49 protein-coding genes and 1 pseudogene (1 of these 50 cut by a window edge) are annotated in these 57,298 nt (G+C 67.6%); 24 read left to right on the top strand and 26 right to left on the bottom strand.

Translation table 11 applies throughout. The features are described 5' to 3' along the window. Positions 1-178: 178 nt before the first annotated feature. Positions 179-478, bottom strand: coding sequence for a GNAT family N-acetyltransferase (locus Q5923_RS02835; protein WP_062531689.1), 300 nt, complete (start codon positions 476-478; stop codon positions 179-181). Positions 479-1,372: 894 nt separating this feature from the next. On the opposite strand from Q5923_RS02835, the gene Q5923_RS02840 reads away from it, so the two are divergent. Both Q5923_RS02840 and Q5923_RS02845 read left to right on the top strand, forming a co-directional pair. Beyond that, entirely contained in the window at positions 1,373-1,903 is a 531-nt protein-coding gene (locus Q5923_RS02840) for an HD domain-containing protein (protein WP_009278510.1), read from the top strand. A gap of 10 nt (positions 1,904-1,913) precedes the next feature. After that, positions 1,914-2,834: a putative ABC transporter permease gene (locus Q5923_RS02845; protein ID WP_303132020.1), complete on the top strand. Its 921-nt coding sequence runs from the start codon at positions 1,914-1,916 to the stop codon at positions 2,832-2,834. Between the two features lie 90 nt (positions 2,835-2,924). Here Q5923_RS02845 and Q5923_RS02850 read toward each other — a convergent pair whose 3' ends face one another. Continuing rightward, complete coding sequence (locus Q5923_RS02850; protein WP_303132021.1) at positions 2,925-4,301, bottom strand: glutamate-5-semialdehyde dehydrogenase; 1,377 nt, start codon at positions 4,299-4,301, stop codon at positions 2,925-2,927. A 177-nt stretch (positions 4,302-4,478) separates the two neighbouring features. On the opposite strand from Q5923_RS02850, the gene Q5923_RS02855 reads away from it, so the two are divergent. The 6 genes from Q5923_RS02855 to Q5923_RS02880 all read left to right on the top strand — a co-directional run bounded on the left by Q5923_RS02855 (position 4,479) and on the right by Q5923_RS02880 (position 11,137). Then, entirely contained in the window at positions 4,479-5,630 is a 1,152-nt protein-coding gene (locus Q5923_RS02855; RefSeq protein WP_303132023.1) for a hypothetical protein, read from the top strand. Between the two features lie 234 nt (positions 5,631-5,864). Then, a complete protein-coding gene (locus Q5923_RS02860; protein WP_303132025.1) occupies positions 5,865-6,419 on the top strand; it encodes a DUF4342 domain-containing protein in 555 nt (184 codons plus the stop codon). 63 nt (positions 6,420-6,482) lie between these two features. After that, complete coding sequence (locus tag Q5923_RS02865; protein ID WP_303132026.1) at positions 6,483-7,262, top strand: response regulator transcription factor; 780 nt, start codon at positions 6,483-6,485, stop codon at positions 7,260-7,262. Then, positions 7,243-8,559 (top strand): cell wall metabolism sensor histidine kinase WalK, encoded by a 1,317-nt coding sequence (locus tag Q5923_RS02870; protein WP_303132027.1) that lies wholly within the window; start codon positions 7,243-7,245, stop codon positions 8,557-8,559. Before Q5923_RS02865 ends, Q5923_RS02870 begins: the two co-directional genes overlap by 20 nt. Positions 8,560-8,675: 116 nt before the next feature. Further along, positions 8,676-9,602, top strand: coding sequence for a carbon-nitrogen hydrolase family protein (locus Q5923_RS02875; RefSeq protein WP_303132029.1), 927 nt, complete (start codon positions 8,676-8,678; stop codon positions 9,600-9,602). Positions 9,603-9,703: 101 nt separating this feature from the next. After that, positions 9,704-11,137: an MATE family efflux transporter gene (locus tag Q5923_RS02880; RefSeq protein ID WP_303132031.1), complete on the top strand. Its 1,434-nt coding sequence runs from the start codon at positions 9,704-9,706 to the stop codon at positions 11,135-11,137. A 49-nt stretch (positions 11,138-11,186) separates the two neighbouring features. Here the strand turns inward: Q5923_RS02880 and Q5923_RS02885 are convergent, their stop codons facing one another. The 3 genes and pseudogenes from Q5923_RS02885 to Q5923_RS09545 form a co-directional block, all read right to left on the bottom strand. After that, positions 11,187-12,494, bottom strand: a complete 1,308-nt coding sequence (locus Q5923_RS02885) for an alpha/beta hydrolase-fold protein (RefSeq protein ID WP_303132033.1) — start codon at positions 12,492-12,494, stop codon at positions 11,187-11,189. Between the two features lie 233 nt (positions 12,495-12,727). Beyond that, positions 12,728-13,015 (bottom strand): iron chaperone, encoded by a 288-nt coding sequence (locus Q5923_RS09540; protein WP_368501942.1) that lies wholly within the window; start codon positions 13,013-13,015, stop codon positions 12,728-12,730. Between the two features lie 173 nt (positions 13,016-13,188). After that, a pseudogene (locus Q5923_RS09545) lies at positions 13,189-13,362 on the bottom strand (YdeI/OmpD-associated family protein); the annotation flags it as partial. Positions 13,363-13,619: 257 nt separating this feature from the next. On the opposite strand from Q5923_RS09545, the gene Q5923_RS02890 reads away from it, so the two are divergent. After that, positions 13,620-16,442, top strand: coding sequence for a Cna B-type domain-containing protein (locus tag Q5923_RS02890; protein ID WP_303132035.1), 2,823 nt, complete (start codon positions 13,620-13,622; stop codon positions 16,440-16,442). A 143-nt stretch (positions 16,443-16,585) separates the two neighbouring features. Here Q5923_RS02890 and Q5923_RS02895 read toward each other — a convergent pair whose 3' ends face one another. Next, positions 16,586-18,034 (bottom strand): PLP-dependent aminotransferase family protein, encoded by a 1,449-nt coding sequence (locus tag Q5923_RS02895; protein WP_303132037.1) that lies wholly within the window; start codon positions 18,032-18,034, stop codon positions 16,586-16,588. Positions 18,035-18,181: 147 nt separating this feature from the next. Here Q5923_RS02895 and pdxS point away from each other — a divergent pair, with 147 nt between their 5' ends. Together pdxS and Q5923_RS02905 are read left to right on the top strand one after the other, a co-directional pair. Then, positions 18,182-19,072 carry a pyridoxal 5'-phosphate synthase lyase subunit PdxS gene (pdxS, locus tag Q5923_RS02900; RefSeq protein ID WP_303132039.1) on the top strand — a complete coding sequence of 297 codons (891 nt, stop codon included), beginning with the start codon at positions 18,182-18,184 and terminating at the stop codon, positions 19,070-19,072. A gap of 288 nt (positions 19,073-19,360) precedes the next feature. Continuing rightward, positions 19,361-19,681 carry a hypothetical protein gene (locus tag Q5923_RS02905; RefSeq protein WP_072499755.1) on the top strand — a complete coding sequence of 107 codons (321 nt, stop codon included), beginning with the start codon at positions 19,361-19,363 and terminating at the stop codon, positions 19,679-19,681. 71 nt (positions 19,682-19,752) lie between these two features. Here Q5923_RS02905 and Q5923_RS02910 read toward each other — a convergent pair whose 3' ends face one another. Continuing rightward, positions 19,753-20,547 (bottom strand): protein-ADP-ribose hydrolase, encoded by a 795-nt coding sequence (locus Q5923_RS02910; protein WP_303132041.1) that lies wholly within the window; start codon positions 20,545-20,547, stop codon positions 19,753-19,755. A 5-nt stretch (positions 20,548-20,552) separates the two neighbouring features. After that, positions 20,553-21,464 carry a Sir2 silent information regulator family NAD-dependent deacetylase gene (locus Q5923_RS02915; protein WP_303132043.1) on the bottom strand — a complete coding sequence of 304 codons (912 nt, stop codon included), beginning with the start codon at positions 21,462-21,464 and terminating at the stop codon, positions 20,553-20,555. Between the two features lie 217 nt (positions 21,465-21,681). Between Q5923_RS02915 and Q5923_RS02920 the strand changes: the two genes are divergently transcribed. After that, a complete protein-coding gene (locus Q5923_RS02920) occupies positions 21,682-22,428 on the top strand; it encodes a DeoR/GlpR family DNA-binding transcription regulator (protein ID WP_303132045.1) in 747 nt (248 codons plus the stop codon). A 103-nt stretch (positions 22,429-22,531) separates the two neighbouring features. On the opposite strand, the gene Q5923_RS02925 is transcribed toward Q5923_RS02920, so the two are convergent. Continuing rightward, positions 22,532-23,440: a glycyl-radical enzyme activating protein gene (locus Q5923_RS02925; protein WP_303132047.1), complete on the bottom strand. Its 909-nt coding sequence runs from the start codon at positions 23,438-23,440 to the stop codon at positions 22,532-22,534. Positions 23,441-23,548: 108 nt separating this feature from the next. Here Q5923_RS02925 and Q5923_RS02930 point away from each other — a divergent pair, with 108 nt between their 5' ends. Then, positions 23,549-25,963: a glycyl radical protein gene (locus Q5923_RS02930; protein WP_303132049.1), complete on the top strand. Its 2,415-nt coding sequence runs from the start codon at positions 23,549-23,551 to the stop codon at positions 25,961-25,963. Positions 25,964-26,008: 45 nt separating this feature from the next. Further along, positions 26,009-26,680 (top strand): transaldolase family protein, encoded by a 672-nt coding sequence (locus Q5923_RS02935; protein ID WP_303132051.1) that lies wholly within the window; start codon positions 26,009-26,011, stop codon positions 26,678-26,680. 182 nt (positions 26,681-26,862) lie between these two features. On the opposite strand, the gene Q5923_RS02940 is transcribed toward Q5923_RS02935, so the two are convergent. From Q5923_RS02940 to Q5923_RS02950, 3 genes are all read right to left on the bottom strand, one after another. Continuing rightward, on the bottom strand, positions 26,863-27,342 hold the full coding sequence (locus Q5923_RS02940) for a flavodoxin (protein ID WP_009278489.1): 480 nt from the start codon (positions 27,340-27,342) through the stop codon (positions 26,863-26,865). Between the two features lie 344 nt (positions 27,343-27,686). After that, on the bottom strand, positions 27,687-28,601 hold the full coding sequence (locus Q5923_RS02945; RefSeq protein ID WP_050796604.1) for a CPBP family intramembrane glutamic endopeptidase: 915 nt from the start codon (positions 28,599-28,601) through the stop codon (positions 27,687-27,689). Between the two features lie 68 nt (positions 28,602-28,669). Further along, positions 28,670-29,320 (bottom strand): TetR/AcrR family transcriptional regulator, encoded by a 651-nt coding sequence (locus Q5923_RS02950; RefSeq protein WP_303132054.1) that lies wholly within the window; start codon positions 29,318-29,320, stop codon positions 28,670-28,672. Positions 29,321-29,528: 208 nt separating this feature from the next. On the opposite strand from Q5923_RS02950, the gene Q5923_RS02955 reads away from it, so the two are divergent. From Q5923_RS02955 to Q5923_RS02965, 3 genes are all read left to right on the top strand, one after another. Then, positions 29,529-29,963, top strand: a complete 435-nt coding sequence (locus Q5923_RS02955) for a cupin domain-containing protein (protein ID WP_009278486.1) — start codon at positions 29,529-29,531, stop codon at positions 29,961-29,963. A 131-nt stretch (positions 29,964-30,094) separates the two neighbouring features. Beyond that, positions 30,095-30,946, top strand: coding sequence for an aldo/keto reductase (locus Q5923_RS02960; protein WP_303132056.1), 852 nt, complete (start codon positions 30,095-30,097; stop codon positions 30,944-30,946). 88 nt (positions 30,947-31,034) lie between these two features. Then, positions 31,035-31,355, top strand: coding sequence for a carboxymuconolactone decarboxylase family protein (locus tag Q5923_RS02965; RefSeq protein WP_009278484.1), 321 nt, complete (start codon positions 31,035-31,037; stop codon positions 31,353-31,355). Positions 31,356-31,730: 375 nt separating this feature from the next. On the opposite strand, the gene Q5923_RS02970 is transcribed toward Q5923_RS02965, so the two are convergent. Both Q5923_RS02970 and Q5923_RS02975 read right to left on the bottom strand, forming a co-directional pair. Continuing rightward, positions 31,731-32,933 carry a branched-chain amino acid aminotransferase gene (locus Q5923_RS02970; protein ID WP_314639991.1) on the bottom strand — a complete coding sequence of 401 codons (1,203 nt, stop codon included), beginning with the start codon at positions 32,931-32,933 and terminating at the stop codon, positions 31,731-31,733. Between the two features lie 565 nt (positions 32,934-33,498). Next, entirely contained in the window at positions 33,499-36,297 is a 2,799-nt protein-coding gene (locus Q5923_RS02975; protein WP_303132058.1) for a magnesium-translocating P-type ATPase, read from the bottom strand. Positions 36,298-37,282: 985 nt separating this feature from the next. On the opposite strand from Q5923_RS02975, the gene glmU reads away from it, so the two are divergent. Beyond that, the gene (gene glmU, locus Q5923_RS02980; protein ID WP_009278481.1) at positions 37,283-38,680 is read left to right on the top strand and encodes a bifunctional UDP-N-acetylglucosamine diphosphorylase/glucosamine-1-phosphate N-acetyltransferase GlmU; all 1,398 of its coding nucleotides are present in this window, start codon (positions 37,283-37,285) and stop codon (positions 38,678-38,680) included. Continuing rightward, complete coding sequence (locus tag Q5923_RS02985; protein ID WP_009278480.1) at positions 38,681-39,676, top strand: ribose-phosphate pyrophosphokinase; 996 nt, start codon at positions 38,681-38,683, stop codon at positions 39,674-39,676. It abuts the gene before it with no gap. 195 nt (positions 39,677-39,871) lie between these two features. On the opposite strand, the gene Q5923_RS02990 is transcribed toward Q5923_RS02985, so the two are convergent. Continuing rightward, positions 39,872-40,879, bottom strand: a complete 1,008-nt coding sequence (locus Q5923_RS02990; RefSeq protein ID WP_303132061.1) for a serine hydrolase — start codon at positions 40,877-40,879, stop codon at positions 39,872-39,874. Positions 40,880-41,006: 127 nt separating this feature from the next. Between Q5923_RS02990 and Q5923_RS02995 the strand changes: the two genes are divergently transcribed. Continuing rightward, entirely contained in the window at positions 41,007-42,038 is a 1,032-nt protein-coding gene (locus Q5923_RS02995) for a zinc ribbon domain-containing protein (protein ID WP_303132063.1), read from the top strand. 290 nt (positions 42,039-42,328) lie between these two features. Here Q5923_RS02995 and pcp read toward each other — a convergent pair whose 3' ends face one another. Then, positions 42,329-42,940, bottom strand: a complete 612-nt coding sequence (pcp, locus tag Q5923_RS03000; protein WP_303132065.1) for a pyroglutamyl-peptidase I — start codon at positions 42,938-42,940, stop codon at positions 42,329-42,331. Positions 42,941-43,058: 118 nt separating this feature from the next. On the opposite strand from pcp, the gene pth reads away from it, so the two are divergent. The 4 genes from pth to gltA all read left to right on the top strand — a co-directional run bounded on the left by pth (position 43,059) and on the right by gltA (position 46,533). Beyond that, positions 43,059-43,643: an aminoacyl-tRNA hydrolase gene (gene pth / locus Q5923_RS03005; RefSeq protein WP_009278476.1), complete on the top strand. Its 585-nt coding sequence runs from the start codon at positions 43,059-43,061 to the stop codon at positions 43,641-43,643. 87 nt (positions 43,644-43,730) lie between these two features. After that, positions 43,731-44,105 (top strand): TMEM175 family protein, encoded by a 375-nt coding sequence (locus Q5923_RS03010; RefSeq protein WP_303132066.1) that lies wholly within the window; start codon positions 43,731-43,733, stop codon positions 44,103-44,105. A 185-nt stretch (positions 44,106-44,290) separates the two neighbouring features. Then, on the top strand, positions 44,291-45,133 hold the full coding sequence (locus Q5923_RS03015) for a sulfide/dihydroorotate dehydrogenase-like FAD/NAD-binding protein (RefSeq protein WP_009278474.1): 843 nt from the start codon (positions 44,291-44,293) through the stop codon (positions 45,131-45,133). After that, the gene (gene gltA / locus Q5923_RS03020) at positions 45,121-46,533 is read left to right on the top strand and encodes an NADPH-dependent glutamate synthase (protein ID WP_303132068.1); all 1,413 of its coding nucleotides are present in this window, start codon (positions 45,121-45,123) and stop codon (positions 46,531-46,533) included. Before Q5923_RS03015 ends, gltA begins: the two co-directional genes overlap by 13 nt. Before the next feature lie 573 nt (positions 46,534-47,106). Here the strand turns inward: gltA and Q5923_RS03025 are convergent. From Q5923_RS03025 to Q5923_RS03070, 10 genes are all read right to left on the bottom strand, one after another. Continuing rightward, positions 47,107-48,087 (bottom strand): C39 family peptidase, encoded by a 981-nt coding sequence (locus Q5923_RS03025; protein ID WP_303132070.1) that lies wholly within the window; start codon positions 48,085-48,087, stop codon positions 47,107-47,109. 153 nt (positions 48,088-48,240) lie between these two features. Next, positions 48,241-48,879 (bottom strand): orotate phosphoribosyltransferase, encoded by a 639-nt coding sequence (gene pyrE / locus Q5923_RS03030; RefSeq protein ID WP_303132071.1) that lies wholly within the window; start codon positions 48,877-48,879, stop codon positions 48,241-48,243. A 99-nt stretch (positions 48,880-48,978) separates the two neighbouring features. Then, positions 48,979-49,965: a zinc ribbon domain-containing protein gene (locus Q5923_RS03035; protein ID WP_303132072.1), complete on the bottom strand. Its 987-nt coding sequence runs from the start codon at positions 49,963-49,965 to the stop codon at positions 48,979-48,981. A 132-nt stretch (positions 49,966-50,097) separates the two neighbouring features. Beyond that, the gene (locus Q5923_RS03040) at positions 50,098-51,168 is read right to left on the bottom strand and encodes a glycosyltransferase family 2 protein (protein ID WP_303132074.1); all 1,071 of its coding nucleotides are present in this window, start codon (positions 51,166-51,168) and stop codon (positions 50,098-50,100) included. Positions 51,169-51,687: 519 nt separating this feature from the next. After that, positions 51,688-52,455: a hypothetical protein gene (locus Q5923_RS03045; protein ID WP_303132075.1), complete on the bottom strand. Its 768-nt coding sequence runs from the start codon at positions 52,453-52,455 to the stop codon at positions 51,688-51,690. A 136-nt stretch (positions 52,456-52,591) separates the two neighbouring features. Beyond that, positions 52,592-53,449 (bottom strand): tRNA pseudouridine(38-40) synthase TruA, encoded by an 858-nt coding sequence (gene truA, locus Q5923_RS03050; RefSeq protein WP_303132077.1) that lies wholly within the window; start codon positions 53,447-53,449, stop codon positions 52,592-52,594. Positions 53,450-53,486: 37 nt separating this feature from the next. Next, positions 53,487-54,290 carry an energy-coupling factor transporter transmembrane protein EcfT gene (locus Q5923_RS03055; RefSeq protein WP_009278466.1) on the bottom strand — a complete coding sequence of 268 codons (804 nt, stop codon included), beginning with the start codon at positions 54,288-54,290 and terminating at the stop codon, positions 53,487-53,489. Beyond that, on the bottom strand, positions 54,283-55,959 hold the full coding sequence (locus Q5923_RS03060; RefSeq protein WP_303132080.1) for an ABC transporter ATP-binding protein: 1,677 nt from the start codon (positions 55,957-55,959) through the stop codon (positions 54,283-54,285). Before Q5923_RS03060 ends, Q5923_RS03055 begins: the two co-directional genes overlap by 8 nt. 76 nt (positions 55,960-56,035) lie before the next feature. Then, positions 56,036-56,521 (bottom strand): 50S ribosomal protein L17, encoded by a 486-nt coding sequence (rplQ, locus tag Q5923_RS03065; protein ID WP_009278464.1) that lies wholly within the window; start codon positions 56,519-56,521, stop codon positions 56,036-56,038. 28 nt (positions 56,522-56,549) lie between these two features. Next, positions 56,550-57,298, bottom strand: partial view of a DNA-directed RNA polymerase subunit alpha gene (locus Q5923_RS03070; RefSeq protein ID WP_009278463.1) — the 3' portion only. The gene runs 193 nt beyond the window's last position; the window shows 749 of its 942 coding nt (coding positions 194-942); its start codon lies beyond the right edge, outside the window; the stop codon is at positions 56,550-56,552.

Here is a 57,298-nt window from a genome sequence, read left to right on the forward strand (position 1 = left end):
CCCCGCCCGGGCGGTGGCGTATCGACGACGCCGCCCCCCCCTCAATCGCGCCGCCCACGCAGCTGGGTTCGGCTGCGGGCGCGCCTCTTCGTGCACATGCGGCTGGGCTGATGCGAGAAGGCGGGTTCCTCTCGCCTGCCCTGACGAGGTGCAGGTCCCTCACCTGCTGGGAGCGAGACTACTTTGCCGGCTCGGCTGCAGGAGGCTCCACGAGGATGTCGGCATATTCCGGGTGCTTCTGGAACCAGCGGATGGCGTAGGAGCAGGTCGCACGGGCCTTCTTACCCGCGAAGCGCACGTGACGGACGGCCTGGCCCATGAGGCGGCCTGCCATGCCACTGCCGCGCTCGCTGGGCGCGACGTAGGTGTGGTTGAAGTTCAGGATGCCGTCCTCGTCCTCGGGAAACGAGACCTCACCTAGCACGTCGCCGTAGTCTCCCACGAAGCTGAGCTTGTCGTCATCGGTCTGCATGTTCATGCCAGACTCCCTTCTGCTGGTGGCCTGCGCCGCTACCCACACCGCATGGAGCGGAGGGGCGGGCGGTTCGAGTTATGTAAAGCTATGTACCCAATGGCGCGACATGGGAGCCGTTGGGATTCGGCGAGCGTGCACGCTGGGCGAGCGCCTCTGCGAACGCCACTCTCATTCGTGTGCCGCTGAGCACGCCCCTCTCACCCGCACGCCGCTGAGCACGCCCCTCTCACCCGCACGCCGCTGCGCACGCCCCTCTCACCCGCACGCCGATGCGCACGCCCTTCTCACCCGCACGCCACTGCGCACATCTAGCGATGCACACGCCTATCTCCTACGCGAAAGCGTCCAATGCGTCTATCTCCTGTACGAAAACGTCCGACGCGTCTGGCTCCCGCGCGAAAGCGTCCAACGCGTCTAGAGACAAAAACTGACCTGGGGTTTGCTGTCGATTAGACGCGTTGGACGTTCTCGACGATTCGGTGGACGCGTTTGGCGCTATCGATGACGCGGCAGACGCATTGGGCGTTGTCAGTAGATGCCGCAGCCGTCGCGCACGCCGTTGCGCACAATTGGCTCGGCGAACACGCTGTTGCGCACGCGACAGGCAGCGAGCACGCTGTTGCGCACATGCACGGCTCCCAGCATCTGGACAAATGCAATCACACGTGTGCGTTCGCGCGTGTTGGATGACACTAGCGTGCGTTCGCGCGTGTTGGATGACACCAGCGTGCGTTCGCGCGTGTTGGGCGCCGACGGCACGCGTTCGCTCGCGCTGGGGCCGTCGCCCCGCCACTTGCGCATTCGGCGGAATCGGGTCGAAGGCGCCGCCACGACACCGCGGCGGGCAGATAATGGCACCCGTCATATGCAGACAACGCCAGCAGCAAGGACCATCGCATGCCCTCCAGCGTCCCACGAAAGCCTATCAGCCCCAGCTCGCGGAGCATGGACCTCGTCCGCCGACACTGCCAGGACATCCTCGACTCCGAGGGCATGCGCATCGAGCGGCGCTGCATCCAGCACGGCACCACCACCGTCTTCGCCCACTCGCTCTCCGTCACCCGGCAGTGCGTGCGCCTCGCGCGCAGCTGGCGAATCCCCGTGGACGAGCGCGCCCTCCTGCGCGGCGCCCTCCTCCACGACTACTTCCTCTATGACTGGCACGATCCCGACCCCAGCCACAGGCTCCACGGCTTCAGGCACCCTGGCTTTGCCTGCGCCAACGCCATCCGCGACTTTGGCATCGGCCCCATCGAGCAGAACATGGTCCGCAGGCACATGTTTCCCCTCACACCCATGCCGCCCAGCTGCCGCGAGGCAGCGCTTCTCTGCCTTGCAGACAAGATGGTCGCCACGTCCGAGACCCTCGACGGCTTCTGGCTGCGCCTGCGCGCGGGCCTCGGCGCCTCCGTCCGCGACGACGCCTAGGAGGCACGCCTTGCCACATGCCATCCATCAGCTCATGGTTGCCTGGACCTACTTCTTCTTCTACTGCGTCGGAGGTTGGGTGGTGGAGAGCACCTACTGCTCCGTCGCAGAGCGCCACTTCATCAACCGTGGCTTCCTCAATGGACCCTACCTGCCCATCTACGGCTGCGGCGGCATCGCCTCCGCCCTGCTGCTCTCGCGGATTGGCAGTCCGCTCAGAGTGTTTCTCACGGGCGGCGCGCTCAGCTGCCTCCTCGAGTACGTCACCTCGTACGTGATGGAGAGGATGTACCACGCACGCTGGTGGGACTACTCCGACAAACCTCTCAACCTGCAGGGACGCATCTGGGCGGGGGGCTTCCTGCAGTTTGGCTGCTGCTGCCTGCTGGTCACCTACGTCTCGCAGCCGCCCCTCGCGGTAGCCGTCGCCTCGCTCAGTGGCACGCAGCTCGCAGCGCTCTCGTGCTTGAGCGCGACGCTCATGCTCTCTGACCTCGTGGTGACCCACGTGGGCATCACCGGCCTGCGCGCGAAGATGGACTCCCTCAAGCAGGAGACCGCCGCGCGCCTGGATTCCGTGCGAGAGCTGCTCCCCTCCCGCCCCGAGCTCGCCCGCGTGAAGGACTGGAGCCAGGTCATGGAGGCCTCGCTCAGACGTCGTCTCGCCGGGGCGCGCGACAGGCTGCGCGAGGCAACGCCGGAGCTTCGCGGCATGCCCAACCTGCCACAGGTACCCTCACTCGACGAGCTCGCCTCGAGTTTCTCGTCTCGCCTGACCGACCAGGAGCTTCGACTCCTCAGGGCCTTCCCGTCGCTCAGGCCCAGCGACTACCGGCGCGTCTTCGACGAGTACTACCAGAAGGTGCAGGGCATGGCACGAGCGACCGCCGAACGCGTCCACGACGCCGTGGAGGAGCGCCGGGGAGAGTAGCCCCCGCACTCGGCTACGGCCGGCAGCCAGCGCGGCGACCGCTGACCGGCATAGGCCTAGCCGTCGACGACGCGCGCGGGACCCTTTCCCCTAGAGCCTCAGGTCGCGGAAGCGGAAGCGGCTCCTGCCCTCGGCGTAGTCCGCGACCACCTGACCGGAGCCACGCAGCCGATACTTGTAGGTGACCAGACCGTCCAGACCCACCGGGCCGCGCGCGTGCAGCTTCCCGGTCGAGATGCCTACCTCGGCACCGAAGCCATAGCGGAAGCCGTCGGCAAAGCGGGTCGAGGCGTTCTGGTACACGCCGGCCGAATCCACCAACTGCATGAAGCGCTCTGCCACGGCATCGTCCTCGGTCACGATGGCGTCGGTGTGGTGGGAGCCGTGTCGGTTGATATGGTCGATCGCCTCGTCCACGCCGCCCACCAGCTTGGCGGATATGACGAGCGAGAGGTACTCGCGGTCCCAGTCCGCGTCCGTCGCAGGCACGCAGCCCACGATGGCCCGGACCTCGTCTGTGCCCCTGAGCTCGACCCCGGCGGCACGATAGGCGTCGGCGAGCAGGGGGAGGAAGTCTCCCGCGACGTCGCGGTGCACGAGCAGGGTCTCGGCCGCGTTGCAAGCGGCAGCATACTGGACCTTGGCATCAACGCAGATGCGCACGGCCTTCCGGAGGTCCGCCGCGGCGTCCACGTAGACGTGGCAGATGCCGTCAGCGTGACCCATCACGGGAATCCTCGTGTTGTCCATTATGTGGCGGACGAAAGCGTTCGAGCCGCGGGGGATGAGCAGGTCGACGTCGCGGTCGCAGGCCAAAAGCTCGTCGACCTGGCTGTGCGCCTCGACCTGGAAGAGGCAGCCCCCGGGCAGCCCGGCCTCCAGCGCGGCGCCGTGGATGAGGGCGAAGAGGGCGCGATTGGTGCGTGCGGTCTCGGACCCGCCCTTGAGGATGGCGCAGTTGCCGCTCTTTATGCACAGGGCGGATATCTGCACGAGCACGTCCGGGCGCGCCTCGAAGATCACGCCGATGACGCCGATGGGGCAGGTGACGCGCTCGAGCAGCAGACCCTCGTCCAGCTCCCGGCGCAGCGTCGTGCGACCGACGGGATCCGGGAGGCCTACGAGGTCGTCGATGCCGGCGCAGACGTCGTCGAGCTTGTGCCGGTCGAAGCGCAGGCGCTTGACAACCGCAGGAGAGACCCCCGTCCCCTCGGCCGCGCGCACGTCCTCCTCGTTCGCGGCGAAGACGCCGTCGGCGTTGGCGACGAGCGCCTCCCTGATGCCCGCGAGGGCGGCGTTCCTCAGCTCGACGGACGTCGCCGCCATCTCCGGGCTCTGGAGCTTCATGCGCGCGGCGACCTCCGCGATGCCGGTCCCGACTGCCGCACCGTTCGTGCTGACCATGTCGCCCATCCCGGTCGCGCCGCCCGTCCCCGCCACGTCGACCCTGCCGATGCCGTCAGACATGCTTCCTCCCCCGCCGTCCGTGTTCGGACCAGTATACGGGCCTGCCAGCCCACCCGGACGGCAGGCGGCGCAGACGGAAACGCTTTGGTATATTCGCTCCAAGAGCCGTCTACGCTCCAGGAGCCGTCCGAGCCCGTCGCCATCGTCACCCACCCCACACGTCGTCGAGGAGGTCCCATGAAGGCGAGAAGGTCCCTTGCAATCGTCGTGGTCGCAGCGTGCGCGATCGTCGTCGCCGCCATCGCCGCCCCGCTCGCGTGGAAAGCCGCTCACACTCCCAGCGACGACGAAAGGCAGATCGCTCCCCGTCGCGCCGACGAGGCCGGCGTGACGCTCGTCGCCGCGGACACGCTGCCGGTCCAAGGCAACGCCGCCTGGTGCGCCCCGCTCCAGCTGTGCTGGGACGAGCTTCTCGCCTACCACAACGACGGGAATCCTCTCAAGCCGACCGCCGGACCGAACGAGCTGGTGGACGCCCTGAACGGGAGCCCCTTCGAGGCGGGCATGGTCTCGGACGACCACTATTACAGCTACGCCGGCCCCATGACCAAAGACGCCCGCAGCACCATGGAGGAGGCCATCGACCAGCGTTTCGGCCAGCGAAGCGACCTCCTCGACCTGCTGGACTGGGAGAGCGCGGAGCCAGACACCACGCTGTTCTACGCCATGCTCTATCGCCGGTTCTCGTTCGAGCGCCCGTTCGCGCTCCTACCCTACGACGGCACCTTCGGCCCCAGCCACACGGAGGGAGCCAGGTACTTCGGGACAGCAGAGACCGACGGGGCAGAGCGGAGCGACCTTCTCGCCCAGGTCACACCCCTCTACTACGACGACTACGCGCACTGCGCCTGCAGGGTCTCGACCAAGGAGGGCGACGAGCTCGTCCTGGTGAAGTCGCCCGAGGGCCAGAGCTTCTCGGACATGTGGGACAACGCGACGTCGAGAACCGAGTCGGCGGGGGCGCAGAGGGCGCTCGGGGACGACGACGAGTTCGAGTGTCCCCTACTGAGCACCGACGTGTTCAAGGAGTACGACGAGCTCGAGGGCCTGGAGTTCGCGCTTCCCAACGGAGGTGGTCTCCGCATCGCCCAGGCGGTGCAGACCCTCAAGTTCGACCTGGACAACGAGGGTGGCAGGGTCAAGAGCGAGGCAGCCATCACCGCCGTTACATCAGCTGCGCCTCCACTCGACATCAGCCAGCCGCGCCACTTCGTGTTCGACGACAGGTTCGCGCTCTTCCTGGTGGACGGGAACGCCCCCGAGGGCTCGCGCCCCTACCTCGCGGTGCTCGTGGACGACGTCCGCGCGTTCCAAGGTCAGGACGCCTAGCGACGAGTGACGGACGCCCGGCGGTGACCGCATGGGACGAGGCGGACGAGAGGACCAGACGGTGCGGGCGTACCCGGGCGTCGCCCCTCGCGTGCCCCATAGCACTTCGGTGCAGCCCAATCATCATCCGAACGTAATCTATGCCTAAGGGTCGGTTAATCTTGGCCTGTCACCATGCAATCATCGGATGGCAGCGGTTGCCACCCACGCGACACCCGCAAGAGGAAGGGACGCATGGTCATGGACGACCTCGAGAAGGTAGAGCTCATTCGCGAGAAGACGGGCGTGGGCTACGCCGATGCCAAGCTGGCGCTCGACGCAAGCGGCGGCAACGTGCTGGATGCCATCGTCTACCTGGAAAACGAAGGCAAGGCGAGGCCCCAGACGGCAAGCTACTCCACCGCCGGCAGCGAGCAGGGTGGCATATCTCCCGAGATGGCGGAGGCCCAGGACGCCTACCGGCAGGCAAGCGAGGGCGGCAGGTTCGAGAGGGGCTTCGAGCGCTTCTGCGACGGCTGCCGCCGCGTGCTGAGGAAGGGCATCGACGTCACCTTCGTGGTGGATCGACACGGGCGGCGCATCCTGGCCGTGCCCGTCCTGGTCCTGGTGATCGCCCTGCTCGCCTGGGCGATCACGCTGCCCGTGCTCGTCGTGGGCCTGTTCCTCGAGTGCCACTACCACTTCGAGGGGGTGGGCAGGGTGACCGTCGACGTCAACGAGGCCATGGACAAGGCGGCCTCGGGCGCGGAGTCCCTCAAGCGCGACGTCATGGGACACGAGAAAAGATAGGATTCGCGGTCGGGCCCGTGCGTTCGGGCCCGACCGCAAGACACGTCCGAACGGAAGCGGTGCATGAGCAGGATTCTTGTGGTCGAGGACGAGGCGAAGATCGCCCGCTTCGTGGAGCTCGAGCTGACACACGAGGGGTACGAGGTGGACAAGGCCGCCGACGGCAGGTCGGGGGTGGACGCCGCCCTCTCGGGTGACTACGACCTCGTCCTCCTCGACCTGCTCCTTCCTCAGCTGAACGGCCTCGAGGTGCTGCGCCGCATCCGCAGGGAGCGTGACGTCCCCGTCATCGTGCTCACCGCGCGAGACTCCGTGATGGACAAGGTCGCGGGGCTCGACGCAGGGGCCGACGACTACGTGACGAAGCCCTTCGCCATCGAGGAGCTGCTCGCTCGCATCCGCGTGGCGCTCAAGCGCCGGGAGGCGACCGCAGGCACCGCCTCGGCGGCCGACGCACCTGTCGCGGCTGCTACCGCAACGACGAGAGACGAGACCGGTCCCGCCGGGGACGACACCGACGGCAGCCCCAGGGATCCCGCGCGCCACGTGCTCAGCTCCAACGGCGTGATCCTGGACGTGGAGAGGCACGAGGTCACCGTCGCGGGCGAGGAGGTCCAGCTCACGAACCGCGAGTTCGAAGTCCTGCGCGCCCTCATGGAGAACGAGGGCATCGTCATGACGCGCGATCGGCTCCTGCAGCTGGCGTGTGGCTACGAGTACGCGGGCGAGACGAACGCCATCGACGTCTACGTGCGTCACATCCGCTCCAAGATCGACGACCGCTTTGGCATGAGGCTCGTGACGACCGTCCGCGGGGTGGGGTATGTCATCCGGGAGGGGTAGCGCCAGGGCGGTCAGGCAGGGCATGCCCTCCACCGCCCGTTCGATCAGCTGGAGCTTCTGGTGGAGAAGGCTGGCCGGGATGATTGCCTTCGACCTGTTCGTCTGCGTGGCGCTCGTGGCAAGCTTCGCAGTGCAGTGCGCCAGCAAGCTCCCCGAGGGGGCCCTGCGGGCCGGCTCCCCCAATGCCATTGCCTCCCTCGAGCTCGCCACGGACGGCGACAGGCCAGAGGCCCTGAGCCTGGACGTGTTGCTCGGCGACGGAACGAGGACGAGCTTCCCCATGGGAGACCTCTTCCGCCTCATGGGACCCGTCGCCGTCGCCGCCGGCTCATGGCAGCTCGTCTCGCTCCTCAGCCTGCCGGAAGACACCAGGCGCGTGCGGCGCAAGCTCCTTCCGCTGAACCAGCTGGCGTTGGACGCCGAGGCGATGGGCAGCGGCGCCGGCGGGATCGAGGCGGACAAGATGGAGAGCCTTGAGCAGGCCATCTCGCGCGCGACGGTCGACTCGCCGCGCGTCACCACCGGCGACCAGGACCTACAACCCATCGAGGTCGCGCTCAACGGACTTCTCAACCAGATGCAGAAGTCCCGGCAGCAGCAGACGAGGTTCGTCTCGGACGCCTCGCACGAGCTGCGCACGCCCATCGCCGTGATCAAGGGCTACGTGGACATGCTCGACAGATGGGGCAAGACGGACGAGGCCGTGCTCGAGGAGTCGATCGAGTCCCTGAAGGCCGAGACGGACCACATGCAGGAGCTCGTCGAGCAGCTGCTCTTCCTGGCCCGCGGGGACTCGGGCCGCAACGCGCTCCAGATGGCCCCCCTCAACTTGGCCGAGGTCACGGCAGGCGTGTGGGAGGAGTCGTGCATGATCGATGACGCCCACCGCTACGCGCTCGAGAACCCCGAGGGGGCGGAGGGAGACCCCCGCTACCAGATGACGGGCGATCTGGCGATGGTCAAGCAGTCGATAAGGGTCATCGTCCAAAACGCGGCGAAGTACTCCCCGACCGGGTCGACCATCACCCTCGGTGCCAGGGCCAGGGACGGCCGCGTCTCGTACCAGGTGCAGGACGAGGGGATGGGCATGGGCGAGAGTGATGTGGCACACGCGTTCGAGAGGTTCTGGCGCGCGGACGAGGCGCGCGGCGGCGAGGTCGGCGGCACCGGGCTGGGACTCTCCATCGCCAAGTGGATCGTGGACGCGCACCAGGGGACGATCGACGTCGTCTCGCGCGAGGGCGTGGGCACGCGCTTCTCCGTGAGCTTTCCCGTCTCTGCGGATGGACGCGCCTGACGGGGGACGCCCCGTGCTTCTCCCCCGTAAAATGTCATGGCCCCACGGCGGCCGCCCGCCGTGGGGTGGCTATTCTCCCCTTTGCACGACTCGCAAGCCCGCAGAAGGAGCAGCGCATGAGGGAACTCGCCGACACCTGCCGCATCGCCGTGGTGCAGATGCAGCCCACGATCTTCGACCGCGACACCTGCGCCTCTCGGATGGTGGAGACGATCGATCACGTCTCGCGCGAGCGCCCCAGCGACCTCATCGTCTTCCCCGAGCTGGCGATTCCCGGTTACCCGCATGGCCTGACCTTCGGCTTCGTCACCGGTGCGCGCAAGCCAGCCGGCCAGCTCGACTGGAAGCGCTACTACGACGGCTCCGTCCTGGTCGACGGACCGGAGGTGGGGGCCATCGCCGAGGCGGCGCGCCGGGCCAGCAGCTGGGTGAGCGTGGGCATATCGGAGCGCGACGCCACGAGCGGCACGCTCTACAACAGCAACGTGGTCATCGACCCCGAAGGAAGGGTCGACGCCGTGCACCGCAAGCTCAAGCCCACGGGCCTCGAGCGCGTGGTGTGGGGAGACGCCCAGGACCACTACTTCCCCACCTCCGACACGCCCTGGGGGCCGATGGGCACCCTCATCTGCTGGGAGAGCTACATGCCCCTGGCGCGCGTCGCGCTGTACCAGAGGGGCGTGACCATCTACCTCGCCCCCAACACCAACTGCAACTCCGAGTGGCAGGCCACGCTGCGGCACATCGCCCTGGAGGGGCGCTGCTTCGTGGTCAACTGCGCGCCCTACGTCGAGCGAGCGGACTACCCGGCCGACCTGGCGGAGCCGGAGGAGGTCGAGGCGCTGGACGAGGTGGTGTACACGGGCGGGAGCTGCGTGGTCGACCCCTACGGACACTACGCCGCCGGCCCCCTGTGGGACGAGCCGGGCGTCATCTATGCCGAGCTCGACCTGCAGCAGGTGGCGGCGAGCAAGTGGGAGTTCGACCCCGTGGGCCACTATGCCCGGCCCGACGTGCTCGAGCTGCGCGTGAGCGACCGGTAGGACCTCGTTCGGCCGGTTCGCCCCTCCCGCACGTAACGATTCCGTGAGGATGTGAGCACCGGCTCAGCATCCCGACGGGCCACGCCGGGCTTCGGTGCATCATGCCTCTCATGCGAAGCGACGCAGACGACACAGACGTGACCGCACGGACGGACGCGGCCGAAGCCCACCACAGGGGCAGGCAGACCCCCGAGGAGAAGTTCCGGCAGATGACCGAGGAGCCCATCCGGCCCCTGATACTCTCGCTCGCCACGCCCTCGATCCTCTCCAACCTGGTCACCAGCATCTACAACCTGTCCGACACCTTCTTCGTGAGCAGCCTGGGCACCTCCGCGTCGGGTGCCATCGGCATCTCGTTCGTCGCGATGACCGCGATCCAGGCCATAGGCTTCTACTTCGGGCAGGGCACGGGCAATGCCATCTCGCGCCACCTTGGGGCGAGGGAGAGGGACGAGGCCTGCGTGCTTGCCACCACGGGCCTCGCCTGCACGCTGACGCTGGGGCTGGTCGTCGCCGTGCTGGGCAACGTCTTCATCGACCCCATCTGCCTCCTGGCCGGGTCGACCCCCACTATCCTCCCCTACGCGCGGCGCTTCGTGGGCATCATCCTCATGGGCGCGCCGTTCATGTGCAGCTCGCTCATGCTCAACATGCAGCTGCGCTTCGAGGGGGAGGCCTTCTACTCGATGGCGGCCATCATGACGGGCGCCGTGCTCAACATGGCGCTGACGCCGTTCTTGATCTACGTCTGCGGCATGGGAATCGCGGGCAGCGCGACCTCCGCCGTCATCTGCGAGTTCATAAGCTTCTGTCTCCTGGTCTTCCAGATGCAGAGAGCGGGCATCACGCCGCTGGGCCTACGGTGGCTGCGGCGTCCCACGAGGGAGATGGCGCTCAAGATCAACAACGGCGGCGTGCCGTCCTTCGTACGACAGATCATGCTGGGCGTGGCGACGACGCTGCTCAACGACGCCGCGCGGCCGTTTGGCGACGCGGCCATCGCGGGACTGGCCATCGTCCAGCGCATCTGCGGCTTCGGCAACTACGTGCAGATTGGCATCGGACAGGGCTTCCAGCCCCTCGTGGGATACAACTACGGGGCACGGCGCTTCGGGCGCATCCGGGAGGGCTATGCGTTCGCGGTGCGCGCGGCGCTGGTCGCGGTGTTCTCTGTGGGCGTGTTCACCTGCGCCTTCGCGCCGCAGCTGGTTGCCTTCTTCAACGACGACCCCGAGGTGGTGCGCATAGCCACGCTCACCCTGCGCGTCGAGAGCTTCACCATGTCCATCACGGGCATGGCCATGATCACCAACTTCCTGCTCCAGACCACGGGGCGCATGTGGCGCGCCACCATCCTGGGTGCCTGCAGGCTGGGCCTGGTGCTCGGCCCGGTCGTGACCGTGCTGCCGCACTTCATGGGGCTCCTGGGCGTGCAGCTGGCCCAGCCCCTGACCGACGTGATCACGGGCCTGGTGGCGCTGCCCATGGCGGCGAGCATCCTCGGCGAGCTTGGGCGCGAGGAGCGGGCGGCCTAACGAGCGCGACTCGATTCAGCTGCGGATCGATCCGCGGCTGCAGTGTGGCCTAGCTGCGCTTTGACTTGGACCGGCTGGCCTTGCCAGACTTGAGCCGGCGGGCCTCGTCCCTCTCCGCGTCGACCTCCGCCTGCACCTCGGCGAGCGCGGCGGCAAGGCGGTCGGCCTCCTCCTGGGCTGCAGCCACGGCCTCCTTGGCGGAGGCGAGACGGGCCGTGGAGTCAGCCTGGGCCTGGACGGCGCGCTCGACGGCAGCCTCGGCCTCGCCCGCGATCCAGCGCGCGGAGCCCAGGCGCTCGGCGGCCGCGTCTGCGGCCGACTGCGCCGCACCCGCCGCCTTCGTGGCCTCCGCCAACAGCAGGGCGATGCGGTCCCTCTCGGCCCAGGCATCGGCGGCGACGGCACTGAGCTCCTCGTCCTCCTGGACGGCGGCCTCGACGGACTTCGCCTCGTCGCGCGTGCGCTTGCGGGCGGCCCTGAGCTCGGACTTTGCCTGTTTCAGGGTCTCTGCCGCCGTCTCGAGCTCGGTCGCGGCCGACTCGCGCTGGTTCGCGGCATGCTCGGCCTCGGTCTGCGCTGACGCGAGACGGGCGACCAGCTTGCGGTCGATGAGGCCGTTGGGCGCCAGGAGGCAGGGCAGCAACTGGCGTGCCTCCTCCTGCCACCAGAACCAGCTGGGCACGACGTCCCAGCCCCAGTACTCGAAGCTTGCCTCGAGCCCCAGCTCGCAGCAGAGTGCGTCGAGGCCACGCTGGGAGCCCAGGCCGAGCTCGTCGGAGGAGCGACCACAGACGAAGGCAAGCTGCTTGCCAGCAAGGGCCTTCATGCCCTTCGCGTCATTGGCAAGCGTTCGCACGATGTCGACGGGAGAGACGTCAAGCCACGCCTGGTCGGGGTCGGCTCCCGCAAACGCGCGCGCGTCATAGCTGCCCGACATCGCGAGGAGCCCGCCCAGCCTCTTGGGCTGTCGCAGCATGAGTGCCGTGGCGTTGAGCGCGCCGATGCTGGCACCGGCAACGAGCGGCAGCTCCTTGCTGGCGGAGTGCCGTGCCGCATAGGGAAGGAGCTCCTTCTCCACGTAGCCTTGCCATTGCTCAAGGTTGCGCAGGCGGTAGTCGTCCACGGCGCCGCGGGCGAGCCAGGTCTGCGCGTCCATGGACTCGGTGCAGAAGAGCTGCAGCTCTCCAGCCTCGATGCGCTCGCGAAGCGCCTCGACCATACCGCCGTTCTCCCAGCTGGTGCTGCAGCCGTCCTCTGACGGAAAGGCGATGACCGCGCGTCCGGCATCGCCATAGACCGACACGTCGAACGACCTCTGCGCCAGCTTGCTTTGGATGCTGATGTCTGCCTGCTTCATGGGAGACCTCCGGTCTGGCTCGTCGGCGGCGCATCGCCCAGCGATGCCCTGGTATCCAGGCTTAATTGTACGCGCTCGAAGGACGGCCGAAGCGCCAGCGGGCCGCTCGCAGGCCACGCCTGGCGAGGGCGCACCGAAAAAATGCGCATTGGATTACGTTCAGGCGAGGGCATCCTGGGCAAACGCGGCGCGTCTCCACAATTCGACACTACCGTGCGCAGTTTTTTGGCGCACTAGTCCGATTCCCCAGCCAACCAGAGACAGATGCGCGTGACGAGTCCCCTTGGGAGCGGCTCGTCATACTCCAGGCGCAGCGTCCCCTTCGAGCTGCGGCGCGAGCCAAGCTCTTGGGCGAAGTGGTCGAGAGCGGCCGCTCCCGGGTAGATTCCGACATGGCTCGCGTAGCCCGCGAAGTGCAGAAGCAGCTTCCCGTCCAGCCGATAGCTGGGTATCTGCCACGAGATGGTCTCCTCGGCCCCTGGGAGAGCGTCAACGACAGTCGCCCTGAGCTCGTCCAGCAGGAGAGGCGACGCTCCGCAGGCTGGGCCTCTAGGTACTCGTCCGCCGTGCGAGGTCCCGCGACGACGTCAGGGGCCTCGAGGCCGCCCACCTCCGCACCGCCCGACGACGTCGCATCCTTCTCCTTGCGGGACGGACGGTGCTCCATGCCCATGTACACGCCACCGCGCGCAAGCTCGTCCAACATCTGGGCGATACGCCGCTCGCGCGTGGCCGGAAGCTTGGCGCGGTCAATCCAACCCAGGTAGTCGTTTCGTTGGTAGGCGGGGCGCTGGTCGTAGTCCGCCCTCAGCCCGCGAGACTCGAGCAGCTCAAGGACGTCCTGCGGCATGGGGTTCCTCGCGCGCATACCATCCTCCCTTGGTTATTTAAACGAGAGACGCAGCCAAGTTAAACGAGAGACGCAGTCAAAGACGGCACCGGGCCTCATGCTGAGCAGATATCGACAGGCGACAAACACTGTATTTTTGGAAAATCATACATAAACGGAACCAGATATTACCTGCTAGATGCAGGAATTCAGTTACCATGGCACAGATACGATGGAATTTGACAAAGACGCCCTTCTGGAGAAGACAGACCAAACACACGAGAGGAAGGCCCGCCATGAAGAACAGGCTCTTTGCCCTTTTGGGCATGGTGCTGGCATTCTGCATCTGCCTACCCCTAGGCATGCGGACAGCCCTTGCCGAGAGTGACCACCCCATCTATGTGAACGGCTCCACCGGGTCTGACAGCAACCCCGGCACGGAGGATGCGCCGGTGAAGACCTTCGCCAAGGTCAAGGAGCTGCTGCCCGGCTCGGGCTTCGACTTCGCCTACGTGAGCGGGGCGCTCAAGCCCTCTGGCGACGAGACCTGGGACCTCGGCGGCAAGATGCTCCAGCGGGCGTCTGGTTACTACGGCGAGCTCATCCATGTCGGGGGAGGCGCGAAGCTGACGCTCGCCAACATCGTCGTAGATGGCGGCATTGACAACGGCAGCTGGGCAGAGTGCACGGGCGGCTCAGGCGAAGGCGGATCCATCGTTGGCGTGTTCGACGGCGGTGCGCTGACGATCACCGAGGGCGCCACGTTGCAGAACAACTACATCCGCAGCGAGGGGCATTGGTACCCTGAGGCAGGAGGCGGGGTCTTCGCGAAGGATGCGGGCACCACGGTGAACGTCGAAGGCGGCACCATCCGCAACAACTCCGCCGTCCGCGGCGGCGGCATCTACGGCTGCGATAATGCCGTCATCAACATGTCAAGCGGCACCATCACGGGCAACCACGCCGTCGATGGCACAAACAGCAACCCCGATCTTGATCAACGCTATGGCGGTTCCGGCGGCGGCATCTGCGTGTTCGATGGTGCCGACATCAACCTCTCGGGCGGCACCATATCCGGCAACGATGCCTTCGAGCGGGGCGGCGGCATCTCGGTAGGCACATTCTTTGGCCCCCAAAGCCAATCCGTCCTCACCATGACCGGCGGCACGATCGACGGCAACAGCGCCGGGAGCGGTGGCGGCGGCATCTTCGTGCAGTACGGCGACGATTCCGCCTATAGCATCGCGACCATCACCGGCGGCAGCATCACCAACAACGCCATGACGGGCGAAGGCGATGACAACGGCATGTTCGGCGGCGGCGGCATCTACGTCAACGGCATCGGTGACGGATATACCGGCTGGCACGACGCCGAGCTCTACCTCTCGAACGTCGAGGTGGCTAACAACTCGACGAAGGTCTACGGCGGCGGCTATGCTGCCTGCCCCGCCTCCGTCACCGAGATCAACCTGACTAACGGCTCGGTCTTCTACAACAACAAGGCCGACGAGGGCGCCAACGAGCTCTACATCCTCGCCGCGACCTGGCTCGGCACCCACAGCGGCAACCCTCCCTACGAGATCTCGCCCTCCATGCTCGGCGGTGGCGCCTACAGGTGGACCTACGACGACGGCAGCGAGGTTCCCCTCGACGACCTCAAGGGCGTGCTGGATGCCTGGTCCGGTCAGGAGCTCTCGCTCGGTAACGCGCTGACCAAGGACGATCCGGGCGTGCAAAAGGCACTCGGTTTGGCGAAGGTTCACATCACGGGCAACAGCTCCGCCACACGCGGTGGCGGTATCGGCTCCAACGGCACCGTGTTCATCGGCAAGTCCGTCGAGACCACCGAGATCAAGGTCACCAAGACCTGGAACGACGGCTCCGAGCAGAACGCCACCCATCCGGGCTCGGTGCTGGTCAACCTCTATCGCGACGGCCAGTACGTGGGCTTCCAGAAGGTCACCCCCGACTCCGATGGCAACTGGACGGCGACCTTCCAGAACCTCCCCAAGAACGACCCCAGCGGCCACGTGTACGACTACACCGTCGAAGAGCGCAAGGTCGAGGGCTACGTCCCCGAGGTCAGCGGCAGTGCCGCAGAGGGCTTCGTCATCACCAACACCCCCGCCACCTCCGTCCAGGTGAAGAAGAGCTGGGTCGGTCCCGTCGCAGGACCCGTGACGGTAAAGCTCCTGGCAGACGGCCACGACACGGACAGGGAGCTCGCACTCAACGAAGGGAGCGGCTGGAAGGGCAGCTTCGACGACCTGCCCAAGTATGCCGAGGACGGTCACGCGATCGCATACTCCGTGCGGGAGTCCGACGTGCCCGACGGCTACGAGGCCAGCGATCCGGCGGGTGACGCAGCGACCGGCTTCACCATCACGAACACCAACGTCGAGAAGGTCCACGTCCAGGGAAGCAAGACCTGGGACGACGACAACGACCGCGACGGCCTGCGACCCGCGAGCATCACGGTGCGGCTCCTCGCCGGCCAGACGGAGGTCGCAAGCAAGAAGGTCACGGCAGAGCAGGGCTGGAGCTGGGACTTTGGCGAGCTGCCGAAGTACGACGGCAACGGCAGCCCCATCAGCTACCGGATCGTCGAGGACAAGGTCGGGGGCTATGCGAGCACGACGTCCGAAACCGGCTTCGACGTCACCAACACGCACTCCCCCAGCGTCACCTTCGTCAAGGTGGAGAAGGTCTGGGACGACGCGGACAACGCCTCCAGCAAGCGTCCCGCCTCGGTGCGCGTGCAGCTGACGGCCAACGGCAAGGCCACGGGCGACGCGGTTGAGCTCTCCGCCGCCAACGGCTGGAAGCACAGCTGGGACAAGCTGCCCGTCAACGAGGCCGGCAAGAAGGTCACCTACGCGGTCCAGGAGGTCGAGGTCCCCGACGGCTACGCCTCCGAGGTCACGGGGAACGCTGGTGAGGGCTTCACGATCACCAACAAGCTGACCACCACCCCTCCCGACAAGACCCCCAAGAAGCCGAAGCCCGCGACGCCCAAGACCGGGGATGACAGCGCCTCGCCCATCGCTCCCCTGCTCGCGTCGGCATGCGCCCTGAGTGCGGGACTCGCCCTGCGACGCGGCGCGCGTCGCGAGGGCTAACACCAGGCGAGAGCATCCACGACACCGATTGACGGTCCAGGCGGCCAGCGGAGTCAACTCCGTTGGCCGCCTTCTCGTTGGCATGACGGACGGAACGGATACGCCACCCACGTTGCCAGCACACCAATGTTTGGCGCGAACCCCTAGCGTGCGTTCCTGACGAGAGCGGCCAGACGCGCGGCAACGGACGCGACGTCACTCTCACCAAGACTTGAGTAGCTCATCACGAAGGCGTGCCGGTTGGCCTCGGGCGCCTCGCCCCCGGCGTAGAAACCGCTCATCGCCCGCAGGGGCACGCCCGCCTCGCGGCACGCGCGCTCGAGCTCCTGGTCGCTCGTGCCGGAAGGCAGCTCCAACCGTAGGACGAAATGCAACCCCGCGTCCTTTGACCTCACGTCCGCGAGACGCACCCCAAGCTCCCCCTCGAGCGCGAGGAGAAGCTGGTCCCGCAGGTGGCGACAGCGCGTGCGCGTTCGGTTCACGTGCCGCTCGAAGCTGCCGGACTCTATGACGCGCGCCAGGACGAGCTGGTCGACGGTGCCCACGGTGCCCGACGCGAACGAGAGCTCGTCTCGCCAGCGCCGCGCCAGGGCCTCGGGCAGCACGGCGTACGCCACGCGGAAGGCCGGGCCAAGGCTCTTGGTGAAGGTGTTGGTGTATATCACACGACCCGCGACGTCGACGGACTGCAGCGTAGGCGCCGGCAGGCCCGAAAGGCGGAACTCGCAGTCGTAGTCGTCCTCGACCACGTAGCGCCGGGGACGCTCCGCCGCCCAGGCCAGGAGCTCGTAGCGGCGGCCAACCGGCATGACGACACCCGTGGGGAACTGGTGGGACGGCGTGACGTGCGCGACGTCGGCGCCGTTCGACCTGAGGCCGTCCACGACGAGGCCCGCCACGTCCATTCCCACGGGGACGACACGCACGCCGCTGGCCTGGTAGAGGCGGCGCAGCTGGGGATATCCGGGGTCCTCCACCGCAAAGCAGAGGTCCCGGCCCAGGAGCTGCGCCAGCATGGCGTCGAGCAGCTTGGAGCCGGCGCCCACCACGACCTGGTCCGGCGTGGCCGCGAGCCCGCGCGTCTGGGCCAGATGGCGACAGATGGCGGCGCGCAGGCGGGGTGACCCCAGGGGATCGGTCTGCCCGAGCAGGGAGCGCTCGTCCTCCTCGGCAAGCACCTCGCGTGTGATGCGCGCCCAGTTGCGAAGGGAGAAGAGGCCCGCTGAGCCCAGCTCCGCCTCCTCGTCGGGGAGGGTGGGAACGAATCGTTGCGCCCCGGACCCATGGGCTGGCCCCGACGCCATGGCGTGGCTCGGGACGAGGGGCCGCGCAGCTCTCGCCTGCCCGGAGGCGCCCCGTGCCACGAAGTAGCCCCGGCGCTCGGCAGACTCGACGTAGCCTTCGGCCAGGAGCTGGCGATACGCCGCCTCCACCGTGATCACGCTCACGCCCAGGTGCTCCGCCAGGCGACGCTTGGAGGGCAGCCGGTCGCCCGCCATGAGCCGCGCCGACTCTATGTCTACCCGCAGGCACTTGTAGAGGTGCGCGTACAGCGTGTCGCTGCCACGCCGCCCCATGTCGTAGGTAAGCATTTCTGACCCTGTTCTGGACTGGTACTGACCTTGTTGATTAATCATTTATTGGATATAGCGACAATATCAAACTCAATCTAGCCTTTGGTTCGTGACACCAGACGGCCTGCGCAGACGGGCGGGGGCACACGACCAAGGGAGAATGGCATGGCAACGGAGCAGACAGGCAAGGACCAGGCGGCGGCCAACCGCGAGTTCGCTCGGTCACTGGCGGGCGGCGTCATCATGGACGTCACCACGCCCGAGCAGGCGCGCGTCGCGGAGGAGGCGGGCGCGGTCGCGGTCATGGCCCTGGAGCGCATACCGGCAGACATCCGCGCGGCAGGTGGCGTGTCCCGCATGAGCGACCCCAAGATGATCAGGGGAATCCAGGAGGCGGTGGGCATCCCCGTCATGGCGAAGTGCCGCATCGGGCACTTCGCCGAGGCGCAGGTCCTCCAGGCGATCGGCATCGACTTCATCGACGAGAGCGAGGTACTCTCGCCCGCGGACGACCTGAACCACATCGACAAGACCGGCTTCGCGGCGCCCTTCGTCTGCGGCGCGCGCGACCTGGGCGAGGCGCTGCGTCGCATCGCCGAGGGGGCGGCGATGATCCGCACCAAGGGCGAGGCCGGCACGGGTGACGTGGTGCAAGCCGTAAGCCACATGCGCAAGATGAACGCGCAGATCCGGCAGGTCCAGAGCCTGCGTGGCGACGAGCTCTTCGAGTTCGCCAAGGAGCTGCAGGTGCCCCTGGGGCTGCTGAGGCGCGTTCATGACGAGGGCAGGCTACCCGTGGTCAACTTCGCCGCCGGTGGCGTGGCGACCCCGGCGGACGCAGCGCTCATGATGCAGCTGGGCTCTGAGGGCGTCTTCGTCGGGTCGGGCATCTTCAAGAGCGGCAACCCCGCCAAGAGGGCTGCGGCCATCGTCGAGGCCGTGCACCACTACGAGGACGCCGAGCTCGTCGCCCGCGTGAGCGAGGACCTGGGCGAGGCCATGGTTGGCCTCAACGAGGACGAGATAACGCTGCTCATGGCCAAGCGCGGGAGGTAGGGGCCGCAGGCGCGCCCGGACAGGCCGGAACGGAAGGCTCAGCCGCCAGGCCGATGGGCGCGGCCTGCACGACCTACATTTCAGGCGCAACGGGCGCGGCGCGGTCACCCAGTTCGGTGGTCGCACCGCGCCTTGCGCGCCGATACTCGGAGGGGCACCAAGAAACTGTACATTGGATTTCTTTCAGGCGATAAAATCCTGGGCAAACGTCCCTCGCCTCCACAACTCTGAGGAATCATGCGCAGTTTTTCCCACGAAGTCTGATAGGTCGCGCGCGATAAGAATTGGATGTCGGGTATCAGGATAAAGAGCGCAGGCGAGGCCGCCGTCCCAGGAACGACCACCCACCCATTCCGCGCGCCCGATGGCTCCTACCTGGTTGAGGGCAAGCGCGTCAGCGGCTTCACCAACATGGAGGAGAAGCTCAACCGCACGGCGAAGGCCATGCCCTTCTCACCCGAGGACGAAATCGGCAAGCGCGGCGGCAGGTTCACCAAGAGGCCGCCGTTCAGCACGTTCGCCGTCGCTGACGGGCGCCTGATTAGCGGCCAGAACCCCATGTCGGCCGCCAAGACCGCCACGCTGCTCGTCGAGGCCCTGCAGGCGTAGGTGGCAGGGCCCACGGCCGGGGCGGGCAGGGCCCACGGCCGGGGCGGGCAGGGCCCCCGCGTCCTTGCCCGCTACCCTAGCAGTCCCCGGTAGATCTGCTCATCCCGGGCGAGGAACACGTCGAAGACCACCTGGTCGACCGCACCGGGATGCTCGTCGAGCCAGTTGCGGACGGAGCCCACAGCGATGCGCGCCGCTTCCTCCTGAGGGAAGCCGAAGAGCCCCGTGCTGATACAGCAGAAGGCGACGCTACGGTCGCCCGTCTCGCTCGCGGCGTCGAGGCAGCTCGCATAGCAGTCTGCCAGCTGGCGTCGGTGCAGGTTCGTGGGCGCGCCTCCCGCAATGGGCCCCACGGTGTGGACGACGTGGCGCGCCGGCAGGTTGTACGCCGACGTCAGCTTGGCCTGGCCCGTCGGCTCCTCGTGGCGCTGCGCCGCCATGAGCCGCGCACACTCCTCGCGCAGCTGCACCCCCGCGTAGCTGTGGATCGCGTTGTCTATGCAGTGGTGTCCAGGCACCCAGCAGCCCAGGAGCTGGCTGTTGGCCGCGTTGACGATGGCATCCACCTCGAGGGCGGTGATGTCGCCGCGCCAGACGGAGAGGCGCCCGTCGACGTCACTGCGCGGCAGCTCCGTGGCACGCACGATGCCCTTCTCCTGGGCAAGCTCGCGCAGGAGCCGGTCCTGGCGCACATAGAACTCGTCGCTCGTCCGACGCGGCTCACGCAGGTTCATCAGCGCCCTGAGGTAGGGCCAGAGCTGGCCCGGCTCCGTGGCCGAGGCGCGGCTGGCCGAGCCGCGCTCCTCCTCGAGGTGGTCGATGAGCCACCTGAGCTCTGACTCCCTCTTGTTCCCAATGGCACCCATGGCACCTATGCCCCCTCGGCGAGCTTCGCCCTCAGCCCAGAGATCACCTTCGCCGCGTCGTCGCGAATCAGGATCGCGCGATCCGCCAGCACGGCGGGAGCCAGCGACTCCGTGGCGTTGACCTGCGCGTACGTAGCCCGCGGATTCTGCGCGGCAAGCTGCCAAAAGGGATACTTGATGATGCCCGGCGTGTTGTTGCCCACGCCGACCTCGAGGTAGACGACCTTGTCACCCTCGTGGGCATCCAGGAAGGCCCGATAGCGTCCGGCCACCGCATGCCAGCCCGCGTCCTCCACGAAGGTGGAGTCCGCACGCAGGTTCATGCTCATCTCCTCACCGCAGCGCGGGCAACGGGGCACGAGCTCCTCGGGCACGCGCAGGTCAGCCTGGAGCTCGACCATCTGCCGCACGACCTCGTAGTTGTCGTAGGTCTCGTCGTGGCAGGGCACGGAGCACTGCCAGAGGCCGTAGTCGCCCTGGGTATAGAAGAGACGCTCCCGGTCGACGCCCGCACGCTGGAACTGGTGGTCGACGTTCGTGGTGAGCACGAAGTGCTCTCGGCCTCGCAGCAGCGCCACCAGGTCGCGGTAGGGCTCGCCGACCGGACAGTCGTAGCGCGCATACCACACGTGACGGCTCCACCAGGCCCAGCGCGTCGTCGCGTCGGGGAAGGGATAGAAGCCCCCGGAATAGAGGTCCGTGATGCCAAAGCGCTCGTGGAAGTCGCCGAACCTCGCGAGGAAGCGCTCCCCGGAGTAGTCGAACTCCGGCCCGCAGGCGGCCGAGAGCCCCGCCCCGGCACCCACCAGCACGGCGTCGGCCTCCCTGATGCGCCGCGCGAGCTCGCCCACGGCATCCTCCGTGCTGCCCGTGGGCCGCGTGGCCCAGCGGACGTCGACCGCCCTTCCCATCGGCATCGCGACTCCCCTCCCGTTTCTGCAAGCGTTTCCGTCCATTCTTACCCAAGCGAGAGAAGCTCTGGCACACGATGCCCCCGCTTCTTCTCGCCTGAATTTTTCTTCCTTTTTGCTAGAATCTGCTTTCGTACGTAAGAAACATGCCACTGCTACGGCTCCGCGACGACGCGCTGCCACGCAGTCGCCCTCTTGGTGCGAGCCAGACGGAAGGTCCCACATGTCCAAGCGAGACGCGAAGATCCTCGAGCTGCTCACGGTAGAGAAGAAGATCGAGGTCGCGAGCCTGTCCGAGAGGTTCGGCGTCTCCAACGTCACCATGCGCAAGGACCTCGACTCGCTCCAGGCGCGCGGCCTCGTGCTGCGCGAGCACGGATACGCGCTTCTCGCCAACCCCAACGACGTGGGCGGCCGGCTGGCATACCACTACGAGGCGAAGAGGCACATCGCCCGGCGCGCGGCGGAGCTCGTGCCCGACGGGGCGACCGTCATGATCGAGAGCGGCAGCTGCTGTGCCATCCTCGCACGCGAGCTCGCCGTCCAGAAGCAGGGCGTGACCGTGGTCACCAATAGCGTCTTCATAGCCAACTACCTGCGTGACTTCCCGAGCGTCGAGGCAATCCTGCTGGGCGGGATCATGCAGCGCGACTCCCAGGTCACCGTGGGTCCGCTCCTGCGCACCTGTGCCCGCGAGTTTGCGGTCGACCACCTCTTCGTGGGAGCGGACGGCTGGATCGACGGCGTGGGCTTCACCAACGGCGACCAGATGCGCGCCGAGGCGGACCGCACGATGGCAGAGTCGGCCGGACACGTGGTCGTGCTCACGGAGTCCGAGAAGTTCCGCCAGCACGGCGCCATCCCCCTGCGCTTCGGGGACAAGCCGCTGAGCGTCGTGACCGACCCCGGCCTGGGCTATGAGACCCTCCGGAGGCTGGAGCAGATGGGAATCGAGACCCTGATCGCGTGACGAGGCCACGACGTGCCGACGGCGCGGCGCAAGGGCCGGGCGAGAGACCCGTGCCTGCCTTGCGGCGGGCGATACCCCTCCGCGCCCTCCCAGCCAATCCACGCTAGAAGAACGCGCGCACGCCCTCGTCCGCGTAGGCGCGCGCGTACTCCACGAGATCCTCCTCGTGCAGGTTAGTCTTGCCCGCAAGGGCATAGGGCCGCTCGAGAAGCACGTACTTCGACTCCCCGAGGTTGTGGAAGGGAAGAAGCTGCACCTGGTCCAGGCCCAGGCCGCGCAGCAGCCGCGCCATCTGGCGCGCGTCCTCGATGTCGGCGTTGAAGCCCGGCACCACCGGCGTGCGCACCAGCACGTCCCGGCCAGCCCCCACGGCCCAGCTCAGGTTGGCGAGCGGCAGCTCGTTGCCGTCGCCCGTCCTCGCGCGATGCGCCGCCGCGTCCCAGTGCTTCATGTCCACGAGCAGGTGGTCCACCAGCGGTGCCACACGGGCGAAGACCTCCTGGGGCACGTAGGCCTCGGTCTCGAGGCAGCTGTCTATGCCCTCCTCGCGCAGGCGACCCAGGAACTCGACGCAGAAGTCGGGCCAGAGCAGCGCCTCCCCTCCCGAGAGCGTCACCCCGCCGCCGGAGTCCTCGTAGAAGGGCTTGTCCTGCAGGCAGAGTGCCAGCAGCCCCTCGACGTCGCGCGTCCTCCCCACCACGCTGAGCGCATGGCCGGGGCACTCTGCCACCGCACGCGCGGCGGCCTTCGAGCACGCGTCGACGCCATGCAGGTCCACGTGCCGCCTGCCGCCCGTCACGCGCTCGCCCGCCCCAGCGCAGAGATCGACGCAATGCCCGCAGCCCACGCAGGAGGCGCGCACCCACTCCAGCTCTGGCTCGCGCCGCTGGCTCTCTGGGTTGGCGCACCACTGGCAGCGCAGGGGGCAGCCCTTCAGGAAGACGACGGTACGAATGCCCGGGCCGTCGTTCAGGCTGAACTTCTGGACGTTGAAGACGGTCGCCGTCTGCATACTGCCTCCGCGGGGACGTTTTTCTCGCCTTGACTTCTCTTCCGTGTCACCTATCATTATATTTACGTTCGTAAGTATATATTATTTCTTACGTAATTAGGAGAACGGATGGAGAACGCACGGCACTTTGGGTCTCTCACCCCGCGCATGCAGGCGTATCGCGAGGAGGTCCTGGACGAGAAGCCCTTCGTCGACGCCGAGCGCGCCGTCCTCTGCACCGAGTCCTACCGCCAGACCGGCAGCCAACCCCCCGTCCTGAGGCGCGCGCTCTCGTTCGCGCACATCCTGGACAACATGAGCGTCTACATCGAGGACAAGACCCTCCTCGCAGGCAACCAGGCGACCAAGAACTGCAACGCGCCCGTCTTCCCCGAGTACACGCTGGGCTTCGTCCTCGACGAGCTCGACCAGTTCGACAAGCGCGACGGTGACATCTTCTACGTGACCGACGAGGACAAGGCCCGTATCCGCTCCATCGCGCCCTTCTGGGAGAACAACACCCTGCGCGACCGCGGCCTGGCGCTCCTGCCCGACGAGGTCTCGGTCTTCATGGAGACGGGCGTCTTTGGCATGGAGGGCAAGCTCAACGCGGGCGACGCGCACCTGGCCATCAACCACGCACGCCTGCTGCGCGAGGGACTGCGGGGCTACGAGGAGCGGGCTCGCTCCGCCATGGACGCGCTCGACCTCACCGACCCCGAGTCCATCGACAGGCTGGCGTTCTACCGCGCCGTCCTGACGGTCATCCCCGCCGTCCGCCGCTGGGCCCGGCGCTACGCTGGCCTCGCGCGCGAGCTCGCGGCCCGACAGGACGACCCCGCGCGCAGGGCCGAGCTCGAGCGCATGGCCGCCACCTGCGAGCGCGTGCCCTACGAGCCCGCCCGGAGCTTCCGCGAGGCCGTGCAGGCGGTGTGGTTCTCGCAGGTCCTGCTGCAGATCGAGTCAAACGGCCACTCGCTCTCGTACGGCCGCCTCGACCAGTACCTGCTCCCCTACTACCAGGCGGACGTCGAGGGCGGCGCCATCACCCGCGACGAGGCGCTCGAGCTGCTCTGCAACCTCTGGATCAAGTCGCTCACGGTGCAGAAGGTCCGGAGCCAGTCGCACACGCTCTCGTCCGCCGGCAGTCCCATGTACCAGAACGTCACCATCGGCGGACAGACCACGGCCCGCGAGGACGCCGTCAACGAGCTCTCGTACCTGGTGCTGCAGTCAGTGGCGCAGACCCGCCTGACCCAGCCCAACCTCACCGTGCGCTACCACGCGGGCATCGACAAGCGCTTCTTGGACGAGTGCGTCGAGGTCATGAAGCTCGGGTTTGGCATGCCCGCCCTCAACAACGACGAGGTCATCATCCCATCGTTCGTCAAATGGGGCGTCACCGAGGAGGACGCGTACGACTACTCCGCCATCGGCTGCGTCGAGACCGCCGTGCCGGGCAAGTGGGGCTATCGCTGCACCGGCATGAGCTACCTCAACTTCCCCCGGCTGCTCCTCTGTGCCATGAACGGCGGCGTCGACCTCACCAGCGGCCAGCGCTTCACCAGGGACTACGGCCACTTCACCCAGATGGGCAGCTTCAAGGAGCTGATGGGGACGTGGGACAAGACCATCCGCGAGATGACCCGCTACTCCGTCATCGTCGAGAACTTCATCGACAAGGCCTCCGAGCGAGAGGTGCCCGACGTCCTCTGCTCCGCCCTCACCGACGACTGCATCGCCCGCGGCAAGACCATCAAGGAGGGTGGCGCCGTCTACGACTTCATCAGCGGCCTGCAGGTGGGCATCGCCAACATGGCTGACAGCCTCGCCGCCATCAAGAAGCTCGTGTTCGACGAGGGCAAGATCTCCCAGCAGGAGCTCTGGGACGCGCTGCTCGACGACTTCGCCTCGCCGGAGGGCGAGCGCATCCGGCGCATGCTGGCGGAGGACGCACCCAAGTACGGCAACGACGTCGACTACGTGGACCGGCTGGCCGTGGAGGCCTACGAGCCCTATATCGACGAGGTCGCGAAGTATCCCTCGACGCGCCACGGACGCGGGCCCATCGGGGGCATCCGCTACGCGGGCACGAGCTCCATCAGCGCCAACGTGGGACAGGGCATGGGCACCATGGCGACTCCCGACGGCCGCCACGCCCACGAGCCGCTCGCCGAGGGCTGCAGCCCCGCGCACAACTGCGACAGGCAGGGGCCCACGGCCGTGTTCAAGTCCGTCACCAAGCTGCCCACCGAGAAGATCACCGGCGGCGTGCTGCTCAACCAGAAGCTGACCCCCACCATGCTCTCGCGCGACGAGAGCAAGCAGAAGCTCGAGCTCATGCTCCAGACCTACTTCAACCGTCTGCACGGCTACCACGTCCAGTTCAACGTGGTCTCGCGCGAGACGCTGATCGACGCGCAGCTGCACCCCGAGGACCACAAGGACCTCATCGTGCGCGTCGCGGGCTACAGCGCCTTCTTCAACGCGCTCAGCAAGGCCACGCAGGACGACATCATCGGGCGCACCGAGCAGACGCTCTAGAATCAGGAAGCAACAGGGCAGGAAGGACCAGGGGAGAGGAACGACATGGAGTTCTTCATCGACACCGCGGACATCGAGGCAATCAGGGAGCTGTGCTCCTTTCTCCCCATCGATGGCGTGACCACAAACCCCACCATCATCACCAAGTCCGGCAAGGCGCCCGAGCAGGTGTTCGCCGAGCTCGAGGAGGTCCTGGACGAGGACCAGAAGATCATCGCCCAGGTGGTGGCGACCGACTACGAGGGCATCCTGGCGGAGTCGCGCAAGATCGCCTCGCTGCGCGGTGGCAAGAACGTCGTCGTCAAGATTCCCGTATCGCGGGAGGGACTGCGCGCCATCCCCGCCGTCAAGTCTGAGGGGACCTGCGTCCTGGCCACCGGCATCTACAGCCCCGACCAGGCCTTCTGGGCGGCGAAGGCCGAAGCCGACTACCTGGCGCCCTACGTCAACCGCATGTGCAACTACGGTGACGGAGTGGGCCAGGTCATCGAGCTCATCGACACCCTGGCCGCCTATGGCTACGACGCAAAGGTCTGCGCCGCGTCGTTCAAGAACGTCGACCAGGTGCACCAGCTGCTCGCGGCGGGCACGCCCGCGATAACCGTGGCGCCCGACGTGATCCGCGCGATGGTCGACCATCCCGGCACCGCGATCGCCGTGGACGAGTTCACGAGCAACTGGCGGAAGACCTACGGAAGGTCCACGCTCGAGGCGTAGGGTCTGAGGCCGGAGGCAATGGATGCCGCTCGAGAGGTGGAAAGGACAGCATTTCGCGTGAAATGCTGTCCTTTTTCTCGCTCAACTGGGCAAACGCAAAATTTGACAGCATTCTACGCAGAATGCTGTCTTGGAGGGCCTTCGCCAAAGCAAGGTCGACTGCGGCTACCCCAGGCCCAGGCTCACAGTCCGAGCTCGCGCACCCAGGACGCGAGCTCGGCCGCAGAGGCGCCGGCGCTCAACCTGCGACCACCGCGCACCGTAGCGTCGGGCACGAGCTGCTGCATGCGCTCCGGAGCCTTGCCCAGACCACTTCCGCCGCTGGTGGCAAAGGGCACGACGGTCTTCCCGGAAAAGTCGTGAGCCTCCAGGAAGCTGTCTACGATGCGCGGCTCGACGTACCACCATACGGGGAACCCCACGAAGATGACGTCGTAGCCAGAAAGGTCGACGTCGTCGCCCGCAAGCTCGGGACGGCAGGACTCGTCCCGCATCTCGACGCTGCTGCGCGACGCCCTGTCGTTCCAGTTGAGGTCGGCGCTGCTGTAGGGTCGCGCCGGCGCGACCTCGTGCAGGTCGGCCCCCGCGGCGTCTGCCAGCGTCTTTGCCACGCGCGCAGTGGTTCCCGTGGCCGAGAAGTATGCGACCAGAACCTTTGCCATGATCCTCTCCCCCTCCATGGACGCCGGCGGACGCACCATGCGGCCAATCGGCGCCCCGCTCGTTGGGATAATCATGCACCGACGTGGAGCCATCGTTCAATGCCCAGAATCGTCGCGCGTGGAGTCGTCCGGCATCCTTCCCAACTCGGCAAAAATTGAAATTTTGCCGAGTTGCATGTGAGCTAGCTGGGGCCTTGCAAAACGAGTCAGCAAAATTTCGAATTCTGCGGACTTCGCCGGCGCGACGCGGCAACATGCGGACTTCGCCGGCGCGGCACGGCAACCTCACGCGAGAGCCTGCGTACTCGGACGGCACGCGACGGCGGCACGCGGCAGTCCGGCCGCTACTCCTCCACGAGCAGGGGCTCTCCGGCCCTCTCCAGGCGACGAAGCCTGGCAAGGAGCAGCGCCGCAGCCACGACGAAGCCCACGCCGCCCAGGATGCCCGTGGGCGCCGGACCCACGAGGGGATTGCCTGCCGTCCGCGCGAAGGCATAGCTCAGCCCCGCCGTCCCGTCGAGCGAGCCGTGCGCGAGCGTCGCCGGGATGCAACTGCCCGACCTCAGCGTGAGGTAGCTCAGAAACACCCCCACCACGGTGCAGTAGGCACAGCAGGCGACGACCCCCGCGACGGGAAATCCCGCGTAGCCCGCTCCGTACTCGCTGCCCAACACGACCAGAGGGGCGTTCCACGCGCCCCACACCAGGCCGCTCGCCAGAATCGCCCTGGTCACGGAGCCCTCCTCGAGCAGCTTGGGAAGAAGGTAGCCCCTCCAGCCCCACTCCTCCCCAAAGGAGTAGACGAAGTTGGCCATCGGGGCAACGACGATGATGCCCAATGCGAACGGGATTCCCTCGAACACGAGGTCGAGGTTGCCCAGCAGCGGCAGCTCCTCGCGCGCATAGCTCATGCTTGGGTCGAAGGCACCGAGAACGACCAGGTAGTAGAGGCAGGCTCCCACCGCCGCGAGCACGACGGGCCCAAGGTATCCCGCAAGCCAATAGCGCCAGGTCTTGTCGAAGCCCGCCGAGGTGAGGTGGGACGTGCCCTGGAACCCCTCCCCCGTGACGGCCCTCGTCACGATGACGGCGATCGAGGGCGCAAGCATGATCGCCCCCGTGACCAGCTTGGTGGCCATGGGCAGGTAGCTTGCCAGCGCGCTCCTGCTCATGGGGTACACCGCAAGGAACGCATACGCCCACGCGATCCCAAAAGTCACGAGCAGGACGATGAGGATCCGCCTTCTGGTGTCACTCATTCGGGAACCAGTCACCTGCCACTCTCGCCTGGCTGCGACTGCCGTGCCGAGGCCCGCTGGGCTGGCGGCTACCGTGCCGAGGCCCGCTGGGCTGGCGGCTGCCGTGCCGAGGCCTGCTGGGCTGTGGCCTGACGGGCCGCCGGTTCTCCGCCGACGTCACGCACGCTACGGACGCCGTCCTCGATCAGGCCGCCCAGGAGCTCGGCAAGCCGTTCGGGCGAGACGAGCCTTCCCCCTTCCACCCAACGGCGGAACATCACATGCGAGGCACCGCTGGCAAAGGAGTTGACGAGGTCCTTCTCCTCGGGCGGAAACGACGCGAAGGGGTCGAAGCCCTCCCGGTTGCTCCGCAGGGATCGTGCCGACACGGCCTGGAAGAGGTCCGCCCAGCGCGGGTCGCAGATGAGCCGCTCGGCAAAGACGTCACGCGTGTAGAAGTCGACGAAGACCCGCGTGAGCCTCTTGTAGTCGTAGGGCACGGGCAGCTTGGAAACCTCGTCGGCGTATTGCTGGCACACCTCTGCGACCATGTCCTCATACAGCGCCTCGATGCAGCTGTAGTGCAGGTAGAAAGTCTTGCGATGTATGCCCGCGCGCTCCGACACGGATGTGACGGTCACTGCGTCGGGGCTGCCCTCCACCACAATCTGGCGAAACGCCTCCCTGATCGCGTCGCGCGTACGCCGCGAGCGCTGGCTCCTCTCGACCGCCTGATCCATGGCCCACACCCCCTCTCGGCCCATGCGACGTCCGTCATGCCACGCAAGGCACCACCTTGGGCACAAGTGGCCATTGAAGATGGGCACGGCTGTGGCTAGTGTCTGGAACATACAGTATATCCACGTGAGCAGCGCGCCGGCACGTGGCCCGGGCCGGGAATGGCCCCGAGCTGGCTTCCAGGAGGCACGCAGATAGGGGGGACGCGACATGAAGTACCTCGACGGGGAAGAGTTCCAGAAGGCGGACGCCTTTGGCGTGGGAGGGCCCAACGACGCGTACGCGGCGTACTTCGTGGGCAACTCCTACCTCAAGCTGCTGACGGACCCGAGCAAGGTCTCGCTCGCGGTGGCAAACGTGAGCTTCGAGCCGGGCTGCCGCAACAACTGGCACGTCCACCACGCCAGCGAGGGCGGCGGGCAGATCCTCATCTGCACGGCCGGAGAGGGCTGGTACCAGGAGTGGGGCAAGGAGCCCGTGGAGCTGACGGCGGGCAGCGTGGTCTCAATCCCGCCCGAGGTGAAGCACTGGCATGGCGCCAAGAGGGACAGCTGGTTCTCTCACCTTGCCATCGGCGTGCCTGGCAAGGACGCGTCCAACGAGTGGCTCGAGGCCGTGAGCGACGAGGACTACCTGGCGCTGTAGTTGCGCCGGAGGCAGTCCGCGTCACGACATGCGATGACGCCGCAGCGAGCGATGCGGCGGCGGGGTGGGACGGTCTGCGGCAAACGGCACGAACGAGTCTTTATGGCGAGATATGGCGAGAGGAGCCAACGATGGTCCTTGAAGAGAGCTTCGTCCTGAGCAACGGCGTCAGCATTCCCAAGCTGGGGCTGGGAACCTGGTTCATCGACGACGGCAAGGCGCCCGAGGCGGTGCGGCAGGCCGTGCGCCTTGGGTACCGGCACTTCGACACCGCCCAGGCCTACGGCAACGAGCGGGGCGTGGGCGAGGGCGTGCGCACGGCAAGCGTCGCGCGCGAGGAGCTTTTCGTGACCACCAAGCTGGCGGCCGAGTCGAAGGACCGCGCCACTGCGGCGGCTGCCATCGACGAGTCGCTGCGAAAGGCAGGCCTCGACTACTTCGACCTCATGCTCATCCACAGCCCCCAGCCCTGGGCGAACTGGCGCGAGGGCAGCTACGCCGAGGGCAACCGCGAGGCCTGGGAGGCGCTGGAGGATGCGTACCGCGCGGGCAAGCTCCGTGCCATCGGCGTCGCCAACTTCGAGGAAGCAGACCTCCAGAACCTGGAGGCCGAGGACGTGCGGCCGATGGTCAACCAGCTCCTGGTCCACGTGGGCAACACCCCGGAGCAGCTCATCCGGCACTGCCGGGACAAGGGCATCCTGGTCGAGGCGTACTCTCCCGTCGCTCACGGCGCAATCCTGGACGACCCGAGGGTCGCCGGAATGGCCGAGCGCTACGGCGTGAGCGTGGCCCAGCTCTGCATCCGCTACGACCTGCAGCTGGAAACCCTCCCCCTGCCCAAGACGGCGAACCCCGACCACATGCGCCAGAACAGCGAGCTGGACTTCGAGATCTCTGACGAGGACATGGACACGCTGCGCGGCTACGACGCGGTCGACTACGGCAGCTATGCGGCGTTCCCCGTGTTCAGCGGAAAGTAGGGCGTCTGGAGCAGGGACGCGACAAGCGCGCAGACGGGCGTTCGGCCCAGACGAATCGAGAAAAGGCATCAGGCGAGAGGGGCCAGGCATGGCAGTGAGGCAGACGGCAGGACGCGACCAGCTGGGCGAGTTTGCCCCCAAGTTCGCGGAGCTCAACGACGACGTGCTGTTCGGCGAGGTGTGGAGCCGGGAGGAGGAGCTCTCGCTGCGCGACCGCTCGCTGGTCACCGTGGTCGCGCTCATGGCGCAGGGGCTCGTCGACTCGTCGTTCAAGTACCACCTGATGACGGCGAAGAAGAACGGCATCACCAAGGAGGAGATCGCCGAGGTCATCACCCACGCCGCCTTCTATGCCGGCTGGCCCAAGGCCTGGGCCGCCTTCAACATGGCCAAGGAGGTCTGGGAGTAGGATACGGCCGTGCCGGGATGGGTGTGGCTGGACCAAGCCGGAAGGCGCAGCGCCGCCCAATCTTGCGATCGTGGACTGAATTGGCCCCGCACGGCGGCAAAACTGTCCACACTGGCAAGACTAAGCCTTACAGCATGAGGCTTCGGGCGAGAGTGACGCGCGTACGATGTCGGCCGCACTGTCTCACCAACGACCCGCATTCATGCTCGTACCGCACGCCACGCGCCACGCTGCGCTCGTTCCCTATGCACGCAGAGCTTGCACCCGGACACATCACGCACGTCGACGCCACGCGCCCCGGGGCCGAAGCCCCGGGGCGTGGCATGTCTCACGCGACGAAGAGCATCACGGCAGCAACGCCGGCGCGCCTCTCGCCTACTCGACGTCGATCTTGTGGACCCAGTTGAACTTGTCCTCGACCTCGCCGGACTGGATGCCGGTCAGGGTCTCGCGCAGCTTCCTCATGACAGGTCCGACCTCGTCCATGCCGTAGACGACCTCGCCATCGGGGCCCACGACCTTGCCCACCGGCGAGATGACGGCCGCGGTGCCGCACATGCCGCACTCGACGAACTCGCCGATCTCGTCGAAGCGCACGGGACGCTGCTCGACGGTCATGCCCAGCATGTTCTGGGCCACATCCACCAGCGAGCGGCGCGTGATGGAGGGCAGGATCGAGTCGGTCGCAGACTGGGGAACCACCAGCGTGCCGTCCTTCTTGACGAAGAGGAAGTTGGCGCCGCCGGACTCCTCTACGAAGGTGCGGGTCTCGGGGTCGAGGAACATGTTGTCGGCGTAGCCCTCGGCATGCGCCTCGACGCTGGGATACAGCGACATGGCGTAGTTGAGGCCGGCCTTGATGTTGCCGGTACCATGGGGAGCTGCGCGGTCGTACTCCGAGACCTTGACCGCGACAGGCCTGACGCCGCCGGAGTAGTACGGGCCAACGGGGGTCACGAGGATGCGGAACTGGTACTCGTCGGCGGGCTTGACGCCGATGACGTCACCGGTGGCGATCATGAGCGGGCGCACGTACAGCGTGGCGCCAGAGCCGTAGGGCGGCACCCATGCGGCGTTGGCGCGTACGACCTTCTCGACGGCGTCGACGAAGCGGTCCTCGGGGAAGGGCGGCATCACGATGCGCCTGGCGGAACCGGCCATGCGGGCGGCGTTCTGGTCGGGACGGAAGCAGACCACGTCGCCGTTCTTGGTGGTGTACGCCTTGAGGCCCTCGAAGACCTCCTGGCAGTAATGGAAGATGCCCGCGCACTCGGAGAGCGTGATGCTGTGGTCGGTGGTAAGCGCGCCCTCGTCCCAGGCACCATCCTTGTAGTTCGAGACGTAGCTGTAGTCCGTGGGCATGTAGCTGAAGCTGAGGTGCTCCCAGTCCAGGTCCTTCTTCTGCATGTGGCCCTCCTTGCCTTGTTTGTGGTTCGCGCGGGTGCGGCCCGGGAGCGTCCCAGGCGTCACCTCCGCCGCGATGCACAGTGTACTCTCGCCCTTGCGGGCGCCCTGAGTAGGTGACGCTCCCGAAACATGGGAGGGGCTTCTCCTCGCGTTCATCATCTGGTCAAGCATCTTGCGGACGGGTGCCACCGGACGTCGGGACGCGGGTGGCAGGAGGCGCGGTGCGGGCTGGGCTCACCTCGGCTGTAGGAGGCGCGGGCTGCGCTCACTTCGGCTGTGGGGCGCGTGGCGCGGGCTGCGCTCACTTCGGCTGTGGGAGGCGCAGGCGGCACATCACCGGCACAGGAAGCCCGAAGTGGGTGATTTCCGTCCCCTTGAAGGCGAGAAAACCACCCACTTCGAGCGCGCGACAGCAACTCACTCACCCATTTCTCGCCTCTCGCGCGCTAACGCCGAAGTGAGTGGTTACGCCCTTCTCGCCCGCGAGAGAACCACCCACTTCGGACGTGGCGTGACGACTCGCCCGCCCACTTCGAGCATGGCACGGCAGCTCGCCCGCCCACTTCGAGCCCGCCATGGTCGTCCGCCAACCCACTCCGAATCCGGCGCGCGGGAGGCCCGAAGTGGGTCGCGCGCCAGCAAGTAGGTCGTGGGCCAGCAAGTGGGTCGCGAGCCAGCAAGTAGGTCGCGGGTCAGCAAGTGGGTCGCGGGTCAGCAGGCGAGCCGAGGCCAGTCGCTAGCCGCGGGCACGCCCTCGCACGCCCCGCACCAGGACGAGGCGGTTCGCCACCATTGCCACAAGCGCGTATGCCACGCAGACGACGGCCACGACCCCCAGCCCCCACGCGGGAAGCGCGGCGAAGTCCAGCGGCTCGGCCAGAGGCGAGAGGGGCAGCCATGCACCCAGGAGCCCCACCGCGACGGCGACCAGGGTCACGCGCCAGGAGGCGCGGCTCTGGACGAAGGGCAGCCTGCGCGTGCGCATGACCTGCACGGCCAGGAGCTGCGTGACCAGGCTCTCCGTGAACCAGGCGCCCTGGAAGACCGCCACGAAGAGGGCGCGCCGTGCCGCCATCCCCGCGCCGGCCGCCGCGAGCTCCGCCCAACTGCCACCCGCGACGGCAGGGCAGACCCAGAAGAAGAGCAGGCCAAAGGTGAGAAGGTCGAACGCCGAGCTCACGGGCCCGATCCGCCTCATGTAGCCGCTCAGCGAGCCCACGTCCCAGCCGTTGGGCGCGGCCACGGACTCCTCGTCCACGTTGTCCCAGGGAATCGCCGTGCAGGCGATGTCGGAGAGCAGGTTGAGCAGGAGCATCTGGGTGGCACGCATGGGCAGGAAGGGCAGGAACAACGACGCGGCGAGCACGCTGAAGACGTTCCCGAAGTTCGAGCTGGCAGCGATGCGCACATACTTCTCCATGTTTGCGAAGGTGTGACGACCGGCCATGATGCCCCTCTCCAGCACCATGAGGTCCTTCTCGAGGAGGATGATGTCCGCCGTCTCGCGCGCGACGTCGGTCGCCCCCTCCACGCTGATGCCACAGTCGCTCTGGCGCATAGCGGGGGCGTCGTTCACGCCATCCCCCATGTAGCCCACCACGTGTCCGTTGGCACGCAGCGCGGCCACCACACGAGCCTTCTGGTCGGGCGCGAGCTTGGCGAACACGGTGACGTCCTCGGCCGCCTGCGCAAGCCGGGCGTCGTCCATGGCCTCCACGTCTGACCCCTCCAGCACGCCGCCCACGTCCAGGCCGATGGCACGGCACACGTGGACGGCGACTCGGGCGGAGTCCCCCGTGAGCACCTTGGTCCCCACGCCGTGCGAGGCCAGGGCGGCGATGGCGGTCTTGCTCGACTCCTTGGGCGGGTCGAGGAAGGCGAGGAAGCCGATGAAGCGCATGTCGCGCTCGTCCTTGGTGCTCAGGACGCGCACGCCCGCAGGCTCGGCCTTGCGCGCCACGCCGAGGACGCGCATGCCCTCGCTCGCCATGGCCGCCGCCCGCTCCATGACCTGCGTGCGCAGGTCGTCACCCAGCGCGCACGCCTCCCCGCCCAGGTCGACCTCGCTGCAGGCCGCGAGCACTTCCTCGACCGCGCCCTTGGTGATCATGTGGGTCCTGCCCCGCTCGTCCCCCACCACGACGCTCACCAGGCGACGCTCGAAGTCGAAGGGAAGCTCGTCCACCAGCGTGTAGCGCTCGGCGAGCTCGTCGGCGCTGGGCAGGTCGCGCGCGCCCGACGTCATGGCGACGCCAGTCGCGACCACGCCGGCCTCGTCACTCTCGCCCGCGTCCCTCGCCGCCGCGCTCAGCTCCTGCGTGCGGCGGATGATGGCGGAGTCGACGAGGTTGCGCAGGCCGGTCTCGAAGAAGCTGTTGAGGAAGGCCTCGAAGAGCACGCGGTCGTCCTCCCGGCCCAGGGCGTCTAGGTGGCGCTCCAGGACGACGCGGTTCTCGGTGAGGGTGCCCGTCTTGTCGGTGCAGAGGACGTCGATCGAACCCAGGTTCTGCACGGCGTCGAGGCGCTTCACGATGGCCTTGCCGCGGCTCAGGTCCTGAGCGCCCTTGGCCAGGCAGGCGGTCACGATCATGGGCAGCATCTCGGGCGTGAGTCCCACGGCGACGCTCGAGGCGAAGAGCAGGGCGGCGAGCCAGTCCCCCTTGGTGAGGCCGTTCGCAAGCAGGACCAGAGGGGCGATGACCAGGGTCATCCTCATGAAGAGCGCGCCAACCTCGTCAAGGCTGCGCTGGTAGGCGCCCTTGGGACGCACCTCTCCAAGCGAGCTGGCAACGCGTCCGAAGGCGGTCCCCTCTCCCACGGCGACCACGACGCAGCTAGCCCCGCCCGAGATGACGGTGGACCCCATGAGGGCGACGTTGGGCAGGTCGGTGACCTCCCGGCTGGCGGCAGCGCACTCGTCCAGCGCGGCGGCGCAGCGCTCGACGGGAGCGCTCTCGCCCGTGAGGGAGGCCTGGCTGACGAAGAGGTCGCGCGCGTGGGTGAGGCGCACGTCGGCGGGGACGATGTCGCCCGCGCGCAGGTGGATGACGTCGCCCACCACGACCTGGTCGAGCGGGAGCTCGGCGCGTCCGGCGTCCGCGCGCTCGACGCAGCAGGTGGTCTGGATCGAGCGCGCCAGCGCCTCCGCGGCGTTTGCGCTGCGGCGCTCCTGCACCTCGCGCATGAGGACCGAGATGCCCACCATGACCAGGATGATGAGGGTGGTGGATGGGTCGCGCTGGCCAGGCTGGGCAAATGCGACGTCAGTCACGAACGAGACGATGGCCAGCACGACGAGGATGTCAGTGAAGGGGTCCGAGAACACGGACAGCAGACGAGAGAGGACGGACGGCCGGTCGGGCGCGCCCACCACGTTGGCGCCCCACTCGGTGCGGGACTCCTCGACCTCCTCGGGCCCGAGGCCCGCCTCATGGCTCTTGAGCTCGTCGAACGCCTGGTCGATGGACAGGGTTGCGAGGTGGCGCAGCCAGGAGAGCCTCAGCTCCCCGGCGGTGCCGACGTTGATTAGGGACATGCTATGGCCCCCTCCCTCCAGCTGGTCCCGCCTGCGTGGCGGAAACCAGGGTCAGGGGGCGCATGCACTCGGGCTTGCTAGCTCAGACGCGACGCGACAAAGGCGCGGGCAGGCGCCCCCTCTCGGAAATTACATGATCGACTGTGACCAAGACCGACGTCCATGGAGCACCTCCTTGGGGTCGGGGACTCCCGTCCCTCTCGCCTTGCCTGAAAGCCTGCCGGGCCATCCCTGGCGCAACGGCGTGTGCGGCACGCGGGTTCGCTGCGTGCCCATGCCTCGACGCATGTATACCCGAGCACGGACCATCTTGAACCCCTTCACCGCCAAAGGCAAGCCCGGCGGGCCGTCTCGATCCGGCAGAAGGATCGCTTTGGGCTGACGAGAGGAACCCGCCACGGGCTTCCCGCGCAAAGAGAGGAACCCGCCACAGGCTTCCCGCGCAAAGGTGACAATGTGAGCGGCCAAGATGCCGCCGCAAGTTTGAAGTGGGTGGTAGGTTGCCACCGCAGGCCCAAGGTGGGTGGTTCTCTCGCCTGGCGGAGCCTTGCAACAACCCACTTCGCCCGCGGCGCGCCGGAACGCCGATGTGGGTGGGCGGACGACCACGCCGAGGTCGAAGTGGGTGATTCTTGCGCAGCCGAGAGGGGCGAAACCACTCACTTCGGGGCTCGCACGCCACACGGGGCTCGCACGCCACATAGGGCACGCACGCCACACGGGGCTCGCACGCCATCGCGGGATGTGGAAGACATGCGAGTCCCCCGATGCCGGCGCGGCATTACGCACACGAGCCTCGGATGGTCGGCACGACGCCTCACCCCGTACCCCATGGCACCCGCGCGTTCCCATGTGTTCATCGTCTGAGCAATCCGCTGCCCGCAAACCGACGTTTCTCCCCGACAACGCGAGCGCGTTATGATGAGACTGTCGTGTCCTGCCGCGACGCGGCAAAACCGAGACCGTTCATCGTTGGAGGCCCTACATGCCCGTAACCGCGATCATCCTCGCCGCCGGCGAGGGAACGCGCATGAAGTCTCGCCATCCCAAGGTAATGCACAAGATGCTCGACCACCCCATGATCTGGTGGGCCGCCGACTCCGCCCGCAAGGCGGGGGTCGAGCGCATCGTCGTGGTCGTGGGCAACGGCGCCGACGAGGTGCGCGACTACTTCGCCCATGACGAGCTGGGCGCAAGCGTCGAGTTCGTCGAGCAGGCCGAGCGCCTGGGCACCGGCCATGCCGTCCGCGTGGCGCGCGACGCCCTCGGTGCCTTCGAGGGACCCACCGTGGTGATGTACGGCGACACCCCGCTGGTGCGCCCCCAGACCATCAGGTCGCTCATCGACCAGGCGAGAGACACGCACGCCGCGTGCACCGTGCTCACCATGACGCCGGACGACCCCACGGGCTACGGCCGCATCCTGAGCGAGGACGGCCAGGTCAAGGCCATCATCGAGCACAAGGACTGCACCCCCGGGCAGCGCGAGGCCCTCAGGGAGTGCAACTCCGGCCTCTACTGCTTCTGCGGACGCCGCCTGACCCAGAACCTGGACAAGATCGGCAACGACAACGTCCAGGGCGAGTACTACATCACCGACATGGTGGGCATCTACGCCCAGATGGGCGAGCCCGTGAGCGCCGTGCACTGCGAGGACGCCGGCGAGCTCCTGGGCGTCAACAGCCGATCGCAGCTCGCCGCCGTGACCAAGATCATGCAGCGCCGCATCAACGAGGGCCTCATGGCCGCCGGCGTCACCATGATGGACCCCGAGCAGGTCTGGGTGGGACCCGAGGCGACCGTCGGCCAGGACACCGAGCTCCTGCCCCAGACCTTCGTGTGGGGAAGGAGCCACGTGGGCTCCGACTGCGTCGTGGGCCCCAACAGCCGGCTCGTCAACGCGAGCGTGGGCGACGGCTGCCTGGTGGACGAGACGATCATCGTGGACTCCGCGATCGACGACGAGGTCAAGTGTGGCCCGCGCGCCTACCTGCGCGGCGGCGCCCACTTCCACAAGGGTGCCAAGGCAGGCACCCACGTCGAGATAAAGGGCTCCGAGGTGGGCGAGAACTCGAAGGTGCCGCACCTCTCCTACATCGGTGACGCGACCCTAGGCCGCGACGTCAACATCGGCGGCGGCTCCATCACCTGCAACTACGACGGGAAGCACAAGAGCCACACCCAGATCGGAGACCACGTCTTCGTGGGCTCCGACACCATGATGGTGGCCCCCGTGACCATTGGCGACAACGCGCTCATCGGCGCGAGTTCGTGCATCACCAGAGACGTGCCGGCGGGAGCCCTCTCGCTGGAGCGCTCGAGGCAGTACGTCCAGGAGGGCTGGGCGGATCAGTACTGGGAGAGACTTGGGAAAGAGGAGTAGATGTACGAGAACCTGTGCAAGCCGCTCAACGTCGAGAAGGAGATAAAGCTCTTCTCCGGCACCGGTAACCCGGAGCTGTCGAAGCGGGTCGCCAAGATCCTGCACCTCGAACTGCAGGGCCTGCACCTGGAGAAGTTCGCAAACGGCGAGACCTACGCGCGCTTCGTGGAGTCCGTCCGCGGCGACGAGGTCTTCTTCATCCAGACCCTGGCCGGCCCCAACGTCAACGACCTGCTCATGGAGACGCTGATCGTGGCAGACGCGGCCACGCGCGCCTCCGCGGACAACTTCACCGTGGTCATCCCCCACTACGGCTACGCGCGCCAGGACCGCAAGGCCGCGCCGCGCGAGCCCATCACCGCCCGCCTGGTGGCCAACCTGCTCGAGGCCGCCGGTGTGGACCGCGTGATCACGCTTGACCTGCACTCCAACCAGATCCAGGGCTTCTTCGACATCCCCGTAACCCACCTCACCGCCCTCTACCTCTTTGGCGACTACTTCAAGGAGAAGGACTTCGACTGGGAGAACACCGTCGTGGTCTCGCCCGACATGGGCCGCGCGAAGGTCGCCAAGAAGCTCAGCGACTACCTGGGCTGCGAGGTCGCCATCGCCCACAAGAGCCGCCCCAAGCACAACGCCGCCGAGGTCATGGGCATCATTGGCAACATCAAGGGCAAGACCTGCATCATCAACGACGACATGATCGACACCGCGGGCACCCTGGTGGGGTCGATCAACAAGCTCAAGGAGATGGGCGCGGGCGACATCTACATCAGCGCCACCCATGGCATCTTCTCGGGCCAGGCCGTCGAGCGCATCGAGAGCGCCCCCATCGTGGAGTGCGTGGTGTCTGACGCCATCCCCTGCGCTGTGGCCAACCAGCCCGGCTCCAAGATCAAGACCGTGTCCGTCGCGCAGGAGCTGGCCGACGCGATCTACGCCGTGTACGTGAACACCCCCGTGTCCGGCGTGTTTGGCGGCAACTCCGAGATGTAGCGCTGCCAGAAGCGCAAACCACCGGCAGCGAGCATGGGCAACATGCGCCCTGTAGCTTGCTTCGGTTCCTGAGCTCGACCCCTTGGGCACCCCGGCTTCGGCCGGAGCGCCCTTCTTCTCTGGGAAGTGGGGCGAGGGCGCGCGACGATGGGGTGCGGCGTGCAGGCGAGAACGGCCTGCGTCCGCGCCGGGGGGCTAGGGCTCCCGCACCGCCTCCCAGACGGCGGTCGAGACGCGCGCCATGAGGGCGTCCGCCTGGCCCTGGTCCATCCCCGTGGTCATGACGACGAACACGTAGGGGTGGTCTCCCAGGACGATGCCGCCGTCGTGGCGCACGCCGTCCAAGCTCCCCGTCTTGTGCGCGAACGCGACCCCATCCGGCAGCCCCTGCGCCAGGCCTCGCGTGTCCGCCTGGTCCTCGAGCCAACCCAAGGCGCGCTCGGAGGCCTCAGGGCTCACGAGCTCCCCGCGCGCCACCATGAGCAGCAGCCTCGCCTGGTCGCTCGCGCTCGTGTAGTTCTCGCGCCCGGAGGTGGCCGCAGCCGTGTCCATCATCTTGCGGCGGAGGCTCGTGTCGGCAAGCCCAAGCCGCTGGCACTCCTCGTTCACCGCATCCATGCCCAGGGCGTCGATGAGCAGGTTGGTGGCCATGTTGTCGCTCTGTCCGATCATGTATGCCGCAAGCTGCCCATAGCTGAGCCAGGTGCCCGCGCGCATGCCCTGCACTACGCCCGAGCCCGCCACGCGGTCCTGACCGCGCAGGATGGTGCCATCCGCAAGCGAGATGCGGCCGTCCTGGGCCTCCTGCAAGAGCGTCGCCATGACCGCAGTCTTTATCATGCTGGCCGAGGGGACGCGCTCCTCTCCCCCAAGGGAGAATCCCGTGGTGCTGCCATCCACCGACTCGTAGGCGACGTAGGCGCTTCCGGAGTGGCCGGCGAGCGCCGCCTCGACCGCCGCCTGGATGGGGGCTGAGTCCCGCGGCCACGTGCCCGACGAGGAGTCGCCCGGGGACGCGTCGCTCACCGTGGGCCACGCCGTCTTCTGTCCCGCCGTGGCCTGGTCCGACGCGCCAGGCTGGCTTGCCTGGCCTTCCGCCGCGCCCGGGCCACTCACGACCCGAGGCGAGCAGGCGCCCAGGAGGCAGGGGGCGACTGCCGCGAGGGTGGCGAGGGCGACAAGGGCTATTCTGGAATGGTGCATGTTCACGCCTCACGTACGCAGGTCTTTGACGTTCGGGCGCCTCGAGGCGCGGACGGGTCGGACGATAGCCCAGCCAACCATGGTACCTGCCATGAAGCCTTGCCCACGCGAGCTCACGGAGGAAGCGATGGCCGGAAACAACTTTTGCGTCAACTGCGGGGCTCCCCTCCAGGAGGGCGCCCGCTTCTGCACCAACTGCGGAGCGCCCGTGCAGGCCCTCGTCGACGGCGGCGCTACCGAGCCCACGAGTGACGCTTCGGCAACGGAGCCCCAGCCCGACCAGACGCAGCGGCTCGCGGCTCCCGGGGAGGCCGCTCCCATGCAGCCTGCGGGAGCCCAGCCTTACGTGCCCGTGGGGCCCGGCAGTCCCCATCCCCAGGCTGCGTTTGCGCAGGCTCCCTATGCACGGGCGACCTCCGCCGTCGCAGGCGGCGACAACCGCCACAGGACCATCGTCGTCATCGCCGTCGTCGTGGCGGCGCTGGTGGCCCTCGCCCTCGTGGCCGCACTCGCCCACGCGTGGCTGTCGGGCACGGGCACGGGCGGCAACGATGGGCAAGCCCAGCAGGGCCAGCAACAGGGTGACTCCGATGGCGAGGCAAACGGCGACGCCTCGAGGAAGCAGGAGGACGACAAGGCGGGGGCCGAGGCAGAGGCCAAGAAGAAGGAAGAGGAGGCCGAGGCCCAGGAGGAGAAGGCCAAGAAGGAGTCCCTCGACCAGCAGGACAGCGCCTTCCACGACTCCCTGGTCTCGTACTACAACGTGCTCTCCGACTACGACGCGCGCGTGCGTGACGCGGCCTCGAACTTCAACGCGTCGTTCCTCTCCAAGGACATGGACCTCAGGCGCAGCCTTGCCAGCAGCTGCTCCAGCCTCAAGGTCGAGCTCCAAGGCAAGGTGGACTCCCTGGGCAAGATGACGGCACCGGAGGGGTCCGCGTGGACCACGCAGCTCTCGCAGATCCGCCAGTGCTACCAGGACCACCTGAGCCGTGTCACGGTGATGGACTCCGCCTGGCAGGTTGACCTGCGCTACCCGGACCCGGAGCCCCACCAGTCAGAGATCTTGGGACCGATCTCTGCCGGGAACCTGGACGGCTCCAACAAGAACGCAGCGCTGGACGACTACGAGAAGCTGTACCCACAGATCACGCTGTAGGAGCGTAGGCGCAGGCGATGGCGCTGGACCCGGGCGCGCATGGTTCGACGTTCACGCCGTTACGCACGAGATTGCCAGCGAGCACGCTCTTGCGCACATGAGCCAGTCCCATCAACTGGGCAAACGCGATGCGGCATGTGCGTTTGAGCGTGAGCGACGAGGCGTGCGTGCGTTCGAGCGTGCCCGGCGGTCGGGTGCGTGCGTTCGAGCGTGAGCGATGAGCCGTACGCGGGCAATGGCGCGCGTGACGCATGGCGTGCACGGCAAACGTCAGGCGAGAGAGGCGCGCCTCACGCCTCGAGGCAGGCCCCCAGCATGAGCTCAAGCCCACGCGTGGCAACGTCCAGCGACATGCTGGGCACGTCCGACCCAAGCGCCGCAGCCTGCTGGGGCAGGTAGGGCAAGTGGACGAAGCCGCCCCTCACGCCCGGCCTCCCGCCGCGCAGGCAGTCCAACAGGCAGAAGAGAAGCTCGTTGCACACGTAGGTCCCGGCCGTGTACGAGACCGCCGCAGGCACGCCGCCGTCAGCGGCCGCGCGCGCCATGCCCGCCACAGGCAGGGTGGAGAAAAGCGCGTCCGGGGCACCCTCGAGGATGCGCTCGCCAAGGGGCTGCCTGCCGACGTTGTCCGGAATGCGTGCGTCACGCCAGTTGATGCCCACGAACTCCGGCATGACCTTGGAGCGCCCGCCCGCCTGGCCCACGCAGAGCACCAGTTCGGCGTCACAGGCCTCCAGCTCCTCGCGCAGCCTCGCGAAGGCGCCGCCGAACTCCACGGGAAGCACGACGCGCACGAGCTCCCTACCCAGGATGGTATCCGGAAGCGATCGGACCGCCTCCCAGGACGGGTTAGTCGCCTCTCCCCCAAAGGGCTCGAAGCCCGTGACAAGAACCTTGCCCATGGTACCGCCTTCCGACGCTCTCCTGCGTCCGCATGATACGACAGCACAGGTCCTGGACGAGGTGCCTCTCCCCTGCGCTATGCTCTTTGCAACGAACGGCTACGCAAGAGAGGCTGGCATGAAGGCGGCACCCAAGGCACCCAAGCAGATTTCCCTCATCTGCGGGCTGGGAAACCCCGGTCCCGAATACGCCGAGACCCGACACAACGCGGGCTTCGCGACCGTCGACCTGCTGGCCGAGCGCGCGGGCGTGCGCTACTGGAAGAGCCAGGCGGGCTGCGACGTCGCGCGCATCGGCTGGACGTCGGCGGGAGAGGCGCGCGAGGTCGTCCTCGCAAAGCCGCAGAGCTACATGAACACCAGCGGCGGCCCGCTCTCGAAGCTCATGAGGGAGCTGCGCGTGGGACCGCAGGAGGTCCTGGTGGTCCACGACGAGGTGGACCTCCCGCAGGGCCAGGTGCGCGCCAAGTTTGGCGGTGGCCTCAACGCGCACAACGGACTCCGCTCCGTCGCGGACAAGCTGGGCACGCGCGACTTCGCCAGGCTGCGCTTCGGCGTGGGCAGGCCCCCGGGAAAGATGAGCGTGGCAGACTACGCCCTCCGCCAGCTCAAGGGCGGCTTCCTGGACGAGTTCAGGCTCACCGCGCAAGACGCGGCGGACCTGGCCGAGCGCTGCCTCGACGGGAACGTGAGCTGGGACTAGACGACGCGTACGACTGGCACGTCCAAACGGACAGCGCTGGAACGGCCGGGCGTCTTCGCGCGACCGCATTCCGGGGGAGGGCAACGCATGGAAACCGACAAGCTCGAGGCGTTCTCGGATGGCTGCATCGCCATATTCATCACCATCATCCTCCTGACCTTCCACGCCCCCGACGGCGGGACCTACCGCGACCTCCTCGCCTTCGTCCCCAGCCTCCTCTGCTACCTGATGAGCTTCATCGTCATCGCCATCTACTGGGGCAACCACCATCACCTCCTCCACGTCATCAAGAACGTGAACGGCAAGGTGATGTGGGCGAACCACGCCCTGCTCTATGCCGCGGGTGCCATCGTGTCGCTCTGGCTCCCGTGGGTCGCCCTCGCCATGTACTTCATCGTCAACGTCATCTGGTTCGTCCCCGACTGTCGCATCAGCAGGACGCTGGACGCCCGTCCGGAGTAGGACCGGAACTCCCCTGCGGCAACGGCCGCGACGCCCCTCTCACCAGAGCTGAATAAATCGGCAAAAGGCGAAGTTACGTACGCAAGCGGACCCTTTGAGCATAAAATGGACGAGGCCGCCGCAATTGGGGGAGAGCGGCTCGCCAGTCCGCTGTACGAATGATGCTTCAGGAGAGGAGCCATTTGATGTACAAGATCCTCGAGAAGACTCAGTTCTCGGAGAAGGTGTTCAAGTTCCGCATCGAGGCGCCCGAGATGGCCAAGCACGCGCATGCCGGCCAGTTCCTCATGGTGCGCGCCAACGAGAAGGGCGAGCGCGTGCCGTTCACCTTCGCGGACTGGAACCCCGAGGAGGGCTGGGTCGAGTTCATCTTCATGGTGATCGGCAAGACCACCCAGATGCTCTCCAGCTACGAGGCGGGCGACGAGCTGCAGGACGTCACCGGACCCCTGGGCCAGCCCACCGAGATGGGCCCCGGCAAGTGGGCCGTCATCGGCGGCGGCGTGGGCCTGGCCATCGCCTTCCCCGTCGCGCGCCAGCTCGCGGCAACCGGCCACGAGGTCCACGCCATCATGGGCGCCCGCACCAAGGACCTGCTGCTGCTCGAGGAGCAGTTCCGCTCCATCCTGCCCGAGGACCACATCCACATCACCACGGATGACGGCTCCTATGGCGAGAAGGGCGTCGTCACCGCACCCCTGGAGCGCCTGCTCCAGGACAAGGCCGTCGACCAGGTCTTCTGCGTCGGCCCCGTGCCCATGATGAAGTTCTCCACCCTTACTGCCGAGAAGTACGGCACCCCCATCATCGCCTCGCTCAACCCCATCATGGTCGACGGTACAGGCATGTGCGGCTGTTGCCGCGTCGAGGTGGACGGCCAGACCAAGTTCGCCTGCGTCGACGGCCCCGACTTCGACGCCACCAAGGTCGACTGGAACGACCTGCGCGCCCGTCAGGCCGCGTACCGCACCGAGGAGGGCCAGTCCCTCAAGGCCTATGAGGAGGCGAACTGCGCATGCCAGAGGTAAACGGCCGTTGGGTCGCCGACATGAAGGCGCCCCGCACCGCAGACAACGAGGAGCCCGCCGCTGAGCGCGCGCTCGACTTCCGTCCCGTCGACAAGGGCTTCACCGAGGAGATGGCCGTGGCCGAGGCCGCGCGCTGCATGAGGTGCAAGAAGCCCCTCTGCGTCCAGGGCTGCCCCGTCAACATCAACATCCCCGCCTTCATCGAGGCCATCTACGACAAGGAGTACGGCAAGGGACTCGACGTCATCCGCGAGCAGTCCATGCTCCCCGCCATCTGCGGCCGCGTCTGCCCGCAGGAGAGCCAGTGCGAGGGCATGTGCATTCGCGGCAAGAAGGGCGATCCCGTGGCCATCGGCCAGCTTGAGCGCTTCCTGGGCGACCAGCCCGAGCTTGCCAGCGCACCCCAGATGGCACCCAAGAACGGCATGAAGGTCGCCGTCATCGGCTCCGGCCCCTCCGGCATCACCTGCGCCGGCGAGCTGGCCCGCAACGGCTTCGACGTCACCGTCTTCGAGGCCTTCTTCACCGGCGGCGGCGTGCTGGTCTACGGCATTCCCGAGTTCCGCCTTCCCAAGGCCGTCGTCAAGCGCGAGATTGACGGGCTCAAGGAGATGGGCGTCAAGTTCGAGTTCAACTCCGTCATGGGCCGCCTGGCCGACGCGGAGGAGCTTCTGGGCGAGAAGGGCTTCGACGCCATCTACGTGGCCACCGGCGCCGGACTGCCCAAGTTCCTCAACATCCCCGGCGAGAACCTGCCCAACGTGTTCTTCGCCAACGAGTACCTGACTCGCGTCAACCTCATGAAGGCGAACGGCTTCCCCGAGTACGACACCCCCACCAAGCACGGCAAGAACGTCGTCGTCTTTGGCGGCGGCAACGTGGCCATGGACGCCGTGCGCACCGCGAAGCGCCTGGGTGCCGAGCGCGCGGTCATCGCCTACCGACGCACCGAGGACGAGATGCCCGCCCGTAAGGCCGAGCTGCACCACGCCAAGGCCGAGGGCGTCGAGGTCATGCCCCTGGTCTCGCCGCTGGAGTTCGTCGCCGGCGAGGACGGCAACGTCTGTGCCGTGCGCGTGCAGAAGATGGAGCTCGGCGAGCCCGACGACTCCGGCCGCCGCCGCCCCGTGCCCATCGAGGGCGCGATCGAGGAGATTCCCTGCGACGTGGCCATCTCGGCCATCGGCACCAACGCGAACCCCTTCGCCAAGCTGATCGGCGGCATGGAGCTCAACAAGTGGGGCTACATCGAGGCCGACGAGAACGGCCAGACGAGCAACCCCAGAATCTGGGCCGGCGGAGACATCGTCACCGGTGCCGCCACCGTCATCCTGGCCATGGGCGCCGGCAAGAAGGCCGCCGCTGCCATGACCGCCGCGCTCACCGGCAAGGGCGAGTAGCGGGCGAGACACGCGGCGCGGCAGGCACGCAGCGTACTCGGCTTCGTGCAGGCGAGAGGAGCCCACGAAGTTGGATTGAGACTCGGACCCCGACGGAGGGTTTTCTCTCCGCCGGGGTCTTTTTGTATGCGGACGATAGGCGACAGGGCGCGAGTGCGTCGAACGCGCGCACTTGGGCAGCAAGTACGTCCAACGCGCGCAATCTGGCCGCGGCTACGTCGAACGCGTCTCTCGCCTCGCAAACCCGCAGGTAAAATTTCGCGCTCAGACGCGTTGGACGTAGTCGACGATTTAACTGACGCGTTGGACGTAGTCGCGAAGCCAATCGACGCATCGGACGTTGTGGGAGGGGGTCGGAGCACCGTCGTGCATCAAGCACGCTCCAACGCACGTCTCCACGTGTCGCGCACGCCCCAACGCACAGCTAATTCATCCCGCACGCCCCAACGCACATGTCGAAAAATTTGACCTGCACTTTTACGACGACACCTGTGCGCAACTGCGTGCTCGATGACAATGGCGTGCGTTGGCGCGTGTCCGGCGCAAGCGAGTGGCACGCACACCCAGCCCCCACTACAGCTTGAAGCTATGCAGGCGCATCGTCTGGCCGACCAGGCGCTCCGGGTCCCAGGTCTGTCCCGACCTCACCGACGAGTACGGGTCGCAGATGGACACGCTCCCGTCCGCGTTCCAAACCGTGAGCACGATGAAGTGGCCCGCCGTGGTGAAGTCCCCCGGTCCCACGTTGGCGATGAGCACGTGCCCGCTTTGCAGCTCAGCCTTGATCACCTCGACCGACCTGCCCACCTCCCGGCACTCGAGCCCGTAGCGCTCCGCCGCCGTGGGGATGAAGTCGCCGTAGGTGCCCGCGTCGTCGTCCACCATGTCGAGCTCCTGCGCCAGCTCGCCCGCAACGCCAGGCGTAACGTCGGTCTTCCCCGTCACGGCCATGTACACCATCGAGAACGACGTCGGACAGCAGCCCGTGGTGCCAAAGTCTCGGCCGCAGTATTCCGTGTAACCCCAACGCTTGTCCCACTGGTACAGCCGGGGCACGACGCCCTTGGTCACGCCGGACGCATACTCCTCGGACCTGGCCCGCGGATAGCTCTCTGGCAGGTCCGCGACGAAGTCGATGGCAGCGGGGTCATCCGCCGCCAGCTTGAGCAGCTTCTGCTGTTCGTACGCGCCACCGTTGCCCACCTTCGCGTAGGCGTCAAGATTGTCCAGCGCCTTTGCGACGCGAACATCCTCGCGCCCCAGCTCCTGCAGGCGAGAGGAGAGCTGCGCGTCGAAGCTCGCAGGCAGCTGCCAGCTCCGGACATCGGCCACCTCGCCCGCGGACCCCGCGTCGGACGTCGCCCGCCCGCCGCCCGCGCCACCGGCCACGCATCCACGCACGCAGGAGCCCAGACCCAGCAAGGCTAGCACCAGCAACAACGCTCCCAAGGCCATCACGCCGTACGAGAGCGGCCTGGCATCGATGAGCCAGAGCAGAGACCTTCTGAGCCAGCGATGCAGGCGACGGGCCATGCGCTGCGGCCGGGGAGGCATCCTCCTCACGGCAGCGGCGAGCGGACGTCGCACGGCAGAGCGCGCGGCCGCCCTCCTGGAGCGGACGCGGCCATGGCGGGAGCCTCTCTCCCCTTGCCCCCTATGCCTTCCCTCACGTCTCAAGTCATGGACTCCAAAGCGCGGCGCGCCGGGCTACCCCCTCATCCAGCTCTGGTCGGAGGGGTCGTCACGGAAGGCGAGCAGGCGAGCCTTGTCACCAGGCTCGATGTAGCCCTCCTCCACGGCCACCTCGACCAGCGCGTCCAGGTCGCAGAGGCTGGTGTTGGTGACGTTTGCCGCAGCCAGGCGGTCAAGCCCGCGCCGCATGCCGTAGGTGAAGATGCTCACGACGCCCAGGACGTCCGCTCCCGCCTCCCGCAGGGGGTTGACGCAGTCCAGGACGCTTCCACCGGTCGAGATGAGGTCCTCGATCACCACGACCTTCTGACCGGGCTCGAGGCGACCCTCGATCTGGTTCTGGCGCCCGTGGTCCTTGGCGGAGCCACGAACGTAGCCCATGGGGATGCCCAGGCGGTCCGCCGCGATGGCGGCGTGCGCGATTCCGGCGGTGGAGGTGCCCATGAGCATCTGGACCTCGGGATACAGCTCCTTGGCGGTGGCGGCGAGCGCCTCGTCCACCAGGGTGCGGACCTCGGGATAGCTCAGGGTCAGGCGATTGTCGCAATAGATGGGGCTCTTGATGCCGGAAGCCCAGGTGAAGGGCTTGTTGGGCCTCAGGAACACGGCCCTGATGGAAAGGAGCGCCTTAGCGATGTCCTGCTTGCTGGTCATGGGAGCCTCCAAGTGCTCGTGGTTTCCTGCCGTACCGTTGCGTTCGGGCGGGCCCTCGACCGCATGGGGGCCGCTGGCCGATGGAACCGATGGAACTAACTAGCTCGCGAGCCCCAGACGACGTGACAGCTGGGGCCAGAAGGCCGTGAGAAGGGATGCGATGCCCGCGACCCAGGGCCAGGACGTGAGCTCGAGAGGCTTCGCCAGGGCCAGCGCCTGGCCCACCTGGCTGCCGCCCACACCTGCCGCGAGGGACTCGATCTGCCCGTTGGCGAAGATCACGCAGGCGCACCACAGAAGCGAGAGCGCCCCCACGCCGACCATCAGGACCTTCTGGAGGTCGACGGCGCCCTCGAGCGCCCGCAGCCTGTCGTTGCCGGCCACCTTGAGGAAGGGCCTGACGATACAGAAGCACAGGGCGACGAGCATGAGCGCCCAGACGACGAAGGCGACGGTGACGACCGCATTGAGCGTGCCAATCTTCGAGAGCACGCCCGCGGTGGTGAGGTCGACGTCACCAGCGCCCGCCATGAGGCCGGCGAGGCGGTTGAGCTGGCTCACGGTGCCACGCAGCTCGGGCATGTTCCAGCTGCCCCTGAAGAGCGAGAGCATCCTCAGGGCGTCGGGCGACGCCCCGCCCATGAGGTACGCGATGGGGCTGGACGACGAGCCCATGGCCGAGGCGGTGAGCTTGATCAGGGGTGATGTGACACAGGGCATTATGAGCGAGAGAAGCGCCACGGCCTTGCCTGCGAGGGTGACGATGTCGCCGGTCCCATATGCGTGGCGCGCGCCAGGAGCGGTCGCGCCGGCGGCAGGCTCGGCTGCGGCCACATAGGGGTCGGCGGCGGCCTGGGCGGGAACGGGATTCGCTGCCTGCGCGGGCGCCGGCTGCGCAGGCTGAGCGGGCTCCGTCGCAGGCTGCGCCGGTCGTTCGACGGCCTCCAGATGGACCGTCACCGCGTCCTGGGCCGTCACCTCGGGCCGAACGGAAACGGGCCTCTCCCCTGCCTCCAGCCTGAACCCGCAGTTGCCACAGAAGGCCTGGCCGGGCTGGACCTCGTTGCCACAGTTGGGACAGAACAAGACGGCTCCCCTCGTCGCATGCGCCGTAGGGCCGCACGGCGGCCTCGTCCTACTGTATCGCAGTCGAGAGGCGCCGATGGCCTGCACTGCGGCCAACAAGGCCTCCGGCGCGGGGCGCCAGCGGACGGCTGGCTAGCGGTTCGCCTTCAGCGTGGCGAAGATCCGCGTGTTGTGGCGCTTCACGAAGCTGATGAAGCGACCCTCCCGGTATGCCATGGCGACGTTCTTCTCCCGTATGGGAAGGAGCATGAGGGCCATCATCTTGGTGCGGGGACGCGCGACGGCAACCGCCAGCTGGGCGCGCTCGCTCGTGATCATGCGCTCGATCTGGGCGAGCTTCTCCTTCGCGTCCAGGGAGCACTGGGGATTGCAGACGTTCTCTATGCAACCCACGAGACGCTCGATGTAGCGCCTCTGCACGACCTCCATGCTGGCGGCGTCGCCCTCGAGCCCCCAGTGGCGATAGAGCTCCAGCATCCAGCCGTGCTCCTCCTCGCGCTTGTCGTACATGTCGGGGCGCCAGCGGGCGGTCTCGGACTCGCTGCGCTGCCTGATGAAGTGGTAGTACGGCGTCTGCATGACGCCGACCCGCTCCACGTCGCGCACGAAGTCGAGCACGTAGGGGAAGTCGTCCCAGAAGGTGGGACGAAAGCGCAGGCTCAGCTCCTCGATGCGGGAGCGCAGGAAGATCTTGTTCCATGGGGCATAGAGCTGGTTGGCGTCGAAGAGCTCCCAGGCGGAGGTCCTGAACTCGCGCTGCGTGCCGTACACGCGGGTGGGGCAGCTCTTGAGCTCGGTGGTGTGCTGCCCGTCGTCACCGTAGTAGGTGTCGATGTAGAAGCCGGCAACGGCAAGCTCGAGCTGGCCGGCCTCGGCAAACTCGTACATCTCTTCCAGCATGCGGGGTTCGGCCCAGTCGTCCGCGTCGAAGAACATGACGTACTTGCCGCGGGCGCGGTCGAGGGCGAAGTTGCGGGCCGCGGGGGCGCCGCCGTTCTCTTGGTGGAAGGCAGTGACGCGGATGTCGCGGTCGGCGATGGAATCCAGGATCTGGCCCGTGCGATCGGTGGAGCCGTCGTCCACCGCCAGGAGCTCGAAGTCCGCGAAGGTCTGGTGCTGGATGCTTTCGACGGCACGGCGAACATATCTGTCGACGTTGTACGCCGGCATGATGATCGAGATCTTGGGTGCCTTGGGCGTCATTCCAAGCGTCTCCAGACAACGTCGTCAGCTCGTCCACGGGCGAGGCTTCGTGTCAGGTTGCCCGTGCCCACAAGCTGAATTATGGCCCAGCAGGTGGCAAACGTTGTGACGAGGGGGTGAAGGGCGCAGATTACAGACTAAGCACAGAAGCGAGAGGGACGGCGGCGATTTCGTCGAGCATGCCGTTGCGCTCACGTTTGGCTGTCACGCGCGTTTGGCTTCGACGTGCACGCCGTTACGCACGTCTCGTTCCATTGCCCACGCCGTTGCGCACGGCCAATTCATCGAGCACGCTGTTGCGCACAGGCGGGCCCACAAAAGCGCAGATAGATTTTCTCGCCTTGTGCGTTCGAGCGTGATTGATGGCAAGCGCGTGCGTTCAAGCGTGCTTGGTGCCGGCGACGCTCGCGTCCTGAGGCGCGGGCAGGCGCGTGCGTTGGAGCGTGCTCGACGGCGGATGCGTGCGTTTGAGCGTGCCCGACGCAGCAGCAGTAGCGCAGCGCCAGCCCGACACACCACCTACGACGTGGGACGAAGCGTGCCCACGAGCAACCCGAGCTCCGTCTGGCGGATGCGAGACCAGCTCCCGCCGTCGCCGTCGTCCTCCGCGTCCGCCGGCGCATCCTTTAGGTCGAGGTTCTCGACGCCGATGGACTGCACGAGCTCGACCACATCGAGCAGCTGCGACGTGCTCATGTCGGTGGAGATATTGGAGAAGAGCCCGGACGCGCTATCCAGCAGCGCCGATACGCCAGAGTTGCGCAGCCCCCTCACCTGGTCCCAGAGCTCGTCCGTCGCCACCAGGACATGGGTCGCCCTGATGTTGCATGCTGCGGCAAGCGGGGCGATGCAGCTCTGGGCGCCCTTCGCGGCAAAGAGCTCCTGCAGCGTGCTCGTGCCAGATGCGTCCTCGACGCGCACGTCGAGGGGAATCTCGACCAGATAGCCCTTGCGCTTGGTTGCGTCGAGCGAGAGGAGCTGCGCCCTCTGCAGCGTGGGCGCGCTCTTCCTGACGTCGTCCACCGTAAGCACCAGGACGTGGGTGAACACGTCGTCCGACGCCTCGTAGCCCTCGTCGGGGTCCAGCGTCTCCGCCTGCGTGCTGATGCCGCTGCCAAGGCCTGCGTCACCCACGCGGCCGTCAGCGTTCGCGCACCTCCAGAGCTGCGTCAGGAGTGCCGCGAGCCCTGCCGCCAAGACGAGCAGGACGGCCAGCGCGACGAGGTTGCGATGCGCGGACTCGCGCGGAACGTCACTGCGCTCGAAGCGCTCGCGCCTGTGCGGCATGGGGCCTCCCCTCGCAGTGGCGGCGCAACGTTGTTCTCCCCTGCACTATAGGGCATGAGGGCTGGGTGGCGCAGGGGTCGTGGGCTGATGGCAACCCGGCAACCCGGACGCGAAGGCCCGGCCAAGGGCGCCGAGGCTACTCCCAGAGAACGAGCACCCCCTCGTCGTAGCGCACCGCCTCGAGGCAGAGGCCCTGCGCGGGAGCCGTGGGTCCAGCCGCCGACCTCTGGCGGGCCTCGAGGGCCCGAGAGAGCCACGAGGGGTCCCTGTGGCCGCGCCCCACCTCGACCAGGCTGCCCACCATGATGCGGACCATGTTATGGAGGAAGGCGTTGCCCCCAACGTCCACCACCACCAGTCGCTCTCCCGCCTCGACGACCTCGCCCGCCTCGACCCGCGTGAGGCGGCGGCAGGTGGAGCGGCCATCCGCCTCGAGCAGCTGGGCCGAGGCCGCCTTGCAGAAGCTCTTGAAGTCGTGCTCCCCCAGCAGGGCGGAGGCCGCCTCGTTCATGGCGGCGACGTCAAGCGCGGGGACCCCGCGCAGCCACCAGCTGTGATCCCAGGCGAGGACCGGGCGCGCGGGGCCAGGGCAGATTCGGTAGCGGTAGCTCCGCCCCCGCGCGTCGAAGCGGGCGGAGAAGCCCGCCTTCGCGCGATAGATGCCGGCGATGGATATGTCGTCCGGCGTGAGCGCCACGAGGGAGGCATGGAGCCTGCGGCCCTTCAGGAGCTCCTCACCCGGCTCGAGGGGAAGGCTCAGGAACTGCGCGAGGGCGCTCACGCCCGCGTCCGTGCGACCGGCGCACTCGAGCTCCACGGGGCGGCGAAGGACGGTTTGCAGGGCGCGCCTCAGCTCGCCTGCCACCGTACGCTGTCCCGGCTGCTCGGCAAAGCCGGCGAAGCCCGCCCCACGATAGCCCAGCCTGAGGACGAGGGTGCCCGCGGACGCCCGCATGACGCCGTCGCCTACGGAGGTCGTCTGGTCTGCCTGCATGTGAGCTCCTTCTGGAAAAGTCGTCAGGCGGTCGAGCCTAGGATAGTGCCGGCAGCACGATTGCCGCCACGAGCAGGGCGAGGGACGTGGCGAGCGAGAGGCGCTCCCTTGCTCCCCAGGTCTCGCCCTGCCGCCACGGCTGCCCCGAGCCCGAGGCGTAGCAGCGGTCGCGCAGGGCCTGGGCGAGTTCGTCGGAACGTCGGAAGAGGGCCACCACCAGAGGAATCATGACGGCCGCGTAGGCTCTGAGCCTGCACGCGGGACCCCCCTGGTCGAAGCGCACGCCACGTGCGCGCTGGGCACGCACGATGAGCGCGAACTCCTCCTCGACCTCCGGGATGAACCTCAGGGCGACCACCACGACCATGGCCACGTCCCCCACGGGAAGCCCCAGCCTCCCCAAGGGCGAGAGACCCCGCACCAGAGAGCGGCTGAGGCTGCTGGTGCTCGTCGTGGACGTCATCACGAGCACCAGCCCCACCATGAGCACGATGCGGCACACGGCCATCCCGGCGCGCGCGAGCCCCGCCCAGCGAAGGCCCACGCCCCCCATGAGGCCAAGGTCGAAGCTCCCGTCCACCACGAGGCCGTTGGCAAGCAGCGAGAGCACCAGCAGCACGGTCGCAGGCCTCAGGGCAAGGAGCAGCCTGCCCAACGGAAGGCGACACGACGCCAGGAGCGCGAGCAGTGCCACCCCCAGGAGCGCGAGCCCCTCCCAGCCCGGGGCAGCCATGGCCGCAAGCGAGAGGAGCAGGAGGCAGGCGACCTTCGCGCCCGCCGCCAACCCGTCGAGCCATGACCCTGCGGCGGCGTACCCGCCGAGCACGCGCGTCCTAGGCATGCAGGGCCTCCCTCAGGCGCAGGTACAGTGGCAGTCCCAAACCCGACGCCCCCAGCGTGCCAGGCTGGCGCTCGAGCTCCGCGGCGCGGCCCTGCCAAACCACGCGACCCGCGCGAAGCAGGCAGACGTCGTCCGCCAGGGGCAGCCACTCGTCCAGGTCGTGCGAGACCACCACGACCGCGGCCCCCTTGCCCACGAGCTCGCCCACCAGCCCCTCGAGGCGCACGCGCGCCGCACCGTCCAGACCCGCCGTGGGTTCGTCGAAGACGTAGGCGCTCCTTCGCATGGCGATGACTCCCGCCAGGGCCACGCGGCGCCTCTCCCCTCCCGAGCCTTCCAGGGACGAGAGGGGCCAAGCCACCTCGCCGACCCCCATGCGGCGCAGAGCATCCTCCGCCGCCCCGCGCGCGTCCGACGCGCTCGCCCCCAGGTTCCTGGGCCCCAGGCTCACGTCCTCGAGCACCGTCGCGCAGAAGAGCTGGTCCTCGGGCCTCTGGAAGGCCAGCCCCACGTCCGGGGGCCTGACGGGCCTTCCCAGAAGAGTCACCTTGCCCCCGTCGGGCTCGAGCACCCCCGCAGCGACGAGGCTTACCGTAGTCTTGCCCGACCCCGACTCGCCCGCCAGCAGCGTGAGCCTGCCACCCCGAGCAACCAGGGAGACGTGGCTGAGCGCGGGCGCCCCCGCCTCGTAGCTGACGCTCACGTCATCGAGCGCGAGCTCGACCCCGGCCGGAGGGCGCGAGGCCTCGCCGTCGCATCGCCTGCCCGTGGGTTTGCCCCCCAAGGACACGTTCACCCAACCTACAGGACCACAGGCGTCTCGCCGCAGGGCCCCGGGCTGCACGCACGCGCCGTCGGCTCTCCCTTCGACAAGCCCGCGCAAGGTCGTGGCGTCGGCCGCAAGAGCCTCCCGTGGCTCGACGCCCCGACGAGCCAGGGCATTGAGGGCGTCAGCCGAGTCCCCCAAGACCCCCGCGCGCGCAAGGAGCGCCGCATCGGAGAAGAGCTCGAGCGGGCGCCCCTCCCAGCAGATGCGGCCCGCCTCCATGACCAGGACGCGATCGGCGGACGCGATGTCCTCCGGCAGGTGGGACGCCAGCAACATCCCCACGCCCCGTCCCGCGAGCACGGCGAGCGATGACCTGATCCCCTGGCGGGCGCGCGGGTCGAGCTGGGCGCAGGGCTCGTCCAGCATCAGGTACGACGGGCCCATCGCAAGGACAGCCGCCAGGGCGACGCGCTGCATCTGCCCGCCCGAGAGCCCCATCGTGCGACTGCGGGCGAGGTCCTCGACGCCACAGAGCCGCAGCGCCTCACGCACGCGACGTCCAAGCTCCTCTCCCCCGATTCCGAGGTTCTGGGAGCCGAAGGCGAGCTCCTCCTCCACGAGCGAGCTCACAAGCTGGCCGCGGGGGTCCTGGCGGAGGATGCCGACGCCCTCTTGGAGGAGACGGGCCCCGTCCCTGCCGGCGGACACCCCATCGACCAGAATCTCGCCAGAGCTTGGGCTCACCCCTCCCTTGCAAAGCGAGAGGAGCGTGGACTTCCCCGAGCCGTTGCGCCCCACCAGGGCGACACGCTCGCCCCTCTCCACGCGAAGGGAGCAGTCCCTTACCGCATCGCGACGGGCACCCGCGTAGCGATAGCTCACTGACCTCAGCTCGAGCATGTCACCCCCTAGAGAAGAAGGGAGGCCCGCTTTCGCAGGCCTCCCTGGCATTGCGTCCGTTGCAGGAAGGACGGAGCTACTCCGCGCTCTCCTCGGCAGCCTCGGGCTCGCTGGCCTCGGGCTCGACCTCGGCCTCAGGAGCGGCCTCGGCAACCTTCTCGACCTTCTTGACGGTCGTGGCGGCCTTCTTGGGCTGGACGGGCTCGGTGACGAGCTCGATGATGGCGACCTCGGCGGCGTCACCCTTGCGGGGGCCAAGCTTCATGATGCGGGTGTAGCCACCGTTGCGGCCCTCCCACACGCCCTGGGCGGCCTTCTCGAAGACCTCGCGCACGATCTCCTTGTCGCCGACCTTGGCGATGGCGAGGCGACGAGAGGCGAGGTCGCCCTTCTTGGCCCAGGTGATGACCCTGTCCACGTCGGGACGGATGGCCTTGGCGCGGGGCTCGAGGGTCTTGATGCGATCGTTGGCAAGGAGTGCGGCAACGAGGCTCTTCTTCATTGCCTTGGTATGGGCGGCATCGGTGCCGAGCTTCATACCCCTCTTCTTGTTGTGTCTCATGGTCTAGCTTCTCCTCTAAATGCTGTGTCTAGTCCTTGAGGCCCAGGCCCATGGCCTCGAGCTTGTCCTTGACTTCCTCGATGGACTTGACGCCAAAGTTGCGAATGTTGAGCAGGTCGTTCTCGGAGAACTCGACCAGCTGGCGGACGCTGTGGATGCCCGCACGCTTGAGGCAGTTGTAGGAGCGGACGGAGAGGTCCAGGTCCTCGATCTGCTTGTCAAGCTCGGTGCTGTCCTCCTCGATGCCGTTCGAGAAGATGGAGACGTCCTCGACGGGCTCCTCCTCGTCGGCCAAGCCCATGAAGGCACTCATGTGCTGGTTGACGATGTTGGCGGCCTCGACGACGGCGTCGCGGGGCGAGAGGGAGCCATCGGTCTCGACCTCGAGTACGAGGCGGTCGTAGTCCGTGTGCTGCCCGACGCGGCAGGGCTCGACGGCCTTGGCGCAGCGGCGCACGGGGGAATACAGGGCGTCGACGTGGATGAGGCCGATGGGATCGCCCTCGCGCTCGTTCTCGTCGCCGGACACGTAGCCGCGGCCCATGCCGATGCGCATCTGCATCGAGAGGTGGGCACCCTCGCCCAGGGAGCAAATCACGTGGTCCTTGTTGACGAGCTCGAACTCGGCGGGAACCTTGAAGTCGCCGCCGCACACGGTGCAGGGGCCATCGACCGAGATGGTGGCCGTGGCCTCGTCGCCCGTGCCCATGGGACGGAACACCAGGCCCTTGACGTTGAGCACGATGTCGGTGACGTCCTCGTAGACGCCTTCGACGG

The organism is uncultured Olsenella sp. (assembly GCF_959602185.1).
In the GTDB taxonomy this organism is placed as follows: Bacteria; Actinomycetota; Coriobacteriia; order Coriobacteriales; family Atopobiaceae; genus Olsenella_I; species Olsenella_I phocaeensis.

Coding starts and splice junctions, on each gene's coding strand:
- Q5923_RS02885 (WP_303132033.1), bottom strand. CDS start 12,494: ATGAAGCAGGCAGACATCAGCATCCAAAGCAAGCTGGCGCAGAGGTCG.
- Q5923_RS02910 (WP_303132041.1), bottom strand. CDS start 20,547: ATGGGTGCCATTGGGAACAAGAGGGAGTCAGAGCTCAGGTGGCTCATC.
- Q5923_RS03055 (WP_009278466.1), bottom strand. CDS start 54,290: ATGCCTAGGACGCGCGTGCTCGGCGGGTACGCCGCCGCAGGGTCATGG.
- Q5923_RS02930 (WP_303132049.1), top strand. CDS start 23,549: ATGGAGAACGCACGGCACTTTGGGTCTCTCACCCCGCGCATGCAGGCG.
- glmU (WP_009278481.1), top strand. CDS start 37,283: ATGCCCGTAACCGCGATCATCCTCGCCGCCGGCGAGGGAACGCGCATG.
- Q5923_RS03025 (WP_303132070.1), bottom strand. CDS start 48,087: ATGCCTCCCCGGCCGCAGCGCATGGCCCGTCGCCTGCATCGCTGGCTC.
- Q5923_RS02960 (WP_303132056.1), top strand. CDS start 30,095: ATGGTCCTTGAAGAGAGCTTCGTCCTGAGCAACGGCGTCAGCATTCCC.
- Q5923_RS02940 (WP_009278489.1), bottom strand. CDS start 27,342: ATGGCAAAGGTTCTGGTCGCATACTTCTCGGCCACGGGAACCACTGCG.
- Q5923_RS03040 (WP_303132074.1), bottom strand. CDS start 51,168: ATGACGCCCAAGGCACCCAAGATCTCGATCATCATGCCGGCGTACAAC.
- Q5923_RS02915 (WP_303132043.1), bottom strand. CDS start 21,464: ATGCCGATGGGAAGGGCGGTCGACGTCCGCTGGGCCACGCGGCCCACG.
- Q5923_RS02985 (WP_009278480.1), top strand. CDS start 38,681: ATGTACGAGAACCTGTGCAAGCCGCTCAACGTCGAGAAGGAGATAAAG.
- Q5923_RS02935 (WP_303132051.1), top strand. CDS start 26,009: ATGGAGTTCTTCATCGACACCGCGGACATCGAGGCAATCAGGGAGCTG.
- Q5923_RS02835 (WP_062531689.1), bottom strand. CDS start 478: ATGAACATGCAGACCGATGACGACAAGCTCAGCTTCGTGGGAGACTAC.
- Q5923_RS02875 (WP_303132029.1), top strand. CDS start 8,676: ATGAGGGAACTCGCCGACACCTGCCGCATCGCCGTGGTGCAGATGCAG.
- Q5923_RS02990 (WP_303132061.1), bottom strand. CDS start 40,879: ATGCACCATTCCAGAATAGCCCTTGTCGCCCTCGCCACCCTCGCGGCA.
- pyrE (WP_303132071.1), bottom strand. CDS start 48,879: ATGACCAGCAAGCAGGACATCGCTAAGGCGCTCCTTTCCATCAGGGCC.
- Q5923_RS02890 (WP_303132035.1), top strand. CDS start 13,620: ATGAAGAACAGGCTCTTTGCCCTTTTGGGCATGGTGCTGGCATTCTGC.
- Q5923_RS02855 (WP_303132023.1), top strand. CDS start 4,479: ATGAAGGCGAGAAGGTCCCTTGCAATCGTCGTGGTCGCAGCGTGCGCG.
- Q5923_RS02860 (WP_303132025.1), top strand. CDS start 5,865: ATGGTCATGGACGACCTCGAGAAGGTAGAGCTCATTCGCGAGAAGACG.
- truA (WP_303132077.1), bottom strand. CDS start 53,449: ATGCAGGCAGACCAGACGACCTCCGTAGGCGACGGCGTCATGCGGGCG.
- Q5923_RS02840 (WP_009278510.1), top strand. CDS start 1,373: ATGCCCTCCAGCGTCCCACGAAAGCCTATCAGCCCCAGCTCGCGGAGC.
- pcp (WP_303132065.1), bottom strand. CDS start 42,940: ATGGGCAAGGTTCTTGTCACGGGCTTCGAGCCCTTTGGGGGAGAGGCG.
- gltA (WP_303132068.1), top strand. CDS start 45,121: ATGCCAGAGGTAAACGGCCGTTGGGTCGCCGACATGAAGGCGCCCCGC.
- Q5923_RS02865 (WP_303132026.1), top strand. CDS start 6,483: ATGAGCAGGATTCTTGTGGTCGAGGACGAGGCGAAGATCGCCCGCTTC.
- Q5923_RS02870 (WP_303132027.1), top strand. CDS start 7,243: ATGTCATCCGGGAGGGGTAGCGCCAGGGCGGTCAGGCAGGGCATGCCC.
- Q5923_RS02975 (WP_303132058.1), bottom strand. CDS start 36,297: ATGTCCCTAATCAACGTCGGCACCGCCGGGGAGCTGAGGCTCTCCTGG.
- Q5923_RS02955 (WP_009278486.1), top strand. CDS start 29,529: ATGAAGTACCTCGACGGGGAAGAGTTCCAGAAGGCGGACGCCTTTGGC.
- Q5923_RS02905 (WP_072499755.1), top strand. CDS start 19,361: ATGTCGGGTATCAGGATAAAGAGCGCAGGCGAGGCCGCCGTCCCAGGA.
- Q5923_RS03060 (WP_303132080.1), bottom strand. CDS start 55,959: ATGCTCGAGCTGAGGTCAGTGAGCTATCGCTACGCGGGTGCCCGTCGC.
- Q5923_RS02950 (WP_303132054.1), bottom strand. CDS start 29,320: ATGGATCAGGCGGTCGAGAGGAGCCAGCGCTCGCGGCGTACGCGCGAC.
- Q5923_RS02850 (WP_303132021.1), bottom strand. CDS start 4,301: ATGTCTGACGGCATCGGCAGGGTCGACGTGGCGGGGACGGGCGGCGCG.
- Q5923_RS03045 (WP_303132075.1), bottom strand. CDS start 52,455: ATGCCGCACAGGCGCGAGCGCTTCGAGCGCAGTGACGTTCCGCGCGAG.
- Q5923_RS03010 (WP_303132066.1), top strand. CDS start 43,731: ATGGAAACCGACAAGCTCGAGGCGTTCTCGGATGGCTGCATCGCCATA.
- pdxS (WP_303132039.1), top strand. CDS start 18,182: ATGGCAACGGAGCAGACAGGCAAGGACCAGGCGGCGGCCAACCGCGAG.
- Q5923_RS02945 (WP_050796604.1), bottom strand. CDS start 28,601: ATGAGTGACACCAGAAGGCGGATCCTCATCGTCCTGCTCGTGACTTTT.
- Q5923_RS02920 (WP_303132045.1), top strand. CDS start 21,682: ATGTCCAAGCGAGACGCGAAGATCCTCGAGCTGCTCACGGTAGAGAAG.
- Q5923_RS02895 (WP_303132037.1), bottom strand. CDS start 18,034: ATGCTTACCTACGACATGGGGCGGCGTGGCAGCGACACGCTGTACGCG.
- pth (WP_009278476.1), top strand. CDS start 43,059: ATGAAGGCGGCACCCAAGGCACCCAAGCAGATTTCCCTCATCTGCGGG.
- Q5923_RS02925 (WP_303132047.1), bottom strand. CDS start 23,440: ATGCAGACGGCGACCGTCTTCAACGTCCAGAAGTTCAGCCTGAACGAC.
- Q5923_RS02965 (WP_009278484.1), top strand. CDS start 31,035: ATGGCAGTGAGGCAGACGGCAGGACGCGACCAGCTGGGCGAGTTTGCC.
- Q5923_RS02880 (WP_303132031.1), top strand. CDS start 9,704: ATGCCTCTCATGCGAAGCGACGCAGACGACACAGACGTGACCGCACGG.
- Q5923_RS03015 (WP_009278474.1), top strand. CDS start 44,291: ATGTACAAGATCCTCGAGAAGACTCAGTTCTCGGAGAAGGTGTTCAAG.
- Q5923_RS02970 (WP_314639991.1), bottom strand. CDS start 32,933: ATGCTTGACCAGATGATGAACGCGAGGAGAAGCCCCTCCCATGTTTCG.
- Q5923_RS02995 (WP_303132063.1), top strand. CDS start 41,007: ATGGCCGGAAACAACTTTTGCGTCAACTGCGGGGCTCCCCTCCAGGAG.
- rplQ (WP_009278464.1), bottom strand. CDS start 56,521: ATGAGACACAACAAGAAGAGGGGTATGAAGCTCGGCACCGATGCCGCC.